This is a genomic window from Aquabacterium sp., assembly GCF_041915145.1.
GTDB lineage: Bacteria > Pseudomonadota > Gammaproteobacteria > Burkholderiales > Burkholderiaceae_C > Aquabacterium.
Window position 1 is genome coordinate 1 of the sequence record NZ_JAYSBZ010000021.1, and the last position, 44307, is coordinate 44307.

Below are 44307 nucleotides of genomic sequence, written 5' to 3' on the forward strand. Positions count from 1 at the left end.
GGTCTGCGCGTGTTCGAGTTCTTCTTTCGACACGGCGCCCTTGGCCGTCAGCCCTTGGCGGCGCGCCAAGTCTTCTTGCGCCTTGTTCACGTCGGCCTGCACGCGGCTCAACTCGGCCTCCCGCAGCTTGACGTTGGCCTGGTAGGTGGCGTCGTTGGCAAACAGCGTACGCACCTCGCGCACCGTCTGCCCGAGTTGAGCCTGCGCCTGATCCAGCGCCACTTGCGCGTCGGCCGGGTCGAGCTTGACCAGCGGGTCGCCGGCCTTCACGAAGTCGGTGTCCTCCACGCGAATGGCCAGCACCGTGCCCGCCACTTGCGGGGTCACCTGCACCACATTGCCGGCCACGTAGGCGTTGTCCGTCGAGACAAAGTAGCGCGCGTGCAGCCCCCAATACAGGCCATATCCGACGACCAATGCCGTGCAAACGGCCGCGATGCTCAGCATGGCGACGCGACGCGTGCCGTTGGAATTTGAAGCGTGTTGAGACGGTGCCGACATGATGTCTTCCTTGAAAACGTAGAGGGTTACTGCGTGCTGGCTTCGGCCACATAGCCGCCGCCCAGGGCGCGGACCAGGCCAATCTGCAAATCAAGCTCACGGGCCTTCAGTTCGGCGGCCTGGCGGCGCTGATTGAGCACGGCGGTTTCAGCGCTGAGCACGGTCAGGTAGGTGCCCAGACCGGCCCGGTAGCGTGTCAGGGCCAGGTCGTAGGCGCCCTCGGCCGAAGCTTGCGCCTGCCGCTGCTCGGCCGACTGCTTGCGCAAGGAATGCTGCGAGGTCATGGCATCGGCCACGTCACGCACCGCCGACGCGAGGATGAAGTTGTAGGTCTCGACGGCGGCATCGGCATCAGCCACCCGGCCGCTCAACTGAGCCCGCAAACGCCCGCCCTCGAAGATGGGCAGGCTCACCGCCGGGGTCACACCGAACTCGCGGCTGCCGCCACTCAAGAAGTGCTCGGCCCCCAGGCTGTGAAAGCCCACGAACGCTGCCAGGTTGACGTTCGGGTAGAACGCCGCCCGCGCGGCCTCGACGCCCTTGAGCGAGGCCTCGACGCGCCAGCGCGCGCCCGCGAGGTCGGGTCGCCGACCGATCAGGTCCGCCGGGATCACCGCTGGCGGCTCGACACTGCTCAAGGCCTGCAAACGCGGCGTCAGCCCGTCCATGCTCTGCGGGCTGCTGCCCACCAGCAAGGCCAGGGTGTGCCGCGTGAGCGCGATCTGCTCGTCGATGGCCTCGATCTCTTGCCGGGTCTGCGGCAATGCGCCTTCAGACTGGCGCAGCTCGACCTGCGTGTCCAGCCCGGCTTTCACACGGTCGCCCACCAGATCGTGCGTCTGCTCGCGTTGCTTGAGCGTGGCCTGGTCCACGTCGCGCAGGTCTTGCAAGCGGGCCAGCTGCACGTAGGTCTTGGCGATCTGGGTCGACAAGTACCAGCGCGCAGCGGCCAAGTCGGCCTCGGCCGCGCGTTGCGTGCCCACGGCGGCCTGCAGCGCCGCATGGTCGCGCCCCCACAGATCGAGCTCCCAGCTGGCGCCCACGCGCAGCAGGTTGTCGCTCACCATGTGCCCGGCCAGCGACGGCGGGTAGATGTAGTGCTCGGACATCCGCTCGCGGGTGCTTTGCAACTCGGCCCCCACCTGCGGCATCAACGCCGCACCCGCTGCTTGCGCTTGAGCCATGGCCGAGCTCAGGCGGGCTTGCGTCACGCGCACCGAAGGGCTGCTCTGCAGGGCCTGCTCGATGAGCTGGTTCAACGCCGGGTCGCCGTAGGCGCGCCACCAGTCGTTGTGCAGCCAATCAGATCGTGCGCCATCGCCCGCCCCCATCGATTGCGCCGTGCGCAACTCGGCCTGCGGCGCAATGCCGCCTGGGTTGGCGCAGCCGGCAAGCATCGCGGCGACCATGATCGGAGCGACGACCACCGCCACCAGCCGACCAGGCAGTGATTGATGCGAATGAGTGCTCATGGCTGATTGCTCCGTGCCGGCTTGGCGTATGTGTTGCTCGTCATGACTGCCCCTGCCCGCCTTGCAGCCGTTCGCCGTTTTCAAGCAGGCGGCTGAGCAGCGAGAACAACTGGTCGTGCTCGGCCCGCGTGAAGCCATGCAAGAAGTCGTTGAGCACGTCGGAGAGGACGTAAGGGATGTCGGCGATCACGCGTTCGCCCGATTCGGTCAGCACCAGCTTGACCACGCGTCGGTCGTCGGTGCTGCGCTCGCGGCGCAAGAAGCCTTTGTCTTCCAGGCGATCGAGCGTGCGCGTCATGCTGCCGGTGTCCACGTTCAACTCGCGCGCCAGCGAGGCGGCGGTCTGGCAGCGGCAGGTATGGATCATGAACAGCGGCCCCCACTGCGCCTGTGTCAGGTCTTGCCCTTCGATGCGCGCCGACACCTCGCGGCCCATGGCGGCCACCACGCGGCGAATCAACCAGCCCAGGCTTTTGGGCGGGTCGTAGGTGGCCCCGGAATAGAAGTTGGCTTTCTTGCTCATGGCTGGCCTTGCAGCGCCCCGTGAAATTAACTGCCTGGCATGTTACTGCATAAGCAGCAATTGCGTCGGCAACCTTTTCACGAACCCCACGCCGATGCGATGTCTGGCTAGCCGAGCACGGCCTGCATGCGCCGATGAGCGGGCGTCTTTGAGACTACGCCGCGGCAATCGACGTCACCTCTGCGTCACCCCCCACGCCTAAGGTGCGGATCCGTTGTTCAACCCGTCAGTACAAAGGATCCGCCATGAAGGCCATTCGCCTCGCCAGCGCCGCCCTGCTCGCCACCGCTTCCCTGGCATCGCACGCCACCACCGTGAACCTCGCCGTTGACGCCTGGAACGCCGCCTACTTCGGCGACACCGGCAGCACCTGGCTGGACGACTACGCGTTCAACGAGCCCAAACCGCTCGATTTCAGCCTCACCCTGACCCAGGCCGGCTACCTCAACGTGACCGACGCAGGCCTGGCTGGCGACACCTTCCAGGTGGTCGTGCGCGACGCGCTGAACAACGTGGTGGTGAACGCCGCCACGTCGGCCCCGGGCGCTGACACCGCCACCGACATCGGCGTGGACTTTGCTCAAGCCCTGGCCAGCAACAACTGGAGCCATGGCAGCTGGCTGCTCGGCCCCGGCAGCTACACCGTGTCGGGCTCGGTGCTGAACTCGGCCTATGGCGCCGGCGTACTCGGCGTCTCCGTCACCACCGCCGTGCCGGAGCCCGCCACCTACTCGATCCTGCTCGCCGGCCTGGTCGCGTTGGGCCTCGTCGCTCGCCGCCGCGGCTGATACGCCCCCTCGCCCGCTCCGTCCTCTCGCATTCGAAAGACCGAACCATGCGCCACACTCTGATCGCCCTCTCGCTGCTTGCCGCCTTCGGCAGCGGCCAGGCCGCCACCTGCGCCACACCTGACGCCCGAGCCACCGTGTTCATCGGCGGTGTCGACACCACCATCGCCAACGTCGACGCCGATGGCGACGGCGCGGGCAACTGCACGCTGAACGACCTGCTCAAGGCCGACCTGCCCAACATCACCTGGGGCAGCCACACCGCCTTCGTCAACAACGCCAAGACCGTGATCGCCGGCTCGCCCCTGAGCACTGCCGACCAGGCCACGCTGCTGGCAGCTGCCACCAGCTCGACGGTGGGCAACACGCTGCAGGTCAAGGTCATCGCGTTCAACGACTTCCACGGCACCTTCGACAAGCAAGGCGCGCTGTTCGGCGTGAACCCGACGGGCGGCGTGGCTTACATGGCCACCCAGATCAACGCCCTGAAAGCGCAGAACCCGAACAACGCCGTGGTCTCGGCCGGTGACCTGACCGGCGCCAGCCCGCTGGCTTCGGCCCTGTTCCACGACGAAGGTTCGATCGAAATCATGAACCGCATCGGCCTGGACTTCAACGCGGTCGGCAACCATGAATTCGACGCCGGCAAGACCGAACTGCTGCGCAAGCAAACCGGCGGCTGCGCCGTGGGCGCCGACCCCGCCACGACCTGCCGTGGGGCCGACGTGGGCACGCCGGTGCCGTTCGAGGGCGCGAAATTCAAGTACCTGGCCGCCAACGTGGTCGACACGGCCACCGGCAAGACGCTGTTCCCGGCCTACAAGGTCAAGAGCTTCAAGGGCATCCCCGTTGCCTTCATCGGCATGACGCTGCAACAGACGCCGTCGATCGTCACCCCCTCGGGCGTGGCCGGCCTGCAGTTCAACGACGAAGCCAACACCGTGAACGCGCTGATCCCGCAACTGCGCAACCAAGGCATCCGCGCCGTGGTCGTGCTGATCCACCAAGGTGGCTTCACCACGGGCGGCAAGGACGACTGCACGGGCTTGTCGTCGGACATCATCCCCCTGCTCGACCGCTTCAGCCCCGAGGTGGACGTGATCGTCAGCGGCCACACGCACTGGGCCTACAACTGCGTGCGCCCCGATGCCCAACGCCCCGATGGTCGCCGCCTGACCAGCGCCGGCAAGTACGCCCAGGTGGTGACCGACATCAATCTGAACATCGACACGACAACGCGCGACGTGGTCAGCACCACCGCCACCAACATCGTGGTCAACCCCAGCACGCTGGCGGCCGACCCCACCGTCGATGCCCTGGTGCAAGGCTACAAGACGCTGGCCAAGCCGATCGCGGGCCAGATCGTGGGCTACATCACCAGTGACATCACCAAGGTGCAAAACGCCGCGGGTGAATCGCAAGCCGGCAACCTGGTGGGTGATGCCTTCCTGTACGCCACCGCCGACTCCGACAAGGGCGGCGCCGTCGTGGCCTTCACCAACGCCGGCGGCCTGCGCGGCACCGACCCGGTGTTCGCCTACTCGGCCAGCGCCCCGAACAACGGTGGCGCGGGCGACGGCAAGGTGTCGTACAACGAAGCCTTCACCTTCATGCCCTTCGGCAACAACCTGGTGGTGATGACGCTCACCGGCGCCCAGCTCAAGCAAGCGCTGGAGCAGCAGTTCCCGCCGTCGTCTGCCGCATCGGCCGATTGCAAGTCCTGGAACAAGCAGACCGCCCAGCGCATCATGCAGCCCTCGGCCAGCCTGAGCTACAGCTGGAGCGCCAGCCGCGCCGACTGCGACAAGGTGGACGCCTCGACACTGAAGATCAACGGCGTGCTGGTTGACCCGGCGCTGAACTACCGCGTCACGGTCAACAGCTTCATGGCCACCGGCGGTGACAACCTCACCATCTTCAACAGCGGCACCGACCGCCTGGGCGGCGCGCAAGACATCGACGCTCAAGTGGCCTACTGGAAGGCTCACTCGTCGGAGCTGGCTCCGCTGGCCCCGCCGGCCCTGGGCCGCATCACCAAGCACTGATCCAACCGGAACAAGTACAAGAGCGACCGCTGCGGCGGTCAGGTGCTTGACCGGCAGCCCGAGCGCTGCCGGCTTTTCTATTTCCAGACGAGGTTTTCGCATGCGTCGAGCCCTTCTTTCTCATGCCGCGACGCTCATGTTCACCAGCCTGGTGGGCCTGACGAGCCCCACCGCGCAGGCTCACGGCGGCGCGCACGACTGGCATGCGCCGTCAAACAAGCTGACCGGCATCGAGCGCGGCGTGCAGTTCGCGCTGTCTTGCGACCACACCATCCACGAACTGCTGTCCGAGTACGACAGCTGCCTGGCCTACTACGCCGACCAGATGGCGAGCGACCCGGTCGCCGCCACGGCCTACTGGTATGTCGCCCTCACGCGGGTGCGCAGCGCACTACAAAACGACTACCCCGACGCCGGGCAATTTCTGCCCGTCTTCGAGGCGCGCTACCGCCAAGCCCAGAGCCGACAGGTGGTGCCGGAGTCGCGCCTGTGCGTGACCATCTCTGCGCCCTGCCCGCCTGCCGCGCCAGCCACCACCCACTGAGAAGCTCGGCGCGCACGCCCGGCCTGATCGGGTCTGAGAAAATGGCGGGTTGCCGATGCGCCATCGCGTGCCGGCCCCGCCCTCAGCCCGATCACGCACCATGCCTCTCGTACCGTACGCCCTCACCCGTCCCTTTCTATTTGGTCTCGACCCCGAGCACGCCCACGAGGTCACCCTCGGCTCGATCGCCCGCTTTCAGAACACGCCGCTGCAGTGCCTGTGGTCGCAAAGCCGGGTGGCCGACCCGGTCCAGATCGCCGGGTTGACCTTCCCGAACCGCATCGGCCTGGCCGCCGGGCTCGACAAGAACGGCCGCTGCATCGACGGCCTGGGCGCGATGGGCTTCGGCTTCATCGAGGTCGGCACCGTCACCCCCAAAGCGCAACCGGGCAACCCCAAGCCGCGCATGTTCCGCCTGCCCGAGGCCGACGCGCTGATCAACCGACTCGGCTTCAACAACGAGGGGCTGGACAGCTTTTTGGCCAACGTGAAGCAGGCGCGCTTTCGCTCGCAAGGCGGCGTGCTGGGCCTGAACATCGGCAAGAACGCCACCACCCCCATTGAGCGCGCGGTGGACGACTACCTGATCGCGCTCGAAGGCGTGCTGCCGCATGCCGACTACGTGACCGTCAACATCTCGTCGCCCAACACGCAGAACCTGCGCAGCCTGCAAAGCGACGAAGCGCTCGACGCCCTGCTCGGCGCGCTGCAAGAGCGCCGTCTGAAGCTCACCGCGCAGTTGGGCCGCAACGTGCCGATGCTCGTGAAGATCGCACCTGACCTGGACGAAGCGCAGGTCGGCGTGATCGCCGCCACGCTCAAGAAGAACGCCATCGACGGCGTGATCGCCACCAACACCACGATCTCGCGCGAGGCCGTCAAGGGCTTGCCGCACGCCGACGAGACCGGTGGCCTGAGCGGCCGGCCGGTTTTCGAGGCCAGCAACCGCGTGATCCGCCAACTGCGTGCGGCACTCGGCGCGGGCTACCCCATCATCGGCGTGGGCGGCGTGCTCAGCGGCAGCGATGCCCGGGCCAAGATCGACGCCGGCGCCGACCTGGTCCAGATCTATACGGGCCTGATCTACCGGGGCCCCGCCCTGGTGCGCGAATGCGCGCTGGCGTTGCGCGGTTGACTCCGGCGCAGCACCGCTGTCGAGCGGCCAGCCGTGGTGCCTTTTATTGAGGCGCCCCGCGTGCGCTATTTCGCGGTTCGGCTCAGGGCGCGGCGCGGTTCAATAGACGGGTGACACGTGGCACGGCCGTCAACCTGATGGCTCCCCACCTCGTTGTCATGCCATGACAGTCAAAAATGGCACGCCGCTTGCAACGGCGATTTCGTCAACCCGAACCACGCCTTTGACCATGAACGCGCCCGAAGTCATCCAGCTCACTCGCCCTCGCGTGCTGCTGCCGACCTGCCAGCGCAATCTCGATGGCCACGTCTTCCACGCCGCCGGCCGCAAATATGTCGATGCCGTCCGCATGGCCGGTTGCATGCCGCTGGTGGCGCCGGCCACCGAGGCCGACGCAATCGACGAATTGCTCGAGTTCGCCGATGGCATCTTGCTCACCGGCTCGCCCTCGAACGTGCACCCCATCTACTTCGGCGAAGCGGTGCACAACCCCGCCTTGCCGCTCGACCTCGAGCGCGACCGCCTCACGCTGGGGTTGATCCCCCGGGCGCTGGAGCTGGGCGTGCCGCTCATGGCCATCTGCCGGGGCTTTCAAGAGGTGAACGTGGCCCTCGGCGGTTCGCTGCACCAGGCCGTGCACGAGGCCGATGGGCTCGACGACCACCGCGACGACGAAACCCAGTCGCTCGAAAGCCGCTACGGCACGCTGCGCCATCACGTGTCGGTGGAGCCCGGCGGACTGCTGGAGCAGATCGTGGGCACGGGTGAATTCAAGGTCAACAGCCTGCACGGCCAGGGCATCAAGCAGCTGGCTCCCGGCCTGCGCGTCGAGGCCCGCGCCCACGACGGACTGATCGAGGCCTTCACCAAGGTGGACGCGCCGGCCTTCAACCTCGGCGTGCAATGGCACCCCGAGTGGATGGCGGCCGCCAACCCGATCTCGGTGAAGCTGTTTGCCGCGTTCGGCGCGGCCTGCAAGGCGCATCAGGCGCGACGCTTCGGTTGCTGAGCCCCGGGCGGCGCCTCGTTAGGCGGCTCAGCCCGCCGCGCTGGTGAACTTCAAGCTGCCCTCGTCGATCGCCTTGCGCGCCGACTGCAGGGCCTCCTGCACTTCTTTCAGGTTGATGTCGATGGCGCGCGCGTAGCGCTGCACCACGTGGCTGAGCGCATGCGCTTGCTTGGCGGAGGGTTGCTCGATGGCGTCCAGCGCCTCGTTGGCCGCGCTGGCCACGGCGCGCAATACGTCGCCCCGGTCGTCGGGCTTGCGCACCGGGCTCTGCAGATTGAGCGGGCGCAGCGCCTGCACCAGTTCTTCGTCCAGCCCCCAATGCTTGGCCACGGCCAGGCCCAGCGCCTCGTATTCGATGCCCAGCACCGCGCTGGTGGCGGCGGACTCGGACATGCCCGGCGTCTCAGCCATGCCCGGCACCTCGGGCGGCTCCGGCAGCGTCAGGCGCGAGATTTGCGCCGCTTCTTCCGGGAAGTGATACAGCACCAGCAGGCGCCCCAGGTTCTGCAGCATGCCGGCGCTGAGTGCCTCGTAGGAGTCGGTGCCCGGCGGACACAACGCATCGGCCACCAGCCCGGCCACGCAAGCGCGGCGCAGCGCGCGCTCAAGCAGCACGGCCGCGTCGCCGCGCCCACCGCCCAGCAGGGCGCCCGGCCACGGACGCAGGCCTTGCGCCGCCGAGTACACGCCGTGCATGCCCACCAGAAACACCGCCCGGCGCACCGAGCTCACCGGGCCCTCGCCGTGGCCGTGGAACTGCACCGCGTTGATCATGCGCAGCAGTTCGCACACCAAAGCTGGGTCTTGCACGATCAGATCAACCATTTCGTCGACGCGCTGACCTTCCATGCGCGCCAGCTTGCTGACGCGAGCCGACAAACCTTCGCGCCCCGGCAAGGCGCCGACGCTGTTGAGCCGGTCGAGCAGCAGGGCCAGCGGCCCCGCCGAATCTTGCGCGTTGACTTCAAGCCAGCCATGCAAGGCCCGCAGCAAGGTACGCGCGCTGAGGTAGCGCTGGCGCGGCTGGCGATCGGTGGCGCGGTTGACGATGGCGCGCAGCGTGTCGGGCACGGTGTGCGGCGTCGTCCAGGGCAGGCGCACGATCTCGCGGCCGACCCGGGCGGCGGCCTGCGCCAGATCGGGCTCGTCGAGGGCGGGGTGTCCGGCCAACAGGCGGTGCAGCAGCAGCCCGAAGGTCAGCAGGTCGCGCTCGCTGGCGTCACGCTGGCTGCGCAGTTGCGTGGCATCCGCCGTGGCGCCATGGTGTCCGCCCTGGGCGTGCGCCGCAGCGGCTGACGCGTTCGGGTCGGTCACGAACATCCCCACCGCCAGGCCGAGCAGCGTGGCCCTACCTTGAGAGTCGAACACCACCTGGTGCAAGCCGACATCGAGGTGGCTGACGCCGGCCTCGTGCGCGTAGGCCAGACCTTCGAGCAGGTCGCAGCCCCACTCGGCCACGTTCCAGGGCGTGGGCGCCCCGCTGGCCAGTTGTTCCGACAGCGGCACGAGCTCACGCAAGTCGTACAGCGCGAAGGGCCAGCCGTCTTCGACACCGATTTCGACCGGAGTCAGCAACCTGGGGTGGTTCAGACGGGCCGCGCCTTGCACCGCGTCCAGCCAGCTTTTGACACCGGCCGCAGACGGGGCGCTGCGCGGCAAGCTCAGCAGCACTTCGGCGTCGAGCCGGCTGTCGAACCCTGCCCAGGTCATCGAGCGGGCGCTCTTGCCCAGCAGATGACGCAACTCGAAGCGCCCCAGTCGAGAGGCAAGCGGGCGGGCGTGAGCAACCATGCGGCGTGATGACGTGTCGAAAGGCAGTTCACCCGATTGAATGCCAGCTCACCTGCGATCAGTACGTGAAAAAACCCGCGTCTGGCGGCCTAAATCGAGTCCACCCCGCATTCGATCAGCTCACCGGCGCCGCTGATGAACGCCGCCCGCACCATGTCGCCCGGTTGCAGCGCCTGCACGGCCCGTTGGTAGCGGCTCAGTTGCTCGCGATAGGCGGTCAATTCCTGAGGCCGATGCTGCAGCTTGTAGTCGAGCACCCACCACTCTTGCCCGCCGGTCGCCAGCGGGCGGGCGACCAGGCGATCGAGCCGCAGCACGTCGCCCCCGTCAACCAGCTCCACCTCGTTGCCGGCCCACGCCAGCGCCGCAGGGTCGAGCCAGGGCTGCAAGGCCGGGTTGAACAGCACCGGCCGCACCAAGTGCTCCAGCGTGGGCCCATCCGCGGCGCCGAGCCCGAATTCGGCGGCCGCCGCGCGGGTCGCATCGGGCAGCGCCGCGTTGCGCTGCGCCACGGGCCGCGCGGTGAGCCACTCCAGCACCCGGTGCACCGCGCGCCCCAGTTGGGCTTCGCGGTTGTCGGCCGGACTCGCGAGGTGCGTCTCGGCCCCCGGTTCAGCTCGCTCGACAAAGCGCCGCGCCGCAGGCAGGCGGATCGGCTCCAGCGCGCGCCCCTCGCCCACCGCCGCGGTCGAACCAGCGCCCGGCTGCCAGATGGCCGCGCCGCCCAGGCCGCCGGTGGCTTCGGCGCGTTGCCACCAGGTGGCATGCTCGCCACGCCGATGCGGCTCGAGTCGGCTGAACACCAGTTGCTCGCGCGCCCGCGTCATCGCCACGTACAGGCCGTTGAGCTCCTCGCGCTGGCGCATCAGGCGCTCGGTGTCCATGGCCCGCACCAGCGACGGCGGCGGCTTGGTTTCTGACTTCACGAACGCGCAGCAGGTCGGGTGCGGGGCATCGACCGGCCAGTCGATCAGCAGCGTGTGCGTGTCGGCCTTGGCGGGCGCGGCATCGGCATCGACGATGAAGACGACGCGCGCTTCCAGCCCCTTGGCGCCGTGCACGGTCAACAGTTGCACCGCATCGGCCTGCTGAGGCGCCACGAAGCTCAAGGGCTGCCGTTTGAGCGCCCGAACGAAGCCGTAGGACGTGAGGTAGCGCCCGCCGTCCAAAGCCAGGGCCTGGGCCAGCACGGCGTCCAGCGCGGCCAGAGCCACCTGCCGCTGGGCGGCGGGCACGGCGGCCGCAAGCCGCTCGCGCCATTCGCCTTCGGCCACGATGCGGTCGAGCCAATCGTGCGGCGGCACCCCTTGGGCCGCAAGCTGCCAACGAGGCAAGAGCCGGCGCGCGCGTTGCAAGGCGGGGTGAGCCGGCCAATCGTGCGCCAGCAAGGCTCGCCACCACCCTCCTCGCCCGCTGCGCGAGCGGGCGTCCCCCGCCACGGCGCGACTCGCCGCCGCCCCCAGGGCCAACAGGTCAACATCGGTCGCCCCGAACAACGGGCTGCGCAGGGCGTGCGCCAGCGAGAGGTCGTGCTGCGGAGACACCAACGCGTCGATCAACGCCACCACGTCGCGGGCCTCGGGTGCTTCGAGCAAGGCATGGTCTTCGGGCGCGACGTGAGCAATGTGTCGCTCGCGCAAGGCCTGCGCCACCCAGCGCAGCGCCTCGCGCCGGCGGCTGAGCACGAAGACGTCGCCCGGGCGCAAACGCGGCTGGTCTGCTTGCGCCAGCAGCTCGGCAATCGCCGCCGCCACCTGACGCGCCTCGATCTGGCGCAACGCCTCTTCGGCGGCGTGCCGGGGCGTGAGCAGGCTGTCGCGCCAGTCGTCATCCACAACGCCCTCGTCGGACGCCGGGGCAGCGTCTTCGCCGGCCGACGCATCGCCCGATTCGGCCGAACGGGCCGAGCGCGGCACGCCCGGCAAGGCCAGCACGGCGCCGCCGGTCTTCGATTCGGTGGTGTGCGGCCTGAACCCCGCGAACGCGCGCTCGGCCGAGGCTTGCTCGAACATGCCGTTGAGCGCGGCCAGCACGGCCGGGGCGTTGCGTCGGGTGTGATCGCAGGCCAGCAAGGCGCCGCCCAGCCCTTGCGTGACGAAGGCTTGCGCCGCCTCGAACACGCGCGGCTCGGCACGCCGGAAGCGGTAGATGCTCTGCTTGGGGTCACCCACGATGAACACCCCCGGCGGCTCGCGCCCGCTCGCGCCGCCGCCAGCGCCGGCATACCCCGCCAGCCAGGCATGCAGCGCCTGCCACTGCAGCGGGCTGGTGTCTTGAAACTCGTCGATCAGCACCTGCCGCACGCGCGCATCGAGCCGCTCCTGCACCCAGCCGGACAACGCAGCGTCGCGCAGCAGATGCAGCGCCCCGCGTTCGAGATCGTCCATGTCCGCCAGACCGCGCTCGCGCTTGATGTCCACATACGCCTGCAGCAGCACACGAGCCAGCCGGGTCATGCGAGCGTGCAGCTCGTGCGCGATCTGCTGGTCGCGGGCGGCCTTGAGCGCCTGCAATTCGTCGGCCACGGCCGGCCAGTCGTCGCTCTCGGGCAACTTGGCGCGCGGGGTGTCTTTCTGGGTGAACAGGGCGCTCCAGACGTCCTTGAATGCGATCTCGGCGTCGGTCTGGCTCAGCGCGGCCTCCAGCTCGGCCGCCAGCCGCAGCGGCGTCGCGCCCTTGGCCGCGCCCCAATGCCGGGCCACGCGCCACAGGCGGGTGTTGAGGTCACCCCCCAGCACCGCCTCGGCAGGCGTGGCAAATGCCGCCCAACGTTCGGACCAGTGCGCGGCGTCGGGCAGGCAGGACTCGACCACGCCTGCTGCGTCGGCCATCTCGAATTCGCTGCGCTTGGCCAGCGCGGCTTCGAGCCAGGCATGGGTGGAGTGCCGCCCCAGCTCGCCGATCAGGCCGGTGTAGTCGTCGGTCAGGCCCAAGTCGGCCGACACCGCGAGCAAGAAGCGCCGCCAGATGTCGGGCAACAGCTCGGTGTTGTCCTCCAGCAGGTTCATCTCGGGCGGCAGGCCGAGCTCGGCCAGCATGTCCATCGGTGCGGCGCGCATCAGGCGCGAGAACCAGCGGTGGAAGGTATGGATCTCCACCGCGCGCCCACCAGCCAGCACGCGCCAATAAAGCTGCTGCAAGGCGCCGGCCTGTTGCGCGGCCTGCTCGGGTGGCAGGCCGCGCATCACCAGTTCGCGCTGGCGCTGGGCGTCATCGGCCGCGGCAAAGTCGCGCAACCACTCGAAGAGACGCTCGCGCATCTCGGCAGCAGCCTTCTTGGTGAAGGTGATGGCCAGAATCTCTTGCGGCTCGGCTCCTTCGAGCAGCGCCCGCAAGATGCGCGACACCAGCATCCACGTCTTGCCGGCGCCCGCACAGGCCTCGACAACCACGCTGCGACGCGGGTCGCACGCCACGGCATAAAACCCGGCGCGCTCGACGTGGCGGCCGTCCATCCAATACGACGCCTCTTGCGAGGCCGCTTGCGGCGCCTGTTGCGTTGACACGATCGCCTCGCTCATGCGTTCACCCCCGGCTGGACCTCGGCTTCGTCGCCCCAATGATCACGCCGGCACAGGCCACGGCTGCGGCAGTAGTCGCAAGCCGGCCCCTCGCCCAGCGCCCGCATCGGCTCGCCCTGCGCGATGCGCTGCATGTCGTGCACCAGCCCGGCGATGAGGCTGCGCGCGCTGGCTTCCACCTCGGGGTGCGCGACGAGGCTGGCCTGGCGGTCCTCCAGGCTCAGATAACCGGCCTCCAGGCGCGGCATCTGCTGCTCCTGCAAGATCAGCATGGCAGCGTAAAAGGCCAGCTGCGTGTCTTCGGTCGGCACCTTCACGCGCGCCTGCAAGGTCGCCTTGGCTGTCGTCTTGTAGTCGAGGATGCGCCACACGCGCAGCCCCGGCGTGCCGGCATCGGCCCCTTCGCTCGGGCGCACCGAGTCGACTCGATCCAGCTGCCCCGACAGCGACACCCCCAGCTCGCGCAACTCGGCGCAGTCGGCCTGCACGGGCAGCTCCATGCGCAGCACCTCGGCGCCCAGGCGAGCACGCTGCTCGGCCCACCATTGCACGTAGACCCGCGCCAGCCGGGCGAAGGCCGCGTAGTAGGGCAAGAAGGCCGCGCGCCGCTCGGCCTCGTCCCAGCCGTTCTCGGCGGTCACCGCCTCGGCCGCCTGCCAGAGGCGATCGACTTCGGCGTCCACATCGAACGCGGCCGCGCTGATGGCACCGGGGTTATCGTCGGCGTGATAGCGCCGCAGCACCTCATGCAGCCAGGTGCCGTAATCGCGCTTGTCGATGCCGTCCTCCAGCTCATCGCTCTCACGCAAACCCAGTAGCACCTCGGCCTGGAATCGATAGGGGCAACTGCGCAAGGCTTCGTAGGTGGTGGCGTTGAGCCGTGCCGGCAGGCGCATTTCGATGTCAGGCGACAGGCGCGGCAGCGGGCGAATCACCGGTGTGGGCGAGAGCGTCAACTCGCCGCGCGCATCGCTCGCCACTCGCCAGGACTCGATGGCGCGCTTCAGCTTCCAGCGCTCGAGCAAGGGGCTGCAACCCAGCGGCCGATCGCCGTCCGCCTCGCGCCACAGCCAGTGCACCGGGTGCGAGGCCAGCAGCAGCCGAAAGCCGGCCCATTGCTGCTCGCGCAACACCGCCCGGGTCGGCACGCCCAGGGCCTGCGCTACCCGCTCGCCCAGCAACGAGGGCGCCACCGCGGGCTCGCCCAGGTGGTCTTCGTCGACACCGGGCCAGACCACGGCGGCAAACGGCCGCAGCACGGCGCGCGCCATCGGCGTGATCACCACATCGGCCGCGTCGGGCATGCCCGGCATGTAGGCGACTTGCTCGAGCACCTCGTCCACCCACCGGATCAAGCCTTCGAAATCGACCTGCGTGGCCCGGGCTGCCGCCCCCCAGGCATCGTCGGCGAACGCGGCGCCCAGCCGTGTCAGGCGCAAGGCGTCCAGCACCTGCGCACCGGCATCGTCGGCCTGCAAGGCGCTCAACGCGCCGCAAGCCTGCAAGCCATCGTGCACACGCTGCAAGGCATCGAGCAATGAGCTTCGCGAGCCCCCTCGCACGATGGCAGCGAACCGGGCCGCAGCCTCCCAAAGAGATCGCGCGTCGTCCCACCCGGGGCGCAAAGGTTCGTCGCGCTCCACATGCCAGTCCACGCTCCAGGCTCGGGTCCAGCCCAGGCGGCGCGCCCAGGTTTCGAGTGCCTGCTCGCCATCCATGAGCTCGCCCTCGCCGGCTTCGCCCGCAGTCAGCCCGGCCCAGTCGGCCCAGCCCGATTTCAGGCCATCCAGCAAGTCGTCGCACGACGCCTGCACGCGAGCCAGTCGCAGCAGACTCATCAGCGCCGCAGCCGCCCGGGTGGTCGACAGCTTCCAGCCCGTTTCGTCGGCCACGGCCACTCCACCGCGCTCCAGCAAGGCCCGCACGCGGCGCACCAGACTGCGGTCTTGCGCGATCAGGGCCACCACGCCCGCTCCAGCTTGACGCTGCGCCAGCAACTGGTGAATCCGCGCCGCCGCTCGCTGCGCCTCGTCTTCAAAATCCAGCGCCTGCTCGACGCAGGCTTGCGGCAGCGCGGCATCGGGCGCGCTGAGCCGCCCTTGCAGCGCCGCCACCGCGTCCAGGCACAACAAGGGCACGCCTTCTGCCCGGGCACGCTGCATCACCGCCTGCACCACGGGCTCGGCCGTGCCCACGTTGGTCAATACCCACGCAGCCGGGCGGCACCCCAGCAGTGCGTCCGTCACTGGCGCCGGGGCTTGCGCCGCCCACTCCAGGGCCAGACCGGCCAGCAGCCGCTCGCGGGCGCCCGCCCCGGCAGACGGCGCCAGCAAGGCCCGCCCCTGATCCCAAAAGGCGCCCCGCTGCTCGGGCAACACGCCGGCCACCGACCGCAGCAGTTGCTGCGCGGTCTCGACGAATCGATCGACGGCTTGCGCGAAACCCAGGCCGTCGCGCCGAGCCCAGTCCCGCGCCCAGGCGTGCCGAGTCAGCATCGCGCGAGCGGTGAGGCGGTCCACCATGCGGTCGCCGCTCAAGGCGCCGGCCGGCGTGGCCAACGTGCCCCCCAGCGCCTGTGCCAGCGTGCGCGTGGTTTCGATGCGCGGCAGCCAACCGCCCACCTCGCCGACCCAGGCCCGGCGCGCCAGCGGCAAATGCGCCGCGAATGGCAGCAGCACGTAGGCGTCCCGCGCGGACACCCCGCTTTGCCGCAGCCAAGCCGCAACGCCTTGCGCCCACGCTGCCCAGCCCGCATCGCCGCCCGCAAACGCGTGAGCCCATCCGGGCGCGACGGGCGGCTCAGCAACAAGTGACCCAGGCTCGGCTATCAACGTCATAGTTCAATTGCGGGCAATGCCACCCTTGAGGTAACAGGCTTTATGTCAGAATTCTCCGAACCCACCGCTCGGTTGCGCAGCCATGCGAACCACCGGGCTCCAACAAGCCGCCGAAGTCGCGGCCGTTTCAAGGATTTGAGCATGAGCAGCGAGTTGATCAAACACATCTCGGACGCATCGTTTGAAAGCGACGTCCTGAACGCCAGCCAACCCGTGCTGGTCGATTACTGGGCAGAGTGGTGCGGCCCGTGCAAGATGATCGCGCCCATCCTCGACGAAGTCGCCACCACCTACAACGGTCGCCTCGCCGTGGCCAAGATGAACGTCGACGAGAACCGCGACGTCCCCGCCAAATTCGGCATCCGCGGCATCCCGACCCTGATGATCTTCAAGGGCGGTCAACTGGCCGCCACCAAGGTTGGCGCACTCTCGAAGGCCCAGTTGACGGCCTTCATCGATGCCAATCTATAATGCCCCCTCAAGCGGTTGGTTGCGCCACATGCTGCCAACCGCGAAGACTCTGCCGAAATCGGCAACCGCGTGAGCTTCGATCAGCATTTGCAAGCGACTCGCGGTATCGCCAGGCCAACAGCCTGCGCTGACTAACCCCCGAACCCGTACTTTTGTTAAGCCAGCATGCGGCATATCGCTCGCATGCACACCGGCGAACCACCACTCACATTCTTGGTCTCTTGCTACCGGCAGCTTTTGGCCGCCGAGCTCAGACACTCAAGGGCTGACCCGATGCACCTGTCCGAACTCAAAGCGCTCCACATCACCGAACTCGTCCAGATGGCCGAGACGCTGGAGCTCGAAAACACCAGCCGCATGCGCAAGCAGGAGCTGATGTTCGCCATCATGAAAAAGCGCGCCAAAGGTGGCGAGCAAGTGTTCGGTGACGGCGTGCTCGAAGTCCTGCCCGACGGCTTCGGCTTCCTGCGCGCCATCGACACCAGCTTCATGGCGTCCACGGACGACATCTACCTCTCGCCCAGCCAGATCCGCCGCTTCAACCTGCACACCGGCGACATGATCGAAGGCGAAGTCCGCGTGCCCAAAGACGGCGAACGCTACTTCGCGCTGGTCAAGGTGGATCGCATCAACGGCCTGTCGCCCGAGGTCAACAAGAACAAGATCATGTTCGAGAACCTCACGCCGCTGTTCCCGAAAGAACAGTTCAAGCTCGAACGCGAAATCAAATCCGAAGAAAACATCACCAGTCGCATCGTCGACCTCATTGCCCCCATCGGCAAGGGCCAGCGCGCACTGCTCGTGGCGCCGCCCAAGACCGGCAAGACGGTGATGATGCAGAACCTGGCGCACGCCCTCACGGCCAACTATCCGGACGTGCATCTGATCGTGCTGCTGGTTGACGAACGCCCCGAAGAAGTGACCGAAATGCAGCGCACCGTGCGCGGCGAAGTGATCAGCTCGACCTTCGACGAGCCCGCTGCCCGCCACGTGCAAGTCGCCGAAATGGTGATCGAACGCGCCAAGCGCCTGGTCGAGCTCAAGAAGGACGTGATCATCCTGCTCGACTCGATCACCCGCCTGGCTCGCGCCTACAACAACGTGCTGCCGTCGAGTGGCAAGGTGCTGACCGGCGGCGTGGACGCCAATGCGCTGCAGCGTCCCAAGCGTTTCTTCGGTGCGGCGCGCAACATCGAAGAAGGCGGCTCGCTGACCATCATCGGCACCGCCCTGATCGACACCGGCAGCCGCATGGACGAAGTGATCTACGAAGAGTTCAAGGGCACCGGCAACTGCGAAATCCACCTGGATCGCCGCATGGCAGAGAAGCGGGTGTATCCGTCCATCCTGCTCAACAAGTCAGGCACCCGCCGTGAAGAACTGCTGCTGAAGCCCGAAATCCTGCAAAAGAGCTGGATCCTGCGCAAACTGCTCTACCCGATGGACGAGATCGAGGCGATGGAGTTCATCCTCGACAAGATGAAGTCCACCAAGAACAACCACGATTTCTTCGACATGATGCGCCGCGGCGGCTGATCGAAGCGATAGAACTTGAATTTGGTGGCACAAGGGGGAACCTGTCGGCTATAATCCCAGGTTTTCCGCTTTCGGAGAGTGCGCATGCATGGTGCTGCGTGGCTTCCGGCGACATTTGAATAGCGTGAGGTTTCCATGAAAGAAGGCATCCACCCCGACTACCGCGACGTGGTTTTCTGGGATCAATCCAACGGTTTCAAGTTCATCACCCGCTCGTGCGCTCCGACTCGTGAGACCGTGAAGTGGGAAGACGGCCGCGAGCTGCCCCTGTTCAAGCTCGAAACCTCCAGCGAATCGCATCCGTTCTATACCGGCACCCAAAAGAGCATCGACTCCCTGGGCGGCCGCGTCGAGAAGTTCCGCAACAAGTTCGCACGCGTCGGCATCAAGAAGTAAACCTCGACTTGCGTTGGCCGATTTTCCGAATCACCAGCGCACAAGTCCGGTTCTCAGCAAAGGCAGCTCAGGCTGCCTTTTGCTTTTGTGCCGCCGGCACCCAGATTCATCTGCAGGGTTAGCTGCTGCGACGACATATGCCCGAGCAACCGGGCCTCTCAAGGCACAATCGCCGCCAACCACATTCGCCTCACCGCATCACACTCGCTCCCGGCGTGAACACTCCCACCCCCGCCATCGTTACCCAACGCGACGTTCAACGCCTGCCCCGTCTGGCGTTGATCCTGTTCTGCGCGGCGTATCTGCTGCCCGGCCTGTTCGGTCGCGATCCCTGGAAGAACGCCGACATCGCGGCGTTTGGGCACATGCTGGGCGTGGCGCGTGGCTGGTCTGACTGGTTCACCCCCTCTGTTGGCGGCATTCCGGCGACGGGTGGCGGTTTGTTCCCCTACTGGCTGGGGGCCGCCTTCATCAAATTGTTGCCGTGGTTGGATCCGGCCTTTGCGGCACGGATTCCGTTCACGCTCATGCTGGGCAGCGTCCTGTTGTTCACCTGGTACAGCGCCTACCACTTGGCCCGATCCGACGCAGCGCAGCCCTTGCCCCTGGCCTTCGGCGGCGAAGCGCAACCAGGTGACTACGCTCGCGCCATCGCCGATGGCGCCTTGCTGGCCCTGATCGCCACGATCGGGCTGCTGCAACTAGGGCATGAAACCACCCCCGAGCTGGTGCAGCTGGCGGGCTTTTCGGCCTACCTTTACGCGCTGTCCGCAGCGGCCATGAAAACCCGTTTTGCCCGAGCCGCCGTGTTGGTTGCCCTGCCGTTGATGGCTGGCAGTGGCAGCCCCAGCATTGCGCTGCTGGCTGGCGCGGCGGGCATCGCGCTGTGCTACGTGGCGACCGACTCCGACACCCAGGCCTTTGCTCCCTGGGTGATCGCCAGCGCCGTGCTGGCCACCGTCACGGCCTGGGCCACCTCGACCTGGGCCTGGCGCCTCAGCGCGCCGCCCTCACCGTTCGAGCTGGTCAAGACCTTGTCGTGGTTCACCTGGCCCGCCTGGCCCATGGCGGGCTGGACGGCCTGGCAATGGCGCCACCACGTCCGGTATCGACACATTGCCATCCCCTTGGCGCTGGGTGGTGTGGGGGTGGTCGCCTGCATTGCGGTGGGCGGATCAGACCGCGCCTTGCTGCTATCGCTGCCTGCCAGCGCGGTGCTGGCGTCATTTGCGCTGCCGACCCTCAAGCGCAGCGTCTCCTCGGCCATCGACTGGTTCTCGGTGTTCTTCTTCACGGCCATCGGGCTGGCCATCTGGTTCATCTTCTCGGCCATGTACACGGGTGTTCCAGCCAAGACGGCCGCCAATGTGTTCAAACTGGCGGCGCCGGGCTTCAAACCCGCACTGTCATGGCTGGGTATCTGCTTTGCAGCCGCCGGCACAGTGGCTTGGCTGGCACTGGTCAGATGGCGCACCAGCCGGCATCAGCATGCGCTTTGGAAGAGCCTCGTGCTGCCCGCTTGTGGGGTGACCATGTGCTGGCTGCTTCTGATGACGCTATGGCTACCCTTGCTCGATCACGCGCGCAGCTACCGCAACCTCGTCGAGCGCGTCGTGCGTCGGCTGCCCACCAATGCGTCGGTAGCCGCCCCCGGCGCCAATGTCAGCTTGTTGACTGCGCTTGAGTATTTCGGCCATCTGCAGGTCGATGGCCAGACGCCGGCAAATCAGAGCAGCAGACGCTATCTCATCATCAGTTTGCCGGCTCGCAGCGCCGCGCCCACGATCGACGGCTGGCAACAAGTCGCTCGCGAGCGACAGCGCACCATCAACACCGAGTCGATCGTGATCTACCGGCGCATAGCCAAGTCGGATTCGGGAGCAAGCGGTTCGGAGCAGGTGTCAGAGAATCCTTGATGCCGCGGCAACTGCCGCACTTCGCACCGTTCGGTGCACGATCAGGCCGCCGGAGACTCACCCTTGCGGGCATCTTCGATGGAGGCTCGCACCCGGGCCGGCGGGAATACCAGCGTGAAGCATGATCCCTGGCCCACTTGGCTCTCGATGTGCAATTCGCCCGCATGGCGCTGCACAACATGCTTGACGATGGACAAGCCCAAGCCCGTTCCCCCCGTGTCGCGGGAACGGCTGCCGTCCACGCGATAGAAGCGCTCGGTCAGACGCGGCAGATGCTCGGCCTCGATCCCGGCGCCCGTATCACGCACCTGGAATTCACCTTCACCATCCGGCGTGACGCGCCAACGCACATCGACATGCCCACCTTCTGGCGTGTAGCGTATGGCGTTGTTGACAAGGTTGGCCAGAGCGCTGAGCAACTCGGTCTCTGATCCGGCGATCTGGGCGGCAGTCGGGACGTCGCCAGCCGCCGGCGTAAACGAGAGGTGGTGGCGACCGTGGGATAGCGATCGAGCATCCGACTCGACATGCGCCAACAAGCGCGCCACCGGAACCCATCGATCCAGGGCCGGGCGAGGACTGCCTTCGAGCTGCGCCAGGGTCAACAGATCGCTCACCAAGGCCTGCATGCGCCCGGTTTGCTGCGACATCAGACTCAACACTCGCTTGCGCTCCACCTCCGTCAAAGGGAGGTTGGCCAGGGTCTCGATAAAGCCGGACAGCACCGTCAACGGCGTGCGTATTTCGTGCGACACGTTGGCCACGAAATCCCGCCGCATGGTTTCGGCCCGCTCGCGCTCGGTGATGTCCTGCGTGAGCACGAGCTTCTGACCATCGCCATATTCCCGAATCATCACGGAGAGCATGCCTTGCCCTTGCGGGTTGACGAACTTCACGGGCATGTCGAAGTTGCCGGCCTGCAGGTAGCTGACAAAGGCCGGCGATCGAACCAGGTTGGTGATGCGCTGGCGCAAATCACGCTCCGGCTGCAGACCAAAATGGTCGGCCGCCACCGAGCTGAACCAATCGATCTGATCATTGGCATCCATCAGCAGCACACCGTTGGGCGACGCTTCGATGGCCTCGAAGAACTCGGACAAACGCTCGCGCTCGTGCTCAGCCTGGTTCTCACGCAACCGCAAGGCGCGTTCAACGCGATGAGCGATCTCGCCCCACATGCCGGTGTCGGACGGCGCGGCAGAATCCGTGCCCAGCCGCAGCCATTCCAAGAGGCGGTAGCCGTGCCATGTGTCGGCCAAGGCGATCAGCAGCACCCCGACGCTCGCGCCGATCAACGCCGGCAGCAGCGGATTGGGCATCTGGCGCCCCGCCATCCAGCCCAAGGCGCTGCCTGCCACAAGCGCAAACACACCCGCGACAACGCGCGAGACGTTCCATTTCATGATGAAAGAGCGTGATGCCGTGCGAGAGGTCTATTAGGCGGTCAAGGCTGACGCCTGCTGCGTGAGGCGATACCCTGCGCCACGCACCGTTTCGATCAGATGCGAGCACTTCACCGGCGCCAATGCCTCACGCAAGCGCTTGACATGCACATCGACCGTGCGTTCCTCGATGAAGACATGGTCACCCCACACGCGATCAAGCAGTTGCGAGCGGCTATGCACGCGCTCCGGATGCGTCATCAAGAAGTGCAGGAGTCGGAATTCCGTAGGACCAACCTTGACCTCGTTCTCGCCATGACTGACGCGGCGGGTTGCCGGGTCCAGGCGCAGCCCGCAAATCTCGACAGCCGAGTCCAGCGCCTCGGGCGCCTTGCGACGCAACACCGCACGAATGCGTGCCATCAACTCGTTGGTCGAGAAAGGCTTGGTGAGGTAGTCGTCGGCGCCGGCATCCAGCCCGGCGACTTTATCGGTCTCGTCCGTGCGGGCCGTCAACATGATCACCGGCAGATCCTTGGTGCGCGGGTCACCGCGCCAACGCTTTGCCAGCGACAAACCGGACTGCCCAGGCAACATCCAATCCAGGATGACCAGATCAGGCAGCACGCGGGTCACTTCGCTCTGAGCCTGATCCGCAGTCGTCGCTACGGACACTTCGTAGCCCGCATGCCGCAGATTCAGTGAAATCAGTTCGGCAATCGCGGCCTCGTCTTCAACAACCAGCACTCGGCTCATTCCGGACTCCTTATCGATTCAATGCAACGACGGCTCACTTGAGAACGGATTCGACCGCCTCGACCGTGTTATGCCGCACATCCGTCCCCTTGACGATGTAGATGATCTGCTCCGCCAAGTTCTTGGCGTGATCACCCACCCGCTCGATCGCCTTGGCGACGAACACCAAGTCGATACTGGCCGTGATCGTGCGCGGGTCTTCCATCATGTAGGTGATGAGCTTGCGCATCAGCCCTTCGAACTCCTGGTCGATCTGGTTGTCCTGCTTGATCACCTCGAGGGCCTTGTGTGTGTCAAGACGGGCAAAAGCGTCCAGCGCCTTGCGCAGCGAAGTCGTGGCCAAGCCCGCTTCGAACGACACGTCGCCCGCCGGCAAGCGCAAGCGGCTCGACATCCCCGTGTTGATCAGACGCTGCACCGTGCGCGCGATACGTGCGGCCTCGTCACCCACACGCTCCAGATTGCCGATGGTTTTCGAAATGGCGATCAGCAGACGCAAGTCGCGAGCGGTCGGCTGACGGCGCGCGATGATGGTGGACAAATCGCTGTCGATTTCGACCTCCATCGAGTTGACGCGTTCCTCGACCTCCAGAACCTGGCTGGCGATGTCCCCGCTGAAATGAGTCAGCGCGTAGATGGCTTGCGCCACCTGCGACTCGACCAACCCACCCATTTCAAGCACCCGCGACGAAATCGCGCTCAGCTCGGTATCGAATTGCGTCGACAAATGCTTCTCGGTCATTACGTGCCTCTCTCAAATTCAGCGTCAACAGCTAGCGACAAATCAACCCAGGTTGAAAACCGGCTTCAGCCGAATCGACCGGTGATGTAGTCCTCGGTGTCCTTCTTCTTCGGCTTCATGAACAACTCGGAAGTCGGGCCGAATTCAATCAGCTCGCCGAGATACATGTAGGCGGTGTAGTCGGAGCAGCGCGCCGCCTGCTGCATGTTGTGGGTCACGATGAGCACGGTGTAGTCGCTCTTCAACTCGTGAATCAACTCCTCGACCTTCCCCGTCGAGATCGGGTCGAGTGCCGAGCACGGTTCATCGAGGAGGAGCACCTCCGGCTTGATGGCTATGCCGCGAGCAATGCACAAGCGTTGCTGCTGACCGCCCGACAAACCCGAGCCGCTTTGCTGCAATTTGTCCTTCACCTCGTTCCACAGCGCTGCCTTTTTCAGGGCCCATTCGACACGCTCGTCCATTTCAGGCCGCGAGAGTTTCTCGAACAGTCGCACGCCGAAGGCGATGTTGTCGTAGATGGACATCGGAAACGGCGTCGGCTTCTGGAACACCATGCCCACTTTCGCGCGCAACAACGACACATCGTCTTTCGAGGTTAGGATGTCTTCGCCATCGAGCAGGATTTCACCCTGCGCGCGCTGCTCAGGGTAGAGCTCGAACATGCGGTTGAAGGTGCGCAGCAAGGTGGACTTGCCGCAGCCCGACGGGCCGATGAACGCGGTGACCTTCTTCTCGGGCAACTCCATGTTGACGTTCTTCAACGCATGGAACTTGCCATAGTAGAAATTCAGATTGCGAACCGACAGCTTGGCCATGTCAGTGGCAGGCACATGCACTTTGGTATCCATCAGAGAGCCCCAATTCAATGACGATTGCGGAACAAGCTGCGCGCCAAAACATTCAGCAGCAACACGCCCACCGTGATCAGGAACACACCCGCCCAAGCCAGCTTTTGCCAGTTCTCGTATGGGCTCATGGCGAATTTGAAAATCGTGACCGGCAAGCTCGCCATGGGTTGCCCCATGTTGAGCGACCAGAACTGGTTTGACAGCGCCGTGAACAGCAGAGGCGCGGTCTCACCCGCGATCCGCGCAACGGCCAACAGCACCCCGGTGATCACGCCAGCTCGCGCCGACTTCACGGTGATCGACATGATCACGCGCCACTTCGGCATGCCCAACGCGTAGGCAGCCTCGCGCAACGAGTTGGGCACCAGCATCAACATGTTCTCGGTGGTGCGAATCACCACCGGGATCACGATCAAAGCCAGCGCGAGCACCCCGGCCCAGGCTGAAAATGATCTAGCTCGAGCCACCACCACCGAATAAATGAACAACCCGACCACGATGGACGGGGCGGACAGCAGGATGTCGTTGATGAAGCGCGTCACACTGCCCAGCCAGGTGCGCTGACCGTACTCAGCCAGGTAGATGCCCGCCAGGATGCCAATCGGGGTACCGATCAAGGTCGCGCCAGTCACCATCAAACCCGAGCCGGCAATGGCGTTCGCCAAGCCGCCCGCGTCCGCCTGAGGCGCAGGCGTCATCTCGGTGAACGTGGCCAGACTCAACCCGCCCAAGCCGAGACGCACCGTCTCAAACAGAATCCAGGTCAGCCAGAACACGCCGAAGGCCATTGCCGCCAGCGAGAGGGTGAGCGCAATGGCGTTGGTGCGCTTGCGCTTGGCATGCATGGCGCGCCGCGCCGCATGGTGTTGCGAACTCATGAGCGGGCTCCTTCAGCCTTCTTCAAGCGTGCCAGCAGCATCTTCGAGAACGCCAGCACCACAAAGGTGATGAAGAACAACACCAGACCGAGGTAGATCAGCGAGGCCTGATGCAAGCCTTCACCGGCCTCGGCAAATTCATTGGCCAACGCAGACGTAATGCTGTTGGCAGCCTCGAACAACGACAGCGAGTTGAGCTGGTTCATGTTGCCGATGACGAATGTCACAGCCATGGTTTCACCCAACGCCCGACCCAAACCCAGCATGATCCCGCCAATCACACCTGTCTTCGTGTAGGGCAGAACCACCTTCCACATCACCTCCCAGGTCGTCGACCCCAGACCGTAGGCAGACTCCTTGAGCAAAGGAGGCGTGACCTCGAAAACGTCGCGCATGACCGACGCAATGAACGGGATGATCATGATCGCCAGGATGATTCCGGCAGACAGAATCCCGATCCCGACCGGTGGGCCTGAAAACAAGGCGCCCAGCACCGGCACAGCTGAGAAAACCGATTGCAAAGGCTGCTGCACGAACGAGGCCAGGATCGGCCCGAACACCAGCAAACCCCACATGCCGTAGACGATGGAGGGCACGGCGGCCAGCAACTCGACAGCAATCCCCAGCGGCCGCTTCAGCCAGCCGGGAGACAACTCGGTGAGGAACAGTGCGATGCCGAAACTGACCGGAACGGCGATCAGCAGCGCGATGAGCGACGTCATCAACGTGCCGTAGATCATCACGAGCCCGCCGTAGTGATCCTGCACGGGATCCCACTCGGAACGCCACAAGAAGCTCAAGCCATATTCTTTGATCGCCGGTGCAGCCCCAACGACCAAAGAAGCAATGATGCCCAGCAGCAGACCAAGCGTCAGCAACGCGGCGCCACGCGCCAACATGGCAAACACGGCATCAGCCCAGGGCGCAACAACCTTCCGCGCCGGTTGAGGCGGTTGAGTCTTGCTATGCGCTACTTGCTTCAAATCATTCATTGCGGGAGCGGGAAGAGTGGCAGACATGAGCTCTCCTGACATCGCACAAGTTATTCACGAAAGCGCGGATGTCCATCCAACCCTTCGTAGACAAAACCAAAACGGGCCGGCATTGGTCACACGAGTGACCAAGCGGGCCCGCCAATCAATTACTTGATGGAGATCGATTTGCCTGCAGCGTCGGCAATGCCTGCCCACTGCTTGCGAACCAGTGCCTTCACGGAATCAGGCAGGGCCACGTACTCAAGCTCCGCTGCGGCCTTGTCACCATTGACATATGCCCAGTCAAAGAATTTGAGAACCTGGGTGCCAGTTGCCGGCTTGTCCTGCACCTTATGCATCAGGATGAAGGTTGCGCCGGTAATGGGCCATGCGTCCTTTTCAGCCTGATCGGTCAGGATTTGATAGAAGCTCTTGCTCCATTCGGCCGATGCGGCCGCTGCCTTGAAGGTCAGATCATCGGGGGCCACAAAATTGCCAGCATGGTTACGCAAGGTCACGTACTCCATCTTGTTTTGCTTGGCGTAGGCGTATTCAACGTAGCCGATCGAGTTCGGCAAACGCTGAACATAGGAAGAAACGCCCTCATTACCCTTGCCGCCGGCGCCCGTCGGCCAATTCACCGCCGTACCCTCGCCAACCTTGGCTTTCCATTCAGGGTTCACCTTCGACAGATAGTTCGTGAAGATGAAACTCGTGCCAGAACCATCGGCACGACGAACCACCGAGATCAGCGCGTCCGGCAGCGACACACCAGGATTCAACGTCGTGATCTGAGCGTCATTCCACTTGGTAACCTTGCCGAGGTAGATATCGCCCAGGAGTTGCCCCGTCAGCTTTAGTTGACCAGGCTGCACGCCCTTGATATTCACCACCGGCACCACACCGCCAATGACGGTCGGGAACTGGACAAGCCCGTCCTTCGAGAGCTCTTCGTCCTTCAAGGGCATGTCCGAGGCCCCGAAGTCCACGGTCTTGGCCTTGATCTGCTTGATGCCCGCGCCCGAACCAACCGATTGATAGTTGATTCGCACACCCGTTGCCTTGTTGTAGGTGTCAGCCCACTTCGAGTAAATCGGGGCGGGGAACGACGCACCTGCACCCGTCACATCTTGAGCAAACACCACACCGGCAAACGAAGTTGCCATACTCAGCGCCATCACCGAGCGGATCATTTTGATAGTCATGCGCACACCTTTCAGGGGTTTAGCTAGGTTCACGCGATCACTGTAATAATCAATTGTGACACTCAAATGACGCTCCGCTATTGCTGATGGGCTCCTCTTGGTGTCACGATCCGCGTCATGGATTGGTCATGCAATTGACACAATCGACTTCTATCGTGCGTCCTGCCTTGCTACAAGGCCACCATCCAAGACCGAAGGACGCACATGAAAAAACGTACTCTGATCCTCGCATCTGTCAGCGCCACGTTGGCACTCCTGGCCGGCTGCGCCACTTCCTCGGGCCCCAAAAACCTGGCTGAAACAATCGCGGCCGACCCGCAACTGTCGGCGGCGAGTCAACTGATTGCGAATGCAGGGCTGGACGAAACACTGCGCGGCCCCGGTCCGTTCACCGTGTTCGTTCCAAGCAACGAAGCGATTGGTAGCGTCTCGGCAGCCATGCAGACCCGACTCAAGGATGCTGCAGCCGCGAAAACGGTGTTGAGCTTCCACGTCGTGCCTGGCACCTTGCTGGCCACAGACGTCAAGAACAGCTCGGTCAAGAGCGTTCAAGGCGCCTCGCTGGCCTTGTCTCGTTCTGGCTCATTCGTGACGGTCGAAGATGCCGTTGTCACCCGAACAGACATCATTGCCACCAATGGCGTCGTGCATGTCATTGACCGCGTGCTGACCCCACCTAAGCAATAAGCTCGGCCAAGGCGCACAAAAACGCCCGGGCCAGCCGGGCGTTCGTTCATGGAAGGACGCGCAAGCCCGTTGCGCGCAGCGGCCCTGCTTAGCCGGCAATCACCTCAGCCAAGCGCCGAGCCGCGCGATCAGCCAGCTCGGCATCTTGCGCTTCAACCATCACGCGCACCACCGGTTCGGTTCCAGACGCACGAATCAGCGTGCGTCCCTTGCCAGTCAGTTCGGCGCTGACGGCAGCTTGCGCTGAAATCAGCGCAGGGTTGTCGCGCCAATCCGCCCCGTCCGGCTTGAGTCGCACGTTGATGAGCTTTTGGGGAAACAGCGAAACTCCAGACAACCAGTCGGACAAGGTGCGTTCACCGCGCACGACGGCCTGCAAGACGGCCAATGCGCTAACCATGCCGTCACCGGTCGTGTGACGATCAAGCGCGATCAAATGGCCCGACCCTTCTCCGCCGAGAGTCCACTTGCGCGCCTGCAGCTCCTCCAGCACATACCGGTCGCCCACCTTCGCGCGAACGAACTCGACACCTTGTCGCTGCAAAGCCAATTCCACGGCCATGTTGGTCATCAAGGTGCCCACCGCCCCCGGAACGGGTTGCCCTTGAGCCAAGCGATCCGCCACCATCACGTACAGCAACTCATCGCCGTTATAGAGCCGCCCGGCTTGATCAACCAATTGCAAGCGGTCAGCATCGCCGTCGAGAGCGATACCGAAATGCGCATGGTTGGCGCGCACGGCTCGCACCAACGCGTCGGGAGCAGTGGCGCCCACACCGTCGTTGATGTTCAGGCCATCAGGGCTGCACCCGATCGGAATCACCTCGGCACCAAGCTCGTGAAAGACTGCCGGAGCAACTTGGTAGGCGGCTCCGTGCGCGGCATCCACCACGATCCGCAGACCACGCAGCGAGAGATCGGTCGAAAACGTGCTCTTGCAAAACTCGATGTATCGCCCGCCGGCGTCGGTCAGGCGGCGAGCCCTGCCCAATCCGCGTGAGTCAGACCATTGCGGCGACTCCTCCAAGGCGGCCTCCACGGCCAACTCGCACTCGTCCGGCAACTTTTCACCGCGCTCCGAGAAGAACTTGATCCCATTGTCGCCAAACGGGTTATGTGACGCGCTGATCACAACGCCCAGCGACAAGCGCAGCGCTCTAGTCAAGTAAGCGACACCAGGCGTGGGAAGTGGTCCGGTCAAAACCACATCGACACCAGCCGACGAGAAACCAGCCTCCAGGGCAGCTTCAAGCATGTAGCCGGATATGCGCGTATCTTTTCCAATCAGTACGGTGGGCCGCTCATCACCACGACGGAGAACATGCCCCACCGCATGCCCCAAGCGCAACATGAAATCAGGAGTGATCGCGCCCTGCCCAACCGTCCCGCGAATACCGTCCGTGCCGAAATACTTTCTCATATTGCCGTCTCTTCAATTACTCATCAATGACGAGGCCTGCACAAACCCGCCAGCCCCCAAACCTTCAATGCATCGACCGTATCGGCCACATCGTGCACACGCACGACGCGAGCACCCAGCTGCACCGCTGCCAGAGCGGCAGCCGCGCTCAGCACACCTCGCTCGCCTGCCGGGCGGCCAGACACCGCGCCCAGCGACGACTTTCTCGACCACCCGACCAATATGGGGAGCCCCAAATCCAGTAGTTCCGCTTGACGGCGCAGCAATTCAAAATTCTGCTCAACCGTCTTGCCGAAACCGATGCCAGGGTCCAGCACAACGCGACAGGCGTCAACCCCCAGCTGGGTAAGCACCTCGACACGTGCGGCCAAAAACGACCGCACATCGTCGACCACGTCATTCGAAATCACCTGCTGCTGCATCGAAGCTGGTTCGCCACGCATGTGCATCAGGCACACCCCGCATGCCGCATGTGCACTCACGACATCCAACGCACCAGGTCGCCGCAAGCCATAAATATCGTTGATGATGTCCACGCCCAAGTCGAGCGCATGCGCCATGACATCCGGCTTGTAGGTATCGATCGAAACAGGCACGCCCAGCTTCACAGCATGGCGCAGCACCGGCGTTACCCGCCGAAGCTCTTCGCCCAATGGAACTGGCAACGCACCAGGTCGGCTCGATTCGCCGCCGATATCAAGAATGTCCGCGCCCTCTTTCAGCAGTCGCTCGCAATGATTCAACGCGGCCGTCAGATCCAGGTGATCCCCACCATCGGAGAACGAATCCGGCGTGACGTTCACAATGCCCATCACGCGAGGACACGCTAAATCGATTTCAAAACGGCCGGTGTGCCAAACAGATTGCGACATAAAGAAACGGGGCCTCAGCCCCGTTAAATTTTCAATGCAGATCGATTACACCGCAGCCGGTGCTCCGTCCGTGTTAACCGGCGGTGTCGCCCCACCACCGCCTCCACTCGACTTGTTGGCTGAGGGCGTCCAGTCTTTCGGAGGCCGAGGCGGCTTGCCCGCCATGATGTCGTCGACCTGATCAGCGTCGATCGTTTCCCAGTCAAGCAGCGCGGTAGCCATCGCATACATCTTGTCTTGGTTGTCCTCGATCAGCTTGCGAGCCAAAGCATATTGGGTATCGATGATGCGGCGAATCTCAGAATCGACCTTTTGCATGGTCTGCTCGGACATGTTGGTCGTCTTGGTCACCGAGCGGCCAAGAAACACTTCACCTTCGTTATCCGCGTAGACCATCGGCCCCAACGCATCCGTCATGCCGTAGCGCGTGACCATGTCGCGTGCGATCTGCGTTGCACGCTCAAAGTCATTGCTCGCGCCAGTCGTCATCTGATGCATGAAGACCTCTTCGGCGATCCGGCCCCCGAACAACATGGAAATCTGGCTCTCCATGTACTGTCGGTCGTAGCTGTATTTGTCGCGCTCAGGCAAAGACATGGTCACACCCAAGGCACGACCACGCGGAATGATCGTGACCTTGTGCACAGGATCGCACTTCGGCAACAGCTTGCCGAGCAAAGCATGGCCTGCTTCGTGATACGCCGTGTTGCGACGCTCATCCTCGGGCATGACCATGGACTTGCGCTCGGGGCCCATCATGATCTTGTCCTTGGCCTTCTCGAAGTCCTGCATCTCGACGACACGGCCGTTGCGACGAGCGGCAAACAGCGCAGCCTCGTTGACCAAGTTCGCCAAATCGGCACCGGAGAAGCCTGGCGTTCCTCGGGCCAGGATGTCAGGGCGAACGTCCTGACTCACCGGAACCTTGCGGATGTGAACATTCAGGATCTGCTCGCGACCACGCACATCGGGCAGGGTCACATAAACCTGACGGTCGAAACGGCCGGGACGCAGCAAGGCGGGGTCGAGGATGTCCGGACGGTTGGTTGCGGCAATCACGATCACGCCGAGATTGGTCTCAAAGCCATCCATCTCGACGAGCATCTGATTGAGCGTCTGTTCGCGCTCATCGTTGCCACCACCAAGACCTGCACCGCGGTGACGCCCCACAGCATCGATTTCATCGACGAAGATGATGCACGGCGCATTCTTCTTCGCCTGCTCGAACATGTCGCGCACACGAGCTGCGCCAACACCAACAAACATCTCGACGAAGTCAGAACCAGAAATCGAGAAGAACGGAACCTTGGCTTCACCGGCAATCGACTTGGCCAGCAAGGTCTTGCCTGTCCCCGGGGGGCCCACCATCAAGACGCCGCGCGGAATGCGCCCGCCCAGTTTCTGGAATTTCTGCGGATCCTTCAGGAAGTCGACCAGTTCTTTGACTTCTTCCTTGGCCTCATCGCAACCCGCCACATCGGCGAAGGTGACCGAATTGTTGCTCTCGTCGAGCATCCGTGCCCGACTTTTGCCGAAGCTGAATGCGCCACCTTTGCCGCCCCCCTGCATCTGACGCATGAAGTAGATCCACACGCCGATCAGGAGCAGCATGGGCCCCCACGAATACAACAGCCCCAGCAGCAGCGACGGCTCCTCGCGGGGCTTGACGTCGAACTTGACGTTGTTGTTGATCAGGTCGCCGATCAGGCCTCGATCCAGGTATGTGGCAGTGGTATGGAGCTTCTTGTCGTCGCTGGTGATCGCCACGATATCGGTGCCACCGTTGCCGCCCTCTTGCAGCGTCACGCTCTTGATGTGCTTGGCCCGCACCTCTTCAAGAAAATCGGAGTAGCCGATTTGCGCCCCGTTGGCCGAATTGTGATCAAACTGCTTGAATACGGTGAACAGCACCAAGGCAATCACCAGCCAAACTGCCAACTTCGAGAACCATTGATTGTTCACCGCGGCTCCTTTTCCAATTCCATCGAAACCCGTGCCGGCGACCTGAAGGTCGGCCATGAAAAGCGCGGATCGACTACGCGGTATGTGGGGACGATTCTAGACGAGTCAAGTCTAGACCCCAGTCGAATTTATCCCTGCCGCCGGCGCAACAGCCACACCAAACCGACGCTATTCGGTCGAATCGACATTTTTACCTGCCGACTTGAGCCCTATTCCAACCAGAAATGTCTCGGACGACTTGTCTCGTGATGCTTTCGGCTTGACCGGTTTCACCACACGAAAATTCTTTTGAAACAGCTCGACCAATTGGCTATAGCCGCTACCGTGGAAGACTTTGCAGACCAAGGCCCCCGCTGGTTTCAGGTTTTCTTGGGCGAATTCCACGGCCAACTCAACCAAGTGTTCAATCCTGGCCGAGTCGGATGATTCAATGCCCGACAAATTGGGCGCCATATCGGAAACGACCACGTCCACGGCACGCCCGTTCACGGCTTCATGCAACTGCCTCAGCACGGCGTCCTCACGAAAATCGCCTTGGATGAAGGTCACGCCATCAATGGGTTCGAAGTCGAGCAAATCGAGCGCAATGATGACGCCGTCCAATTGGCCGGACGCCGCCCCACCGATCCCGGCCTGCTTGGGGGCGAATTTGCGACGAATGTATTGACTCCAGGCCCCCGGCGCGGCGCCCAGATCGACAACCAACTGTCCCGGCTTGATCAGCCCCAAGGCCTCGTCGATTTCTTTCAGCTTGTAGGCCGCTCGGGCTCGATAGCCCTCTTTCTGCGCCAACTTGACGTAGGGATCCGTGACGTGATCATGCAACCACGCCTTGTTCACCTTCTTGCTCTTGGTTTTTACTTTCATCGTGCACCGATAATATGAGGATGCCCGCAATTACATTGACACCTGCCCAGCGCAAGGCCCACCGAGCCGATGCACATCATCTCAATCCGGTCGTTCTGATTGGCTCGGATGGATTGACTCCTGCCGTCGTCAAAGAAACCGATGCTGCGCTCAAGGCTCACGGCCTGATCAAGGTCCGCGTGTTCTCTGATGACCGAGACGCTCGCGAAACCATCTTGGTCACGCTTTGCGACACCCTTGGCGCCGCACCGATCCAGCACATTGGCAAGCTTCTGATTTTGTGGCGCCCCGTTTCGGCGAAGGCCAAGGATGCGGGCGAGAGCCGCAACCCAGGTCCGCGCGTGGTAACCGTCGTCAAGGCATCCCGTAGCGGCACGCGCCGACCGACGGTCAGCAAGGTCAAGATCATGGGCAATCAACGCGTCACCGCAGGCGGCTCGATCAAGCGTGTCAAGAAACGCGCGACCAGCTTCAAGAAGCAAAGCCAAGGTTGATCGCCGCCGCTCACGCACTCTTGCAGCGCCTCGACGTCGCACAAGCGTGTCCAACATGGGCGGCAGCACTTCGTAGCCAAGCACCGCGGCCTACAAAAGTCAGCAGCATGCCGGCCCGCGGTCAGGGCATCATGACCTGCAAGCGTACCAGCATGGTCATGCTTGTTCTTCAGATGTAGCGGACTTCAATGATTTCGTAGTTGCGTATTCCGCCAGGGGCTTGAACCGACGCAACATCCCCCGCTTCCTTGCCGATCAGAGCTCGAGCAATCGGAGAGCCAATCGAAATCTTGCCTTCCTTGAGGTCGGCCTCATCATCGCCCACGATCTGGTAGATCACGATATCGCCGGTGCTCTCGATTTCCATTTCAACCGTGGCGCCGAAAACCACACGGCCGCCTGCGTCCAGCGACGTTGGATCGATGATCTGAGCCGCCGCGAGCTTGCCTTCAATTTCGAGAATGCGCCCCTCGATGAACCCCTGCTTATCTTTCGCAGCGTCGTATTCGGCGTTCTCGGACAGATCGCCTTGAGCGCGCGCTTCGGCGATGGCATTGACGACGGCCGGACGCTCGATGGTCTTCAAGCGATGCAGCTCTTCTTTCAGTTTCTCGGCGCCACGTCGGGTGAGCGGAATGGTGGACATGGAGTCTTCCTCGGCAACAAAAAACGAGCCGCCGCGCCTGAGTTCATCAGGGCTGGCGGCGGCTGCAGGTTCAAAAAATTGGTCTTGAAAAAAGTTTAGTTGAGCTGGGCGTGCAGTTCCTGCAGGGAATACACCACCAGATCATCTTGGTGCTTCAGAGCCTCGGTCGCCGCCTCACAACCCGCCATGGTGGTGTAGTAAGTGACACGGTTGGCCAGCGCTGCCGTGCGGATGTAACGCGAGTCGGCAATGGCCGTGCGCGTCTCAGCCACAGTCGTGAAGACCAGCTGGATTTCACCCGCCTTCACCAGGTCGGCAATATGCGGACGACCGTCCTTGATCTTGTTGACCACCGTCACCGGGATACCCGCTGTCGAGATGGCGTCGGCCGTGCCCTTGGTCGCCATCAACGTGAAGCCCATGGCGTGCAAGTCCTTGGCGACCAGCACCGCGCGATCCTTGTCGCTGCCCTTGACGGAGATGCACACCGTACCCTTGCTCGGCAGACGGGAACCGGCCCCGAGCTGGCTCTTGAGCATGGCTTCGCCAAACGTCTTGCCGACGCCCATGACTTCGCCGGTCGACCGCATTTCGGGGCCAAGGATGGGGTCGACACCCGGGAACTTATTGAACGGGAACACCGCTTCCTTGACGCTGAAATACGGCGGAATCACCTCGGCGGGCGCGCGGCCGTTGGGGCTCTTCTGGTCTTTCAGCTTCTGGCCGGCCATGCAGCGTGCCGCGATCTTGGCCAGCGGCTGGCCGGTGGCCTTCGACACGTAGGGCACGGTCCGCGAAGCGCGCGGGTTCACCTCGAGCACGTAGACGGTGGCCTTGTCGATGCTGCCGGTGACGTCACCCTGGATGGCGAACTGCACGTTCATCAGGCCGACGACCTTAAGCGCCTTGGCCATCAAGGCCGTTTGCCTACGCAGCTCGTCTTGCAAGGCAACGCTCAAGGTGTAGGGCGGCAGCGAACAGGCAGAGTCACCCGAGTGCACGCCGGCTTGCTCGATGTGTTCCATGATGCCGCCGATCATGACGTCAACGCCATCGCTGATGCAGTCCACATCGACTTCGACCGCGTCGTCGAGGAAGCGGTCGAGCAGCACGGGCGACTTTTCAGACACGCGCACGGCCTCACGCATGTAGCGCTCGAGGTCTTTGTCGCCGTGCACGATTTCCATCGCGCGACCACCCAGCACGTAGCTCGGACGCACGACCAGCGGGTAGCCGATCTCTTGCGCCAGTTGCAGGGCGGCTTCTTCGGTGCGCGCCGTGCGGTTGGGCGGCTGCTTGAGGCCGACTTCGTGCAACAGCTTCTGGAAGCGCTCACGGTCTTCGGCCACGTCGATGCTGTCGGGCGTGGTACCGATGATGGGCACACCATTGGCTTCGAGATCAAGCGCGAGCTTCAGCGGAGTCTGACCGCCGTACTGCACGATCACGCCAACCGGCTTTTCCTTGTCCACGATTTCGAGCACATCTTCGAGCGTCACCGGCTCGAAGTACAGGCGGTCGGACGTGTCGTAGTCGGTCGAGACGGTCTCGGGGTTGCAGTTGACCATGATGGTCTCGTAACCGTCTTCGCGCATGGCAAGCGCGGCGTGGACGCAGCAGTAGTCGAACTCGATGCCCTGGCCGATGCGGTTCGGACCGCCGCCCAGCACCATGATCTTCTTCTTGTTCGTTGGGTTGGCTTCGCACTCGCCATCTGCTGTCTCGTAGCACGAGTACATGTAGGCCGTCTGCGTTTCGAACTCGGCCGCACAGGTATCCACCCGCTTGAAAACCGGACGCACACCCAACGCGTGACGAGCCTTACGCACGTCGTGCTGGTTGGTGCCCATCAGCTTGGCCAAGCGGCGGTCCGAGAAGCCCTTTTGCTTCAGGTAACGCATCTCAGCTGCGGTCAACGTGTCCAGCTTGCGCGCCTTGACGTCGGCTTCGGTCTTGATGATGTCTTCGATCTGAGCGAGGAACCAGGGGTCAACCTTGGTTTCTTCGAAGATCTCTTCCAGGCTCATGCCCAGACGGAAAGCGTCGCCCAGGAACAGGATGCGCTCAGGGCCGGCATTGCCGATTTCTTCCAGCACTTCCTCACGGTCGTTGCTGCGTTCGGTCAGACCATCAATACCGGTCTCCAGGCCACGCAGGGCCTTCTGGAAGGACTCCTGGAAGGTACGGCCCATGGCCATCACTTCACCCACAGACTTCATCTGCGTGGTCAGGCGGCTGTCAGCCTGAGGGAACTTCTCGAAAGCGAAACGCGGGATCTTGGTGACCACGTAGTCGATCGAAGGCTCGAACGAAGCGGGGGTTGCGCCACCGGTGATGTCGTTCTTGAGCTCGTCGAGCGTGTAGCCGACCGACAGCTTGGCGGCGATCTTGGCGATCGGGAAGCCGGTGGCCTTGGAGGCCAGCGCCGACGAACGCGACACGCGTGGGTTCATCTCGATCACGATCATCCGGCCGTTGTCCGGGTTGATCGAGAACTGCACGTTCGAACCGCCGGTTTCCACGCCGATCTCGCGCAGGATGGCGATGGAGGCGTTGCGCAGCAACTGGTATTCGCGGTCGGTCAGGGTCTGAGCCGGGGCCACGGTGATGGAGTCACCGGTGTGGATGCCCATCGGGTCCAGGTTTTCGATCGAGCAGACGATGATGCAGTTGTCCGCCTTGTCGCGAACCACTTCCATCTCGTACTCTTTCCAGCCGATGAGCGACTCTTCGATCAGCAGTTCGTTGGTGGGCGACAGGTCGATACCACGCTTGCAGATCTCTTCGAACTCTTCGGGGTTGTAGGCAATGCCACCGCCGGTGCCACCCAGCGTGAAGCTGGGGCGGATCACCATGGGGAAGCCGGAGCCGCCGATTTCGGCCTGGATGCGCTTTTGCACTGCCCAGGCTTCTTCCAGCGAGTGGGCAATGCCAGACTTGGCCGAGCCCAGACCGATGGAGGTCATCGCGTCCTTGAACTTCAGACGGTCTTCGGCCTTCTCGATCGCGTGCTCGTTGGCACCGATCATCTCGACCTTGTACTTGTCGAGCACACCGTGCTTGTGCAGATCCAGGGCGCAGTTCAGCGCGGTCTGGCCACCCATGGTCGGCAGGATCGCGTCAGGACGCTCCTTGGCGATGATGCGCTCGACCACCTGCCAGGTGATGGGCTCGATGTAGGTGACGTCGGCCGTGTTCGGGTCCGTCATGATGGTCGCAGGGTTGCTGTTGACCAGGATGACCTTGTAACCCTCTTCGCGCAGGGCCTTGCAGGCCTGTGCGCCGGAGTAGTCGAATTCGCAGGCCTGACCGATGATGATCGGGCCGGCGCCGATGATGAGGATGCTTTTGATGTCGGAGCGCTTAGGCATGGTTCTTCTCCATCAGCGCGACGAAACGGTCGAACAGGTAGGCAATGTCATGGGGTCCGGGTGAAGCCTCAGGGTGACCTTGGAAACAGAAGGCTGGCTTGTCGGTACGGGCCAGGCCTTGCAGGGTGCCGTCAAACAGGCTGACGTGCGTGGCGCGCAGGTTGGCGGGCAGCGTCTTCTCATCGACCGCAAAACCGTGGTTCTGGCTGGTAATGCTGACGCGGCCAGAATCGAGATCTTTCACGGGGTGATTGCCGCCGTGGTGACCGAACTTCATCTTGAAGGTCTTGGCGCCCGACGCCAGGGCCATGATCTGGTGCCCCAGACAGATGCCAAAGGTCGGGATACCGGTTTCGATCAGTTCCTTGGCTGCGGCGATGGCGTAGTCGCAAGGCTCCGGATCCCCGGGTCCGTTGGACAGGAAGATGCCATCAGGCTTGTGCTTCAGCACTTCAGCTGCGGGCGTCTTGGCCGGCACCACGGTGACCTTGCAGCCGCGGCTGGCCAGCATGCGCAGGATGTTGCGCTTGACGCCGAAGTCATACGCGACCACGTGGAACTTGGGGGCGGTCAGTTGGGCAAAGCCGGGCTTGCCGCCCAGTTGCGGGTTGGCAAGCTGCCACTCGCCCTCGGTCCATTGCGTCACATCGGTGCGCGTCACGACTTGGGCGAGATCCTGACCGGCCATATTGGGCGCTGCCTTCGCCTTGGCGATGGCGTCGGCCTTGATGGCTTCCGTCACGGCCTGGCCAGCCGGCAGCGCGACGATGGCACCGTTTTGCGCGCCTTTGGTGCGCAGCAGTCGTGTCAGCTTGCGGGTGTCGATACCGGCGATGGCCACCGTGCCTTCGGCCTTGAGGTACTGGGACAGCGTCTGGGTCTTGCGGAAGTTGGACTCGCGAACCGGCAAGTCCTTGATGATCAAGCCAGCAGCATGGATCTTCGCGGCTTCGACATCCTCGGGGTTGACGCCGTAATTGCCGATGTGCGGATACGTCAGGGTGACGATCTGACGGCAATAGCTGGGGTCGGTGAGGATTTCTTGGTAGCCGGTGAGCGAGGTGTTGAACACCACTTCACCAACCGTGTGACCGGCAGCGCCGATCGAAGTGCCGAGAAAGATCGTGCCGTCTGCAAGCGCGAGAAGAGCGATTTCTTGTTGCGCGGGGAGGAGGGGCGGCAGCACGGGGGGTCTTCTCCAATATCTGAAGCACGCCCGGTGTGCCTGATTGCTCAGAGCGCTCGTTCGCACTTTCACGCGCCTCTGAAAAATCAGGGCGCAAAAAAGCCGAAGAGGGAAACTGCTTGGGTTTCGCTAGGCGTGCTTGGGTGGTGGGGCAAATCTTTCAATTGTAGCGCATCCTAGGCTTTTCCCTCATAACCTTGTCACACGGGGCCAGATATGACCGAGAACTTTTCATCGGGTGAAAGACGCGACGGAATGTCTCAAGCAAAGCCATGCGCTGCCGATAAAGCATGCGTGATTCAGATGCAGCCTGCCTGTGCTTGATCCCGCTGCATCACTCCGCGCAAATCGCGTCATCCAGCACAAGAGATCAGCGAGGCCGTCATGCCGTTCTTCATTCATGACAACACCGGATTCGACGCCACCGCCGGCACGCCCAGCGTCACAGCCTCCACGCCGCTGCATCGGACAGAAGTCTGCCCCCCCGCCCTGTTTTCGCGCAGCCGCCCTTTCTGGCAACGATTGCTGCGCGGGTGGTGGCGCAAGCTGACCAATCAGTCCGAGCCTTCCTTGCAACAACGCCCCAAGGGTCAGATCCAATCGGTGCGCGAGGCGTTTTTCGTAGGTTTGGCAGATCTCTCACCGGAGTACACCTTCGAGTTGCGTTGCCGCATCGAGAAAGCTCGTTCGCTACGCGAACTCTGGCATTTGCGCTCAGATGTGTTCAACGTGCTTGCACAGCACCGCGGACAGAGCTTCGCCCACGCGCGCATGAACAACATCAACACCAACTTCCCCTCGCGAGTGCCCCAGTCGGGCCACTGCACGCGCGACAGCGGGCGCACCGTCGCTTGGTAAGCGCCGCCCTCTCGCTCACCCGCCAGGTTGATTGACCCGGCCGCCGCTGCACGCGGCGGAACATCTGCGCACGATTGGTCATGCCGCGTTGCGTTTTCATGCGGCTGACGCACCAGTCAGGACGCGAGGCGGGTGCACAATTCCAGGTCAACATCGAGTGACCATGAACATCATCATCCTGGACGACTATCAGGACGCAGTACGCAAGCTGAAGTGCGCGGCCAAACTGGACGGCTACCAAGCCAAGGTCTTCACCAACACGGTCAAAGGAACGGGTCAGCTGTCGATTCGCCTGCGCGATGCCGAAGCATTGGTGCTGATTCGCGAGCGCACTCACTTCCCTCGGGCGCTGCTCGATAAGCTACCCAAACTCAAGCTCATCAGCCAGACGGGCCGAGTCGGCCCGCACATCGATATCGCCGCCTGCACCCAGCTTGGCATTGCCGTAGCAGAGGGTGTGGGCTCGCCGATCGCGCCAGCTGAATTGACCTGGGCCTTGGTAATGGCCGCCATGCGCCGCCTGCCGCAATACATCGGCAACCTCAAGCACGGCGCGTGGCAGCAGTCCGGACTCAAGTCCGCCTCCATGCCCACCAACTTCGGTATCGGCATGGTGCTGCACGGCAAAACGCTAGGCATCTGGGGATACGGACGCATCGGGCGTCTGGTGGCGGGCTACGGAAAGGCGTTTGGCATGCAGGTGATGGTGTGGGGCAGCGACGAGTCGCGCGCCCAAGCCGCGGCCGATGGTTGCCTGACGGCATCCAATCGCGACGCCTTCTTCGAGTCTGCAGACGTGCTGAGCCTGCACCTGCGTCTGTCCGACACCACCCGAGCCCTCGTCAAGAGCGACGATCTGATGCGCATGAAGCCCACAGCCCTGCTGGTGAATACCTCGCGGGCCGAACTGATCGAAGAAGGCGCATTGGTGGGCGCGCTCAACCGAGGTCGCCCGGGCATGGCGGCAGTGGATGTGTTCGAGAGCGAACCCATCTTGCAAGGGCAACCTTTGCTACGACTCGAAAACGCCGTCTGCACCCCCCACATCGGCTACGTCGAACAAGACAGCTACGAGCAGTACTTCAGCGCCGCCTTCGACAACCTGATCAACTTCGTCAACGGCACACCGACGAACATCGTCAACCCCGAGGTCTTGCAAGCCTTGCATTGATGCATGTGCATCTCTGCCTCTGCCTGAGCCGCATTCGACTCATCAGCCGCGCTGGCGCCGCGCCTCGTACAGGCACACGCCGCTGGCCACCGACACGTTGAGGCTCTCGACCGCACCGCGCATGGGGATGCTGACCAGGTCGTCGCAAGTGCGGCGCGTCAGCTGACGCATGCCGGCCCCCTCTGCGCCCAGCACCAAGGCCAGAGGCACCTTGAGGTCGCTGTCGTACAAGGTGCGCGGTGCGTCGTCAGACGTGCCGATCACCCAGATATCGCGCTCTTTCAGCTCGCCCAGCGTGCGCGCCAGATTCGTCACCATGAAATAAGGCATGGTCTCGGCGGCGCCGCTGGCCACCTTGGCCACGGTGGCGTTGACGCCCACCGCATGGTCCTTGGGAGCGATCACCGCGTGAGCGCCCGCCCCATCAGCCACACGCAAACAAGCGCCGAGGTTGTGCGGGTCGGTCACGCCATCGAGCACCAGCAGCAAGGGCGGCTCGTCGAGAGTGTCGAGCAAATCGTCGAGCGATTTCAGCTGCGGCATGGGCGCAACTTTGGCCACCACACCTTGATGGCGATGCGTGCCGCACAGGCGCTGCAAGGTGTCGTCGCTGCTCTCGATGAGCCGCACCGAGGCCTCTTGCGCACGCGTCAAGAACTGGCGCATGCGCTGATCGCGCCGGGTCGCATCAAAGTGCAGTTCGAGAATGCTCTGAGGAGCCGTCTTCAGGCGCACCGTCAGCGCATGAAAACCGAAGAGGATTTTTTGAGACATCCGTCGATGCTAACCGCTCGGCCGGCGCCCGCTTCAGGCAGCGAGATCGAGCGCGCTGTCGTGCACCAAAGCCCCAGCCTCCAGGCGCAACTGCCGACTGCACAGGCGCGCAATGGCCATGTCGTGCGTCACCAGCACCAGCGTCGTGCCCTGCTCGCGGTTCAGCTCGAACATCAAATCCATCACCCGCTCGCCCGTGGCTGCGTCCAGACTGCCGGTCGGCTCGTCGGCCATCAACACGGCCGGCTGCACAACAAAAGCCCGAGCCAGGGCCACTCGCTGCTGTTCTCCACCCGACAGGAGCTTGGGGACGTGCCCCAACCGCGCGCCCAGCCCCACGCGCTCAAGCATTGCCCGGGCACGGTCGCGCGCACCGTCAAGCCCCATCAACTCGAGCGGCAACATGACGTTTTCAAGTGCAGTCAGATGCCCCAGCAACTGAAAGTTCTGAAACACGAAGCCGATGTGTCGGGCCCGCAAAGCGGCGCGAGCGTCTTCAGACAAGGCAAACAGGTCGTGCCCGGCCAAACGCATGGTGCCGCCGGTGGGCACATCCAGCCCAGCCAAGATGGACAGCAACGTGCTCTTGCCCGACCCCGACGCACCCACGATAGCCACCGACTGCTGCGGCTCCAACTTGAACGTGATGTCGTGCAAGATGGTCAGCTGGCCGGTAGAGTCCTGCACCTGTTTGCTAATGCGCTCGACGACAAGGATGGGCTCGCTCATGTTCAATGCTTCGTGGATTCGCCGGCACTTTATCGCGATTGCCATCGGCGCGTTGGCCTGCCGGCTCGGTGGCCACGCGCAAGCTGCGACGCAGCCATCGCCGGTAGGTCGACATGTCGTGCTGGTGGTGGGCGACAGCCTTTCGGCCGAATACGGCCTGCGCCGTGACACGGGCTGGGTCAAGCTGATGGAGCGCCGCCTGGCCGAGCGCCACATCGATGCCGAGGTGGTCAACGCCAGCATCAGTGGCGACACCACGTCGGGGGGGCTCAGCCGCCTGGCCGCCCTGCTGGCGCGCCATCATCCCAGCCACGTCATCATCGAACTGGGGGCCAACGACGCCTTGCGCGGGCTACCGGTGAGCGAAACGGCAGCGAACCTGACCGCCATGGCGCGAGCCTCGCAAGCCGCCGGAGCGCAGGTGGTGCTGGTGGGCATCCAAGTGCCTCCCAACTACGGCAGACGCTATACCGAAGAATTTGGCGCGGTGTTTACCCGGGTCGCGAACGCCGAGCACACGGCCTTGGTGCCCTTCTTGCTCAAAGGCGTGGCGGACGCCCCCGAGCCCTTGCGCTGGTTTCAGGCTGATCGCATCCACCCCAAGGAAGAAGCCCAACCGATGTTGCTGGACAACGTTTGGCCCGTTGTGGAGCCCCTGCTGAAGCCCGGCAAGCAGCCGGCTCACAGCAAGGGGCCAAAACGCTGACGCTTATTCCTTGTCGCCGGCCTTGGGAGCGAACCCAGGAAAGAGCGATTCAGCCTGCTTGTGCATTTGCTCCTGCATCTGCGCAAACAACTGGCGTGACTGATCGAGATAGTTGCCCATCAGGCCCTGCATCATGGGGGCCTGATTCATGAACTGCGACCACAGCTCGGGGCTGAATGCCTTGTTTTCATACAGCCCGGCCGACTGCTCGGCCAATTTGCCCTGCAGATCCACGAAGGTCAGCAGATTCTTTTCGAGATAGCTGCCCATCAGGCCCTGCATGGCGTGGCCATAGAAGCGGATGATGTTCTCGAGCATGCGAGTCGAAAACATCGGCACCCCACCGCTTTCTTCTTCAAGAATGACCTGCAGCAAGATGCTGCGCGTCAGGTCTTCGCCGGTCTTGGCATCGACCACCTTGAAGCTCTCGGCATCCAGCACCATCTGCTTGATATCGGCCAGCGTGATGTAGCTGCTGGTGCGACTGTCGTAGAGGCGCCGATTTGGATATTTCTTGAGTACGCGCACACCGCTGTCATCGGCCGCAGCTCCCTCGACCTTCTCTGGCTTGGTCTTGGCCGCGCGGGGGGTTTTGGCCGGCGCACGCTTGGCGGCGGGATTGGGCTGGGTCATCAAAGCGTCTCCTGCAAGTGCTGCAGGACATTCTAGGCACTCAGCTGTATATAGCCAGCGGGGCTCAGGCAAAGAAAAAGCCCAGTAAGTTCAAAACTTACTGGGCTTTCATATTGGTAGGCGCGATTGGACTCGAACCAACGACCCCCACCATGTCAAGGTGGTGCTCTAACCAGCTGAGCTACGCGCCTGGGAAAACGCGACTATAGCATGACTCTGCCGAGTCGAGCAAAGCCATTGATTACTTTCGCCGTACCCAGTCCACACCCGGCAGTTGCGCAACACGCGACAACACATGCGCGAGCTTGGTCACATCCGCGGTTTGTACCGTCAGCCTGACATCGACGCGTTCACGATGCGTCTGGGTTTGCATGCCCACCACGTGGGTCTTTTCCTTGGCGAAGGCGTCGCACAGGTCACGCAGCAGGCCAGGGCGATCATGAGCCTGCACAACAACATCGACCGCGTAAAGAGCCTCCTTGGCGCCACTGCGATCCGGCTGTCGCCCCCAGGCCACGGCTATACGTCGCTCGGGGGCGCGGCCAACCATTTGCCTGAAATTCGAGCAGTCTGTGCGATGAATGGCAACCCCCTTGCCTCGCGTGACGTAGCCGCCAATCTCGTCGGGTGGAGCCGGTTTGCAGCAGCGTGCCAGTTG

General features: G+C 63.8%; 38 protein-coding genes and 1 tRNA gene. 14 read left to right on the forward strand and 25 right to left on the reverse strand.

The features are described from left to right. The 3 genes from ACE3SS_RS05780 to ACE3SS_RS05790 all read right to left on the reverse strand — a co-directional run. The coding region (locus ACE3SS_RS05780) for a biotin/lipoyl-binding protein (RefSeq protein ID WP_374592215.1) at window positions 1–501 on the reverse strand (501 nt) is incomplete at its 3' end. A gap of 26 nt (window positions 502–527) precedes the next feature. Beyond that, window positions 528–1973: an efflux transporter outer membrane subunit gene (locus tag ACE3SS_RS05785; protein WP_374592216.1), complete on the reverse strand. Its 1446-nt coding sequence runs from the start codon at window positions 1971–1973 to the stop codon at window positions 528–530. A 40-nt stretch (window positions 1974–2013) separates the two neighbouring features. Beyond that, entirely contained in the window at window positions 2014–2496 is a 483-nt protein-coding gene (locus ACE3SS_RS05790) for a MarR family winged helix-turn-helix transcriptional regulator (RefSeq protein WP_374592217.1), read from the reverse strand. A gap of 245 nt (window positions 2497–2741) precedes the next feature. On the opposite strand from ACE3SS_RS05790, the gene ACE3SS_RS05795 reads away from it, so the two are divergent. From ACE3SS_RS05795 to ACE3SS_RS05815, 5 genes are all read left to right on the forward strand, one after another. Further along, a complete protein-coding gene (locus tag ACE3SS_RS05795; protein ID WP_374592218.1) occupies window positions 2742–3284 on the forward strand; it encodes an FxDxF family PEP-CTERM protein in 543 nt (180 codons plus the stop codon). A gap of 47 nt (window positions 3285–3331) precedes the next feature. After that, on the forward strand, window positions 3332–5329 hold the full coding sequence (locus ACE3SS_RS05800) for a bifunctional UDP-sugar hydrolase/5'-nucleotidase (protein ID WP_374592219.1): 1998 nt from the start codon (window positions 3332–3334) through the stop codon (window positions 5327–5329). Between the two features lie 136 nt (window positions 5330–5465). Beyond that, window positions 5466–5873, forward strand: coding sequence for a hypothetical protein (locus ACE3SS_RS05805; protein WP_374592220.1), 408 nt, complete (start codon window positions 5466–5468; stop codon window positions 5871–5873). A 100-nt stretch (window positions 5874–5973) separates the two neighbouring features. Then, window positions 5974–7008 carry a quinone-dependent dihydroorotate dehydrogenase gene (locus ACE3SS_RS05810; RefSeq protein WP_374592221.1) on the forward strand — a complete coding sequence of 345 codons (1035 nt, stop codon included), beginning with the start codon at window positions 5974–5976 and terminating at the stop codon, window positions 7006–7008. A gap of 229 nt (window positions 7009–7237) precedes the next feature. Then, entirely contained in the window at window positions 7238–8017 is a 780-nt protein-coding gene (locus ACE3SS_RS05815; protein ID WP_374592222.1) for a gamma-glutamyl-gamma-aminobutyrate hydrolase family protein, read from the forward strand. A 27-nt stretch (window positions 8018–8044) separates the two neighbouring features. Here the strand turns inward: ACE3SS_RS05815 and ACE3SS_RS05820 are convergent, their stop codons facing one another. The 3 genes from ACE3SS_RS05820 to ACE3SS_RS05830 all read right to left on the reverse strand — a co-directional run bounded on the left by ACE3SS_RS05820 (window position 8045) and on the right by ACE3SS_RS05830 (window position 16007). Beyond that, window positions 8045–9808, reverse strand: coding sequence for an HDOD domain-containing protein (locus ACE3SS_RS05820; RefSeq protein ID WP_374592223.1), 1764 nt, complete (start codon window positions 9806–9808; stop codon window positions 8045–8047). Between the two features lie 89 nt (window positions 9809–9897). After that, entirely contained in the window at window positions 9898–13314 is a 3417-nt protein-coding gene (locus tag ACE3SS_RS05825; RefSeq protein ID WP_374592224.1) for a UvrD-helicase domain-containing protein, read from the reverse strand. An 11-nt stretch (window positions 13315–13325) separates the two neighbouring features. Beyond that, window positions 13326–16007 carry a PD-(D/E)XK nuclease family protein gene (locus tag ACE3SS_RS05830; protein ID WP_374592225.1) on the reverse strand — a complete coding sequence of 894 codons (2682 nt, stop codon included), beginning with the start codon at window positions 16005–16007 and terminating at the stop codon, window positions 13326–13328. 300 nt (window positions 16008–16307) lie between these two features. Between ACE3SS_RS05830 and trxA the strand changes: the two genes are divergently transcribed. From trxA to ACE3SS_RS05850, 4 genes are all read left to right on the forward strand, one after another. Further along, the gene (gene trxA / locus ACE3SS_RS05835) at window positions 16308–16637 is read left to right on the forward strand and encodes a thioredoxin TrxA (RefSeq protein WP_374592226.1); all 330 of its coding nucleotides are present in this window, start codon (window positions 16308–16310) and stop codon (window positions 16635–16637) included. A 273-nt stretch (window positions 16638–16910) separates the two neighbouring features. Next, window positions 16911–18173: a transcription termination factor Rho gene (gene rho, locus ACE3SS_RS05840; protein WP_374592227.1), complete on the forward strand. Its 1263-nt coding sequence runs from the start codon at window positions 16911–16913 to the stop codon at window positions 18171–18173. A gap of 135 nt (window positions 18174–18308) precedes the next feature. Then, window positions 18309–18569 (forward strand): type B 50S ribosomal protein L31, encoded by a 261-nt coding sequence (locus tag ACE3SS_RS05845; RefSeq protein WP_374592228.1) that lies wholly within the window; start codon window positions 18309–18311, stop codon window positions 18567–18569. Between the two features lie 215 nt (window positions 18570–18784). After that, window positions 18785–20485: a hypothetical protein gene (locus ACE3SS_RS05850; protein WP_374592229.1), complete on the forward strand. Its 1701-nt coding sequence runs from the start codon at window positions 18785–18787 to the stop codon at window positions 20483–20485. A 41-nt stretch (window positions 20486–20526) separates the two neighbouring features. On the opposite strand, the gene phoR is transcribed toward ACE3SS_RS05850, so the two are convergent. From phoR to pstS, 7 genes are all read right to left on the reverse strand, one after another. After that, window positions 20527–21888: a phosphate regulon sensor histidine kinase PhoR gene (phoR, locus tag ACE3SS_RS05855; protein ID WP_374592230.1), complete on the reverse strand. Its 1362-nt coding sequence runs from the start codon at window positions 21886–21888 to the stop codon at window positions 20527–20529. 33 nt (window positions 21889–21921) lie between these two features. Continuing rightward, the gene (gene phoB / locus ACE3SS_RS05860) at window positions 21922–22623 is read right to left on the reverse strand and encodes a phosphate regulon transcriptional regulator PhoB (RefSeq protein WP_374592231.1); all 702 of its coding nucleotides are present in this window, start codon (window positions 22621–22623) and stop codon (window positions 21922–21924) included. Between the two features lie 34 nt (window positions 22624–22657). Beyond that, on the reverse strand, window positions 22658–23365 hold the full coding sequence (gene phoU / locus ACE3SS_RS05865) for a phosphate signaling complex protein PhoU (RefSeq protein WP_374592232.1): 708 nt from the start codon (window positions 23363–23365) through the stop codon (window positions 22658–22660). A gap of 65 nt (window positions 23366–23430) precedes the next feature. Beyond that, window positions 23431–24216 (reverse strand): phosphate ABC transporter ATP-binding protein PstB, encoded by a 786-nt coding sequence (gene pstB / locus ACE3SS_RS05870; protein WP_374592233.1) that lies wholly within the window; start codon window positions 24214–24216, stop codon window positions 23431–23433. A gap of 14 nt (window positions 24217–24230) precedes the next feature. After that, window positions 24231–25094: a phosphate ABC transporter permease PstA gene (gene pstA / locus ACE3SS_RS05875; protein ID WP_374592234.1), complete on the reverse strand. Its 864-nt coding sequence runs from the start codon at window positions 25092–25094 to the stop codon at window positions 24231–24233. Then, a complete protein-coding gene (pstC, locus tag ACE3SS_RS05880; RefSeq protein WP_374592235.1) occupies window positions 25091–26113 on the reverse strand; it encodes a phosphate ABC transporter permease PstC in 1023 nt (340 codons plus the stop codon). Before pstC ends, pstA begins: the two co-directional genes overlap by 4 nt. 122 nt (window positions 26114–26235) lie before the next feature. After that, window positions 26236–27261 carry a phosphate ABC transporter substrate-binding protein PstS gene (gene pstS / locus ACE3SS_RS05885; protein WP_374592250.1) on the reverse strand — a complete coding sequence of 342 codons (1026 nt, stop codon included), beginning with the start codon at window positions 27259–27261 and terminating at the stop codon, window positions 26236–26238. 216 nt (window positions 27262–27477) lie between these two features. Between pstS and ACE3SS_RS05890 the strand changes: the two genes are divergently transcribed. After that, window positions 27478–27960, forward strand: a complete 483-nt coding sequence (locus ACE3SS_RS05890; protein ID WP_374592236.1) for a fasciclin domain-containing protein — start codon at window positions 27478–27480, stop codon at window positions 27958–27960. Window positions 27961–28048: 88 nt separating this feature from the next. Here the strand turns inward: ACE3SS_RS05890 and glmM are convergent, their stop codons facing one another. The 4 genes from glmM to ACE3SS_RS05910 all read right to left on the reverse strand — a co-directional run bounded on the left by glmM (window position 28049) and on the right by ACE3SS_RS05910 (window position 33081). After that, entirely contained in the window at window positions 28049–29380 is a 1332-nt protein-coding gene (glmM, locus tag ACE3SS_RS05895) for a phosphoglucosamine mutase (RefSeq protein ID WP_374592237.1), read from the reverse strand. A gap of 23 nt (window positions 29381–29403) precedes the next feature. Further along, on the reverse strand, window positions 29404–30252 hold the full coding sequence (folP, locus tag ACE3SS_RS05900) for a dihydropteroate synthase (RefSeq protein WP_374592238.1): 849 nt from the start codon (window positions 30250–30252) through the stop codon (window positions 29404–29406). Between the two features lie 45 nt (window positions 30253–30297). Further along, on the reverse strand, window positions 30298–32214 hold the full coding sequence (gene ftsH, locus ACE3SS_RS05905) for an ATP-dependent zinc metalloprotease FtsH (protein ID WP_374592251.1): 1917 nt from the start codon (window positions 32212–32214) through the stop codon (window positions 30298–30300). Between the two features lie 168 nt (window positions 32215–32382). Then, window positions 32383–33081: an RlmE family RNA methyltransferase gene (locus ACE3SS_RS05910; protein ID WP_374592239.1), complete on the reverse strand. Its 699-nt coding sequence runs from the start codon at window positions 33079–33081 to the stop codon at window positions 32383–32385. Between the two features lie 20 nt (window positions 33082–33101). Between ACE3SS_RS05910 and ACE3SS_RS05915 the strand changes: the two genes are divergently transcribed. Beyond that, the gene (locus tag ACE3SS_RS05915; protein WP_374592240.1) at window positions 33102–33575 is read left to right on the forward strand and encodes a YhbY family RNA-binding protein; all 474 of its coding nucleotides are present in this window, start codon (window positions 33102–33104) and stop codon (window positions 33573–33575) included. Between the two features lie 169 nt (window positions 33576–33744). On the opposite strand, the gene greA is transcribed toward ACE3SS_RS05915, so the two are convergent. The 3 genes from greA to carA form a co-directional block, all read right to left on the reverse strand. Further along, on the reverse strand, window positions 33745–34221 hold the full coding sequence (greA, locus tag ACE3SS_RS05920; RefSeq protein ID WP_374592241.1) for a transcription elongation factor GreA: 477 nt from the start codon (window positions 34219–34221) through the stop codon (window positions 33745–33747). A gap of 95 nt (window positions 34222–34316) precedes the next feature. Continuing rightward, complete coding sequence (carB, locus tag ACE3SS_RS05925) at window positions 34317–37592, reverse strand: carbamoyl-phosphate synthase large subunit (protein ID WP_374592242.1); 3276 nt, start codon at window positions 37590–37592, stop codon at window positions 34317–34319. Further along, entirely contained in the window at window positions 37585–38775 is a 1191-nt protein-coding gene (carA, locus tag ACE3SS_RS05930; RefSeq protein WP_374592252.1) for a glutamine-hydrolyzing carbamoyl-phosphate synthase small subunit, read from the reverse strand. The genes carB and carA overlap by 8 nt, the downstream gene beginning before the upstream one ends. A 387-nt stretch (window positions 38776–39162) precedes the next feature. On the opposite strand from carA, the gene ACE3SS_RS05935 reads away from it, so the two are divergent. Both ACE3SS_RS05935 and ACE3SS_RS05940 read left to right on the forward strand, forming a co-directional pair. After that, window positions 39163–39636 (forward strand): hypothetical protein, encoded by a 474-nt coding sequence (locus ACE3SS_RS05935; protein WP_374592243.1) that lies wholly within the window; start codon window positions 39163–39165, stop codon window positions 39634–39636. A 163-nt stretch (window positions 39637–39799) separates the two neighbouring features. After that, window positions 39800–40807: a D-2-hydroxyacid dehydrogenase family protein gene (locus tag ACE3SS_RS05940; RefSeq protein ID WP_374592244.1), complete on the forward strand. Its 1008-nt coding sequence runs from the start codon at window positions 39800–39802 to the stop codon at window positions 40805–40807. A 42-nt stretch (window positions 40808–40849) separates the two neighbouring features. Here the strand turns inward: ACE3SS_RS05940 and rlmB are convergent, their stop codons facing one another. Further along, window positions 40850–41581 carry a 23S rRNA (guanosine(2251)-2'-O)-methyltransferase RlmB gene (gene rlmB / locus ACE3SS_RS05945; protein WP_374592245.1) on the reverse strand — a complete coding sequence of 244 codons (732 nt, stop codon included), beginning with the start codon at window positions 41579–41581 and terminating at the stop codon, window positions 40850–40852. Window positions 41582–41614: 33 nt separating this feature from the next. Then, complete coding sequence (locus ACE3SS_RS05950) at window positions 41615–42310, reverse strand: ABC transporter ATP-binding protein (protein WP_374592246.1); 696 nt, start codon at window positions 42308–42310, stop codon at window positions 41615–41617. Here ACE3SS_RS05950 and ACE3SS_RS05955 point away from each other — a divergent pair. Then, the gene (locus ACE3SS_RS05955; RefSeq protein ID WP_374592247.1) at window positions 42309–43016 is read left to right on the forward strand and encodes an arylesterase; all 708 of its coding nucleotides are present in this window, start codon (window positions 42309–42311) and stop codon (window positions 43014–43016) included. The genes ACE3SS_RS05950 and ACE3SS_RS05955 overlap by 2 nt on opposite strands. A 3-nt stretch (window positions 43017–43019) precedes the next feature. Here ACE3SS_RS05955 and phaR read toward each other — a convergent pair whose 3' ends face one another. The 3 genes from phaR to ACE3SS_RS05970 all read right to left on the reverse strand — a co-directional run. Beyond that, window positions 43020–43649, reverse strand: a complete 630-nt coding sequence (phaR, locus tag ACE3SS_RS05960; protein WP_374592248.1) for a polyhydroxyalkanoate synthesis repressor PhaR — start codon at window positions 43647–43649, stop codon at window positions 43020–43022. A gap of 114 nt (window positions 43650–43763) precedes the next feature. Then, window positions 43764–43840: transfer RNA gene (locus tag ACE3SS_RS05965), tRNA-Val, on the reverse strand. Window positions 43841–43890: 50 nt separating this feature from the next. After that, the coding region (locus ACE3SS_RS05970; RefSeq protein WP_374592249.1) for an ACT domain-containing protein at window positions 43891–44307 on the reverse strand (417 nt) is incomplete at its 5' end.

Bases quoted from the DNA above. Each gene is read 5' to 3' on its own strand.
- ACE3SS_RS05785 (WP_374592216.1), bottom strand. From the start codon at position 1,973: ATGAGCACTCATTCGCATCAATCACTGCCTGGTCGGCTGGTGGCGGTG.
- ACE3SS_RS05790 (WP_374592217.1), bottom strand. From the start codon at position 2,496: ATGAGCAAGAAAGCCAACTTCTATTCCGGGGCCACCTACGACCCGCCC.
- ACE3SS_RS05795 (WP_374592218.1), top strand. From the start codon at position 2,742: ATGAAGGCCATTCGCCTCGCCAGCGCCGCCCTGCTCGCCACCGCTTCC.
- ACE3SS_RS05800 (WP_374592219.1), top strand. From the start codon at position 3,332: ATGCGCCACACTCTGATCGCCCTCTCGCTGCTTGCCGCCTTCGGCAGC.
- ACE3SS_RS05805 (WP_374592220.1), top strand. From the start codon at position 5,466: ATGTTCACCAGCCTGGTGGGCCTGACGAGCCCCACCGCGCAGGCTCAC.
- ACE3SS_RS05810 (WP_374592221.1), top strand. From the start codon at position 5,974: ATGCCTCTCGTACCGTACGCCCTCACCCGTCCCTTTCTATTTGGTCTC.
- ACE3SS_RS05815 (WP_374592222.1), top strand. From the start codon at position 7,238: ATGAACGCGCCCGAAGTCATCCAGCTCACTCGCCCTCGCGTGCTGCTG.
- ACE3SS_RS05820 (WP_374592223.1), bottom strand. From the start codon at position 9,808: ATGGTTGCTCACGCCCGCCCGCTTGCCTCTCGACTGGGGCGCTTCGAG.
- trxA (WP_374592226.1), top strand. From the start codon at position 16,308: ATGAGCAGCGAGTTGATCAAACACATCTCGGACGCATCGTTTGAAAGC.
- rho (WP_374592227.1), top strand. From the start codon at position 16,911: ATGCACCTGTCCGAACTCAAAGCGCTCCACATCACCGAACTCGTCCAG.
- ACE3SS_RS05845 (WP_374592228.1), top strand. From the start codon at position 18,309: ATGAAAGAAGGCATCCACCCCGACTACCGCGACGTGGTTTTCTGGGAT.
- phoR (WP_374592230.1), bottom strand. From the start codon at position 21,888: ATGAAATGGAACGTCTCGCGCGTTGTCGCGGGTGTGTTTGCGCTTGTG.
- phoB (WP_374592231.1), bottom strand. From the start codon at position 22,623: ATGAGCCGAGTGCTGGTTGTTGAAGACGAGGCCGCGATTGCCGAACTG.
- phoU (WP_374592232.1), bottom strand. From the start codon at position 23,365: ATGACCGAGAAGCATTTGTCGACGCAATTCGATACCGAGCTGAGCGCG.
- pstB (WP_374592233.1), bottom strand. From the start codon at position 24,216: ATGGATACCAAAGTGCATGTGCCTGCCACTGACATGGCCAAGCTGTCG.
- pstA (WP_374592234.1), bottom strand. From the start codon at position 25,094: ATGAGTTCGCAACACCATGCGGCGCGGCGCGCCATGCATGCCAAGCGC.
- pstC (WP_374592235.1), bottom strand. From the start codon at position 26,113: ATGTCTGCCACTCTTCCCGCTCCCGCAATGAATGATTTGAAGCAAGTA.
- pstS (WP_374592250.1), bottom strand. From the start codon at position 27,261: ATGATCCGCTCGGTGATGGCGCTGAGTATGGCAACTTCGTTTGCCGGT.
- ACE3SS_RS05890 (WP_374592236.1), top strand. From the start codon at position 27,478: ATGAAAAAACGTACTCTGATCCTCGCATCTGTCAGCGCCACGTTGGCA.
- glmM (WP_374592237.1), bottom strand. From the start codon at position 29,380: ATGAGAAAGTATTTCGGCACGGACGGTATTCGCGGGACGGTTGGGCAG.
- folP (WP_374592238.1), bottom strand. From the start codon at position 30,252: ATGTCGCAATCTGTTTGGCACACCGGCCGTTTTGAAATCGATTTAGCG.
- ACE3SS_RS05910 (WP_374592239.1), bottom strand. From the start codon at position 33,081: ATGAAAGTAAAAACCAAGAGCAAGAAGGTGAACAAGGCGTGGTTGCAT.
- ACE3SS_RS05915 (WP_374592240.1), top strand. From the start codon at position 33,102: ATGCCCGCAATTACATTGACACCTGCCCAGCGCAAGGCCCACCGAGCC.
- greA (WP_374592241.1), bottom strand. From the start codon at position 34,221: ATGTCCACCATTCCGCTCACCCGACGTGGCGCCGAGAAACTGAAAGAA.
- carB (WP_374592242.1), bottom strand. From the start codon at position 37,592: ATGCCTAAGCGCTCCGACATCAAAAGCATCCTCATCATCGGCGCCGGC.
- ACE3SS_RS05935 (WP_374592243.1), top strand. From the start codon at position 39,163: ATGCCGTTCTTCATTCATGACAACACCGGATTCGACGCCACCGCCGGC.
- ACE3SS_RS05940 (WP_374592244.1), top strand. From the start codon at position 39,800: ATGAACATCATCATCCTGGACGACTATCAGGACGCAGTACGCAAGCTG.
- rlmB (WP_374592245.1), bottom strand. From the start codon at position 41,581: ATGTCTCAAAAAATCCTCTTCGGTTTTCATGCGCTGACGGTGCGCCTG.
- ACE3SS_RS05955 (WP_374592247.1), top strand. From the start codon at position 42,309: ATGTTCAATGCTTCGTGGATTCGCCGGCACTTTATCGCGATTGCCATC.
- ACE3SS_RS05950 (WP_374592246.1), bottom strand. From the start codon at position 42,310: ATGAGCGAGCCCATCCTTGTCGTCGAGCGCATTAGCAAACAGGTGCAG.
- phaR (WP_374592248.1), bottom strand. From the start codon at position 43,649: ATGACCCAGCCCAATCCCGCCGCCAAGCGTGCGCCGGCCAAAACCCCC.